This window comes from Salinibacterium sp. 10G20-15, from assembly GCF_057365065.1.
Map to the genome: position 1 here is coordinate 1437971 of NZ_CP195118.1, position 57479 is coordinate 1495449.

Consider the following 57479-nt stretch of genomic DNA (forward strand, 5'->3'; position numbering starts at 1 on the left):
CACAACTTTCGACGGGCCATGCTGCCCATCGCCACCCTTGGCGTCGCCAGCATGGTTCTCACAGGCTGCGCCTCCGGTGGAGGCGCTACCGGTGGCCCCGGTGATGCTGGTGAAGCGGATGGCGTAGTCACCATCTACGGCACCATCGCCGACACGGAAGCCGAACTTCTTGAAGAATCCTGGGCTGACTGGGAAGAAGCGAATGACATCGACATTCAGTACGAATCGAGCAAAGAGTTCGAAGCGCAGATCAGCATCCGCGCTCAGGGTGGAAACGCTCCGGACATCGCAATCTTCCCGCAGCCTGGACTCCTCGCTGATCTAGCGTCGCGGGACTACATTCAGCCGGCGCCTGAAGGCGTCGCAGCCAACGTCGCAGAGTACTGGTCAGAAGACTGGGCTGCCTACGGCACAACCGGTGACACTCTCTACGGCGCACCGCTCATGGCCAGTGTCAAGGGCTTTGTCTGGTACTCGCCGTCACAGTTCGAGGAGTGGGGCGTGGAAGTGCCCGAGACGTGGGATGAGCTTCTCGCACTCACCCAAACGATCGCTGACGAGACCGGAACCGCACCGTGGTGTGCCGGATTCGGGTCGGATGCCGCAACGGGTTGGCCAGGAACCGACTGGGTCGAAGACCTCGTGCTTCGCGAAGCAGGCCCGGATGTTTACGACCAGTGGGTTTCGCACGAGATTCCGTTCTCAGATCCCGCGATCGTGTCTGCTTTTGACTCGGTCGGCGACATCCTCTTGAACCCAGATTTCGTGAACGCTGGATTCGGCGACGTGAAATCGATCAACTCCACGCCATTCGGCGACCCGGCTCGCGCCCTCGGCGACGGTACCTGTGCACTGCACCACCAGGCTTCATTCTTCGACGGGTTCATTCAGGACCCCAAGAACGGAAACGCCACGGTCGGACCGGATGCTGACATTTGGGCGTTCGTGACGCCATCCGTTGAAGCCGGCGGCAACGCTGTGACCGGTGGTGGCGAGATCGTTGCAGCCTTCTCCAACGACGAAGACACCATCGCTGTGCAGGAATACCTGTCGAGTCCCGAGTGGGCGAACTCTCGCGTTGCCCTGGGGGGAGTCATCAGCGCCAACAACGGTCTCGACCCCGCCAACGCGAGCAGCCCCATTCTGCAACAGGCAATCGAGATTCTGCAGAACCCTGACACAACGTTCCGCTTCGACGCCTCCGACCTTATGCCCGGTGTTGTCGGTGCCGGTTCGTTCTGGACGGGAATGGTCGACTGGATCAACGGCAAGTCAACAGAAGAAGTTCTCTCGACCATCGACGCGTCATGGCCCTCTGAGTAAGACTGTTCACTAGAGAAGGTGGGCTGGAGCGCGCGTAGCGTTCCAGCCCACCCATGAAAGGTCGCCCATGTCCGTCTTTCTCGCGTGGATAGCCACGCTTCCCGCGCTCGCTCAGATTCCCCTGGTTCTGCTGGCTTTTTTCGCGGTCATCGCGCTGCTGATCTTCTTCATCGAGATTGCCCCTCGCAGCGGCCGCAAATACACGATCTTCCGTGCCGCGGCCTGCGTGCTCTTCCCCACCCTCATTTTCTTAGCTCTCGGCTCGGTCTACTGGGCCGCCGGCGCAGCAGCCGTCTTTGGTGGGTTGTTCTTCCTCCTGGACTACCGCTCGAAGCAAGGCGCAGGCTACCTCTTCCAGCTGGTGGGCTTCATGAGCCCGGCAATCTTCTTGCTCGCCATCGGACTCATCTACCCGACGATCCAAACCACAATTCAGGCGTTCATGAACAGCCGCGGAACGCGATTCGTGGGCCTCGACAACTTCATCTGGATCTTCACTCAAGACACCGGCATCCGCACCGTTCTCAACACTGTTGTGTGGGTGCTGATCGTGCCAACGGTCTCCACCATCTTCGGCCTCGCCTATGCCGTCTTCATCGATAAGTCGCGCGGCGAGAAGTTCTTCAAGATTCTCGTGTTTATGCCGATGGCTATCTCGTTCGTAGGAGCGAGCATCATCTGGCGCTTCGTCTACGCGGTGCGCCCCGCCGATCAAGAGCAGATCGGTCTGCTCAATCAGATTGTGGTCTGGATGGGCGGGCAACCGGTGGACTGGATCTCCAATTCACCGTGGAACACGTTCTTTCTCATTGTCGTGCTCATCTGGATTCAGACCGGTTTCGCCATGGTGATCCTTTCGGCCGCCATCAAGGGCGTTCCCGCCGAACAGCTTGAGGCTGCGGAGCTTGACGGAACCAACGCTTGGCAGCGCTTCATCAACGTGACCGTGCCGGGCATCCGCAGCTCGCTCGTCGTGGTGCTGACGACCATCTCCATTGCCTCGCTGAAAGTCTTCGATATTGTGCGCACCATGACGGCCGGCGCCAATGAGACGAGCGTTATCGCGAACGAGATGTATTCACAGTGGCAAGGGTTTGAAGTGGGTAGGTCTGCGGCCTTCGCGGTCGTGCTGTTCATCATGGTGCTGCCGATTGTTATCTACAACGCGAGACAGATTGCTAAGCAGAGGGAGATCCGATGACCGCGACAGTGCCCGCGAAGCTTCCGCTGAACAAGAAGACCAAGAAGCAACTGGCCCGCGGCGAAAAGCAGGGCGCCGCCACCCGCACCAAGAAGCGGCTCACTAGTCGGGGAGCAACAATTGCTGCGCTCGTGATTGCCGTGCTGTGGACTACGCCGACCTTTGGTCTCTTCGTGTCGTCCCTTCGTCCGCCGGAGGAGATTCTCCGTAACGGCTGGTGGACGATCTTCCAAAACCCCGGCTTCACACTCAACAACTACACCGAGGTATTGGCGGCGGGAAACAGCACGCTGAACCTCGCGGGCGCTTTCATCAACTCGATTGCCATCACGTTGCCGGCCACGATCTTCCCGCTCGTGATCGCCAGCCTCGCGGCCTACGCTTTTGCGTGGATCAAGTTCCCCGGCCGCAACTGGATCTTCATTGGCGTTTTCGCGCTACAGATCGTGCCGCTGCAAATGGCGCTCGTTCCGCTGCTCAGCCTGTTCTCTCGTGGACTGTCAATCGGAGACATCGAGCTGTTCTCGAGCCTCAACGCCTCGAATTCCTACTCGCAGGTCTGGATCGCTCACACGATCTTCGCGCTGCCGTTGGCCATCTTCTTGCTCCACAACTTCGTCTCGGAGATCCCCTCCGAGCTCATTGAGGCGGCGAGAGTGGATGGCGCTGGCCACGGCCAGGTCTTCTTCCGCATCGTGCTTCCGCTCACGATGCCGGCCATCGCGTCGTTCGCGATCTTCCAGTTCCTGTGGGTCTGGAACGATCTTTTGGTGGCGTTGGTCTTCGCCGACGGCCGGGTCGCGCCGATGACGAAACTGCTGGCGGAGATCACCGGTAGCCGTGGTCAGGATTGGAACCTGCTCACCGCCGGTGCCTTCATCTCGATCCTCGTGCCGCTCATCGTATTCTTCGCGCTGCAGCGCTACTTCGTGCGTGGACTGCTTGCGGGCTCGACGAAGGGGTAGCCGGTCGAAGGGGATGCGCGCTAGCCGCCCACTACGAGCAGCACGCTCGCGGTGATGCCAAGGGCGATGCCGACATACTGCAGTGGTGCAACGCGTTCGCGCAACACAATCGCCGCCAGCAACACCGTGCCGGCGGGGTAGAGCGCAGTGAGCACCGCAATGACCGAGAGGTCGCCGATGCGCACGCCCGTGATGATCGCCATATTAGCGATCACGTCGAGGGTGCCGCCGATCATGGCGAAGTAGAGTCCGCGACGCCAGAGGGATGAGCGGGCGGGAGCGGGCGCTCCGGCTCGTTTGCGTTTGGCGAGCGCTGCCAGCGCAAAGAACAAGCCGAACATGAGCAGCGCGTTGACGACGCGGTTTCCGACAACGGGGATGATTCCCGAGTCGTCGGGAGCGGCATCCAGAATCACAAAGAACAGACCGATCGACGCGCCCGCGCCCACCGCCATGATCAGTGCTTTGGCGCTCGGTCGCACGGCGTTCTTCTCGGGAACGAAGCCGACAAGAACCACTGCAATGAGTGCAATCGGGATCGCAACGAGGCCGAAGGCGCCAAGCGACTCTCCGCGCAGCAGGCCGACGGTCACTGGCACGATCGCCGACATCACCGCGGTCACGGGAGAGAGGATGCTCATGGGGCCGATCGCGAGGCAGGCGTAGAGCAAGCCGATCGCGACCGCGCTATTGACGCCGGCGAGGGCACCATACAGAGCAGCTTCGGTCGACCACACGGCGGGAACGAACGGAAAGATCAGCACGAGGGCGGCGAGGCCAGCAACGGCTCCGACAGCGGTGGCCAAAATGGGGCTAATTCGTTTGGCGGCAATGCCGCCGAAGAAGTCAGCGGCGCCGAAAGTGAGCGCGCTAGAAAGCCCAAGAAATACGGTGAACATGGCGCCTGTCGCTATGGGGACTAATCCTGCCAATGGTAGTGGCTGCGCCTAGACTTCTCGGCATGGTGTCTGCCCAGTCTGTTCTTGAGTCCACGTTCGGTTACGACTCGTTCCGGGGGCAGCAGGGCGACATTATCAACACGGTTGTTGGTGGCGGCGATGCGCTCGTTCTCATGCCCACCGGTGGCGGCAAGTCTCTGTGTTACCAAGTTCCCGCCCTCGTTCGCGAGGGAACGGGCGTTGTCATTTCGCCCCTCATCGCTTTGATGCAAGATCAAGTGGATGCCCTAGCCGCCGTGGGCGCCCGTGCAGAGTTTCTCAACTCCACCCAGTCCGCCGAAGAGCGCAGTCGCGTCGAGAACGCGTATCTGGCTGGTGAGCTGGATCTTCTCTACCTCGCGCCCGAGCGCCTCCGCGTCTCGTCCACTGTCGACCTTCTCAAGCAGGGGCAGATCGGGCTCTTCGCCATCGACGAAGCGCACTGTGTGTCGCAGTGGGGCCACGACTTTCGCCCCGATTACTTGCAGCTCGATGTGTTGCATGACCTGTGGCCAAGCGTCCCGCGGATCGCGCTCACCGCAACCGCGACGGAAGCCACCCGCAAAGAGATCGCCCAGCGACTGAAGCTCACCGACGCTACGCAATTCGTTTCTAGTTTTGACCGGCCCAACATCCAGTACCGCATTGAAGCGAAGGCGCAACCGTTGCAGCAATTGCTCACGCTGCTCAACACCGAGCATTCGGGCGACGCTGGGATCGTGTACTGCTTGTCGCGGGCTTCGGTGGAAAAGACGGCGCAGTTCTTGGTTGAGAATGGCATCGCCGCGCTGCCGTATCACGCGGGTCTCGACTCCAGGATTCGGGCCAGCAACCAGAGTCGTTTCTTGCGCGAAGAGGGCATGGTCATGGTTGCGACGATCGCCTTCGGCATGGGCATCGACAAGCCCGACGTGCGCTTCGTGGCGCACCTCGACCTGCCCAAGAGCGTTGAGGGCTACTACCAAGAAACCGGTCGCGCTGGCCGTGACGGTCTGCCCGCAACCGCATGGCTTGCTTACGGCTTGCAGGATGTCATGCAGCAGCGCCGCATGATCGATCAGTCGGGAGGCGACCTGGCTCACCGTCGCAACCTGAGCGCGCATCTCGATGCGATGCTCGCCCTGTGCGAAACCGTGGAGTGTCGCCGCGTGCAGTTGCTCGGCTACTTCGGTCAAGAATCCACGGCGTGCGGTAACTGCGACACCTGCCTGTCTCCGCCCGAGTCGTGGGATGGCACTGTCGCGGCCCAGAAGTTGATGTCCACGATTGTGCGGTTGGAGCGCGAGCGCAACCAAAAGTTTGGGGCTGGGCACCTGGTCGACATCCTCATCGGCAAGACCACGCCGCGCGTGACGCAGCAGCGCCACGACGATCTGGCGACCTTCGGCATTGGTGCGGATGTCTCGGAGCAAGACTGGCGCTCGGTCGTTCGCCAGTTGCTCGCGCAGTCGTTGCTGACCGTGCAGGGGGAGTACGGCACGCTCGCGATCACGCCCGCAAGTGCGTCGGTGTTGAGTGGCGGGCGCACGGTGAAGCTGCGTAAGGAAGCACCGCGCAAGGCTCGCGGTTCGGGTGCCAGCGGTGCTGCAGCCAAGCGCAAGATCATGACCGACCTGCCCGCCTCGGCGACCGACCTGTTCGAGAATCTGCGGTCGTGGCGTGCTGGTGTTGCGCGCGACAATGGCGTTCCTGCCTACGTGGTGTTCGCGGATGCCACGCTGCGCGGCATTGCCGTCACCAAACCAGAGTCGTTGGCTGAGCTCTCGGAGATCAGCGGTGTCGGCCAGAAGAAGCTCGACACCTATGGCGCTGCGGTGCTTGCGGTCGTCGCGGGCGGATCGGGGGAGGTCGAAGCGGAGAGTGGTGCGGCTGCCGGTGCCGTACCCGCGTTCGCGGCGGCGGCTCCCGCCGCGCCGGCGCGTCAGTCGCGTCCAGCGACTGCACGCCCTGCGGCATCGCGGCTTGCCTCGCGCCCTGCCTCGCGCCCGGCCGCGTCACGCCCGGCTCCGGCCACAGCAGCCCCGGTTCCCGGCGACGAAGGCGACATCCCGTTCTACACGGATGACGACGCTCCCTACGATGGGCCGCCGGAGTTCTAGACCTAACCAGCGTTTGGTTGGAGCTGGTTGCAGTGCCTTGCGGTGGTCTTCGGCAGGTGCCTCCATGCTGGTGCAGGTTCGGGCGAATATGACACGAAGCGCAGGCTCCGAATTGCAAAGGTGTTTCTATTTCAGCCTCCCAAAGCAGCACGAACTCGAAGTATTTTCGAGTGCGAGGCACAGTGAAACGGGTGAATGGACGGCGCATTGCGGTTCGTTCGCGGGGTGCACTGGTATCTGATTCCCACCCTCGGATGGGGGTGCACAGATTGCGAAACAAGTAGGAGTTTCCAGAAACTACAGCCTATGATGGCGATATGAGCAACAAATCTGACGGTGCCGTTTTGGCGCAGGCTATTGGCGAGACTGCTGGATCCTATTTGGGCGGTGGCGAAAGCCTTCGCTCGATTAGCGTTCAACTCTTTGCCCAAGAGCTACGTGCAGAAGTTTGGGCGGAACTAAGACTTTCGACGCTTGACGCGCAGCTTGATGCTGTCTCGGCGTTCGCGGACGTCCGGGATTGCTACGCAGATGAGGTTGAGCTTGAGCTTCACTTTGGTGCACCGTCTGTTGAAGGTGTCGAGCGCGCCGAGATGGCTAAGGCCGTCGTCTTTTCGGCTTAGTTAGTTCGTGCATCCCGTCGCTGCGGAGCAGCTTGAGCATCGCGCAAAGGCATACTCTACAGCGACGACGCTTCACGAGGCGGGCGACGAATGGGCGGCAGTTTGCTATTTCTATGCTGCTTACCGCGCGATTCGAGCCGCCTTTTATAATGATTCACGGCTAAATTCCGATGCCGGAGCAAAGGCTGTAGATGGACGATTGTCGGCTAGCTCCAGGCATGTGAGTCACCATAATGGCCATCCCATGCGGGGGTTGGGCGTTAACGACGTCGTTCGAATCTTGTATCCAAAGATCTGGCGGCAATACGTGCTCCTCCACACTAAAAGTTGCGAAGTTCGTTATGAGAGCGGCCTCACCGCGGGCTCGATCGACGATATGAAGAAGCTAACGGACCATATTTCGACAGAACTCGAGCGACTGAGCTTGATTTAAGGAAGCTGTCTAGTTTTAGCTCGATGGTCTCGTGCCGAGACAACGGTCGCGGAGCCCGTTTATTCGATATCTCTGGCGGCGAGGTGGCGGGCCATTGGCGTGCACGTGGCGCGTTGCTGTCGTAGCCCGCGCCCAGCGCATCGTGGAGTATTGGTCACATGAATGAGACACGCATAGTTGACCTGCGCCGAGAGCGCGGCTGGACCCAAGAGAAGCTCGCCACTGAGTGTGGTGTCGGCATCCGCACCATCCAACGTTTGGAAGCGGGAAGCGATGCCAGCCTTGAAACACTGTCGTTGGTGGCTGATGCGCTCGGGGTGCCAGTTCGAGATCTCTTCGCCACGATTGAGAGCGATGAGTTGAGTGGCCGGGTCGATTCTTTCGAGTCGCGCGCTCAGGATCAGCAGTCGTCACGCAACCGGGTGGTAGGTGCTTGGGTGTGGCTATTCATCGGTGTGGGTGTGGTGATCAGCCTGTTCAGCTTCGCGATCAATACGCAGCTGTCGAGCATGGGCTTCGTCGCCTACTGGCTCGGTGGCAGTCTCGTTTTCATTGCTCTGAAGCGACTAGTTCTCGAGCCATATCTCGAACGCACATTCCCGCTGTCGCGCAGCAAACGAGCCCGAAAAGTGCAGAAGAGCCGCGAAATCTGACCTGTTCGTCTCAGGTTAGGTATGCCATACTTAGGCAATGCTTACCTTAGAGCGCGAGATCACGAAGGACGCCCGACCGGGCTATCGACCATTCGCGGCCCGCGTTGAAAGCATCCGCGAACTTTCGCCCCACTTTAGGCGCGTCACCTTCACGGGCGCTGAGTTCGAGACCTTCGGCACTGACGGCTTCGACCAGCGCATCAAGATCGTTCTTCCGCTTCCGGGCATTGGCCTGAGCGACATTGGCGCTACCGATCCGCAGACGATTGCGGACGGCACCTGGTACGTCCGCTGGCGTGCGTTGCCCGACGAGGCGCGCAACCCGTTCCGCACCTACACGATCCGTGCCGTGCGACCCGAGCTCCGCGAGCTCGATGTTGACATGGTCTTCCACGGCGCTAATGGCCCTGCGGGGCGCTGGCTCGAGAGCGCAGCAGTCGGTGACGAGGTCATCATCGTCGGGCCCGACGCCGCGAGCATCCACTCGGGCATCGGCATCGACTGGCACCCCGGCCCCGCCCGCACCGTTCTTCTCGCCGGCGACGAAACATCTGCGCCCGCCATCTGCAGCATCCTCGAGCGCCTCGACCCCAGCGTGCAAGCTCACGCTTTCATCGAGATTCCGGATGCCGCAGACCAGCCGCCGCTGAGCCTCCCCAGCAATTGTCATGTCACGTGGCTACCGCGAGGAACGCAGCCCGCAGGCTCCGCGCTCGACCCCGCCGTTCGGGCGTGGACGAAAGCTAACGCCTCACTCGTGTTGCCCGCACTCTCGCCAGCCGCGCAACCCCTCGGCGACATCGACGTGGATACCGAGCTTCTCTGGGACTCGCCAGGCGAAGCATCCGGAACACACTTCTACGCGTGGCTCGCTGCCGAGGCCTGCGTCATCAAAATGCTGCGCCGTTTTCTCGTGATCGAGACGGGCGTTGACCGCAAGCAGGTTGCATTCATGGGGTACTGGCGTCGTGGCAAGTCCGAAGCGCAGTAGCTCGCACCACCACACCCGACCATGACCCAGACCGCCTCGGCTTCGCGCGCACGACTGAGCCTGCGCACCCAACGCTGGATCACTCTCGGTGCTGCCCTCGGTTTGCTCGTGGTTGTGCTCGTGCTGAGTCTCGCGCTCGGCGCGCGCGGCGTGGAATTCTCGCAAATCTGGCAAGCGCTCTTTGATCCCGAGACGGGCAACAATGACCAACTGGTGATTCGCGAACTGCGGTTGCCGCGCACGATCGTCGGCTTGCTCGCTGGGCTGTCTCTCGGCGTTGCGGGGGCTGTTATGCAGGGCGTCACCCGCAACCCGCTCGCCGACCCTGGGCTGCTCGGCGTCAATGCTGGTGCCTCGCTCGCGGTTGTCTTCGCGATCAGCGTGCTCTCGATCACGAACCCCACCGGCTACATCTGGTTCGCCTTCGCCGGCGCCGCGGGCGCTGCCGCCATCGTCTATGCGATCGGTTCCCTCGGCAGAGAAGGCGCTACGCCGGTGAAGCTCGTGCTTGCAGGCACAGCGGTCACCGCCGGCATCACCTCCGTCATCTCCCTCGTGCTCATCTCCGACACCGACACCCTCAACACCTTCCGTTTCTGGTCCGTCGGATCGCTCGCCAGCCGCGACCTCGAAGCCGTGCGCCTCACGATCGGGTTCGTCATCGCTGGTGCGCTGCTCGCGATCATTTCGGGGCGGATGCTCAACCTCGTCGCCCTCGGAGACGACCTCGCTCGCGGCCTCGGCCAGCGGGTCTACGTTGCACGCGCGGTCGCCGCCGGAGCCGTCGTTCTGCTCTGCGGCTCCGCCACCGCGCTCGCCGGCCCCATCGTGTTTGTCGGCCTCGTGGTGCCGCACATCGTGCGCCCCTTCACGGGCCCCGACTACCGCTGGATCATCGCCGTCTCCGCAATCGTCGGCCCGAGCCTGCTGCTCATCGCCGACATTGTGGGGCGTCTAGTCGTCTCGCCGTCCGAACTCGAGGCTGGCCTTGTGGTGGCCTTCATCGGTGCTCCGGTCATGATTGCGCTTGTGCGCCGAGTGAAGTTGGCCGGGCTGTGACCCGCACGCGGCGCATCTCAGGCGTCCTCATCCTTGTCTCCGTGGCGCTTGCTCTCGCCAGTATTGCGGTCGGGGCATATACGCTCACGCTTCCCGACCTGCTCGTGACACTTTTCGGCGGCGGCACGTCCTCTGACCAGTTCATCGTGTTCAAGCTGCGACTGCCACGGGTGCTGCTCGCGATTCTAGTGGCGGTCGCATTCGGTCTCGCCGGCGCTCTCTTCCAAAGCCTGTTGCGCAATGCCCTCGCGAGCCCCGACATCATCGGAATCAGTGGGGGAGCCAGCGTCGCGGCCGTACTCAGCCTGCTCGTATTCGGCGCGACTGGCCTGATCGTCTCGCTCTCCGCCCTCGTCGGCGCTCTGCTCGTGGCGTTCACGATCTACCTGCTGTCGTGGCGCTCGGGAATGAACGGCATGCGATTCGTACTCATCGGGGTCGGCATCGCGTTCATGGCGCAATCAGTGATCGGCTATCTCATCACCCGCGGCGATGTGCGCGACGCGCAGCAAGCCCTCGTCTGGATGGTGGGCGGGCTCGGCGGTGCGGGTTGGGACGACATCCTCATCATGGCCGTCAGTCTCGCGATCTTGCTCCCCGCGGTCGCCGTTCTTGCCTCCAAGCTCCGGATGCTGCAGCTCGGCGATGATCTTGCTGCGGGTCTGGGGGTCTCCGTGCAGCGATCGCGGCTCGCGCTCATCGTCGTGGCGGTCGCCCTCGTCGCTATCGCGACAGCACTCGTGGGGCCGCTCGCCTTTGTCGCCTTCGTCTCGGCGCCGATCGCACGCCGGATGGTGCGCGGGGGAGGCCTCGCGCTGGTGCCGAGTGCGCTCGTCGCGATCGTGCTCGTGCTCGGCGCCGACTTTGTTGCTCAACACTTGCTCACTGCGGGAACCCAAGTGCCGACGGGAATCGTCACCGGCATCGTGGGCGCCCCGTATCTGCTGTGGCTCATCTCCACCACTAACCGCGAAGGACGTGCATCGTGACCCAAACTGACGCACCCCAGGCTGACGCACCCCAGAACCGCCCGATCCACGCGCTGTGTGCCGAGAAGGTCACGCTCAACTACGGTGGCCGCGACATTGTGTCGAACTTGAGTGTCGAGATTCCCGACGGCAAGGTCACCGTGATTGTGGGCGCCAATGCCTGTGGCAAGTCGACACTGCTGCGCGGACTGTCGCGGTTGCTGCGACCGGCATCGGGCCACGTGACGCTTGATGGCCGCGACATCCATTCGGTGCCATCGAAGGAGATCGCGCAAGTGGTGGGTATCTTGCCGCAGTCGCCGATTGCGCCGGAGGGGATCACGGTCCGCGATCTCGTGGCTCGCGGGCGCTACCCGCATCAGGGTTGGTTTCAGCAGTGGTCAGCAGTGGATGAGGCAGCTGTCGAGCGCGCGCTCGAAGCGACCGACACTGCCCAGTTGGCCGCGCGACGCATCGAAGAGCTTTCGGGAGGCCAGCGCCAGCGGGTGTGGATCGCGATGGCTCTGAGCCAGGATCCCGACATTCTGCTGCTCGACGAGCCCACCACGTTCTTGGATGTGCGTCATCAGCTCGACGCCCTCGATGTGCTCGCCGACCTCAATCGCGAACGCGGCACGACGATTGTCATGGTGTTGCACGAGCTCAGCTTGGCTGCGCGCTACGCCGACCACATGATCCTTATGTGCGAGGGCCGCATCATCGCGCAGGGCACACCAGCTGAGGTGGTTACTGCCGAACGGATGCTCGAAGCCTTCGGGCTCGAAGCCCGCATCATCGACGACCCGGTGTCTGGTTCACCCATGGTGATTCCGCTGGGCCGGCGCTCGTAAGTGCCACTCGTCGGCACCGCATGCCAACATCGCCTGCCAGCACCGCTTGCATAAACTGGTTAGGCAAGCCTATCCTTACTCTGCACCTACCGTCCGATCGAGGAGATCAATGTCACGCCGACCCCGCCTTGCCGCACTCACTGCTGCAACCGCCGCTCTTATTGCGTTGAGCGGTTGCGCCGCCTCAACGCCCGAAGGTGAAACGGACGCGCCCGCAGCCTCCGATGCGTTCCCCGTCACGATCGAGCACGCTTTCGGCGAGACCGTAATCGAGAGCGAACCGCAGCGCGTTCTCACTCTGGGATGGGGTAGCGGCGACGCCGTTCTGGCCCTCGGCGTCGTGCCTGTCGGCATGGAAGCTCAAAACTACGGTGGTGACGAGAACGGCGTTCTTCCTTGGGCAGCGGATGCTCTCACCGAGCTGGGCGCAGAGACCCCGCTCATCTTCCCCGCCACTACGGATGCTCCCGCCTACGAGCAGATCGCGGAAGCCGCTCCCGACCTGATCCTCGCAACCTACTCGGGAATCACCGAGGAGCAGTACGACCTGCTCAGCGAGATCGCGCCCGTTGTTGCGTACCCCGAACTGCCGTGGTCCACTCCGTGGCGCGATGTCATCAGCATCACCGGTACCGCCCTCGGCCAGTCAGCTGCAGCGGATGAAGTTCTGGCAGGCATCGACGCTCTCGTCGCTGAGAAGGCGGCCGAGCATCCTGAGTTCGAAGGCAAGACCGTTGCGGCCACCTTCGATGTGGGCGGAACTTTCTACGTCTACAAGCCCGCCGACCCCCGCGTGGAGTTCTTGCTCGACCTCGGTCTCGAGAACGCGCCCGCCGTTGACGCTCTCTCGAATGGTGACTCCACCTTCTTCTACACGCTCAGCTACGAGAAGCTCGACGAGCTCGATAGCGACCTGCTGATCGCTTACGCCGAGACTGAAGAAGTCGGCGATGTTTTCGCCGCGCAGCCGTACGCCCAGAGCATCCCGGCTGTCGCCAACGGCGGCCTCGTTGCCGTCAATGGCGCAGCGCTCGTCGCCTCGGTATCGCCCCCGACGGCGCTCTCGCTGCCCTGGGGAATCGACGGCTTCGTGGATGCGATTGCCGGCGCTCTGAACTAACGCACGCCCCCGCTCAATCCCGCACACAGCGGCCACCGATGTCAACGTCGGTGGCCGCTGTGTGCGTTGCTCGCGGTGCCTCACCACGTGCGCTTTCGGAGGCGTTGGGTTGAGCACCCTCACGTGCGCAACCTCGCTAGTGCCGCCAACTTCTCGCTAGCTAGGCAATTCGACCACCCCTGGATAACGATCAGGCCAACCTTTGGGACCACAAGGGCAGCCAGGCGCCTCGCTCGTTACCGTGAAGTGAGAAGTCGCTCACTTTTGGTCAGGGGATGCAGATGTCTACAGTGTTGAGAAGAACAGTGTCCATCGCTGCGGTGGGGGTAACAGCGCTCGTCGTGCTCGGTGCCTGCAGCCCACCCGCAGTTCCCGAATCTACGGCTGCGCCAGCGGGAGGGCCCGCTCCCACTGAGACAGCGGCACCCCCATTTCCCACAACAGTCGTGCACTCGGGTGGGGAGACCACGCTCGAAGTAGCGCCGGAACGCATCTTCACCTTCGGCGCTGAGCAGACGGATTCGCTCCTAGCGCTGGGGATTGCGCCGGTCGCCTCCGGCGGCGGATCGCTTGGTCCTTGGCAGGAGGACGCGATCAGCTCGCTCGGTGTCGGCGCGGTGCCGACCATCGATCCTCTCGACGGTGACACTCTCGCCGATGTGGAAGCAGTCTCGCCAGACGCTATCGTCACGGCGCTGCCGTTTCATCCGTTCGACATGGATCCGACGTCATGGCTTGCCTTTTATGAGGCTCTCTCTGACGTAGCGCCCACTATCCGCCCAGCGCTGTCAGCCCTCGATTCTCCAGAGTTCAGCTCTTCGGACTCGTGGCGCGAAACCCTGCTCCAGATGGGGCAGATTGTTGGTCACGTACCTGAGGCTGAGGCTCACCTAGCGTCTATCGACGATTCGTTGGCGGCGCACGCTGCGGCGCATCCTGAGTTCGCAGGAAAGACCATCGCGGTCATCTCGCCGCAAGGAGGCTCTGTTGCCTACAGTAAGTCCAACACTGCGGTCGCGGCTCTCCTCGAGCAACTCGGTTTCACTTATGCCGATGACTCAACTGTCGCCTACAACTCAGAATCGTACAACGGCAAGGAATACTACTTGTGGGCCGACGATGTCGAACAGCTTGACGCCGATGTGCTGATTTATATCGGAGACCCGGTCGGTGCGCCCTATTGGGTAACGTTCGTTGAAGCGAGTGTTACGGGGGCTGACGGGTTCATTCACTATCCGGGCTTCCTTGATGAGCCGACTCTGGGTATGTTCTCGCCCACTGCGCTCTCCGTGCCGTGGGCAGTTGATACTTTCGTGGCAGACCTGGCTGCGTCGATTGGTGCTCCGTAGGCGGCCGTAGTTCGTGCACAGAAAGGGCCCCGCCGACATGATGTCGACGGGGCCCTCGTGGTCTGCGGTAGCGCTACCGGCTAGTGCGAGTGCTCGGTGGGAGCTTCGCCCGCTTCAGCGGCAGCCTGCTGGGCGGCAACCTGCTTGTGAACCTCGACCATGTCGAGGTTCTTAGCGCCTTCGATGACCTGCTCAAGAGCAGGTGCGGGAAGAGCGCCAGGCTGCGAGAAGACGAGTACGCCTTCACGGAAAACCATGAGCGTTGGAATCGAGGTGATTCCGGCAGCGCCCGCGAGTTCCTGCTGGTCTTCGGTGTCTACCTTGCCGAACGTGATGTCCGGGTGGGCTTCGCTTGCGGCTTCAAAGATGGGCCCGAACTGCTTACAGGGACCACACCATTCAGCCCAGAAATCTACAAGCGTGATTCCGTCTTTAGTGACCGCCTGGCCAAAGTCTTCTGAGGTGAGAGTGATTGTCGACATAGTTACATCCTTTCACGGAGCCCAACAACGGCAACTGAATAATGATTCCCACAACGCCATGGCGGCTGTTTTGCGTTTATACACAAAGGGATGCGGTGGGTCTGGCGTCCACTTGGTTGACCGTGAACGAGACACTTTGCGGCCACGCGCAACGCTCGTAACGTGACAATCACCGAACTTTCACGAATCGAGATAGCCATGACCCAGGTTCACGACCACACGGCGACCGACGAGGCGCCGCAGTCATCCACCGCAGCCCCCGACGCCGCAACTTCCCCCGCCGCAACGGCAGACGCCGCCCCCGCCATCAACGTTGAATGGTTGGGCGAATACCTGCTGGGCAAGTGGGCGAAAGAGCGCAAAGAGTCGCGCACCCTGATGTCGAACCCCGAGTTCCACCGCGTCGACGGTCTCTCTATGGAAGACCACCGCGAGCGCGTGCTGCACCAGCTCTCGCTTCTCGTGGAGAACAAAGCTGTTCACCGCGCGTTCCCGATTGAGCTCGGCGGCGACGACAACCACGGTGGAAATATCGCAGCGTTCGAAGAGACCGTCCTCGCTGACCCGTCACTGCAGATCAAGTCGGGCGTGCAGTGGGGCCTCTTTGGTTCTGCCGTCGTGCACCTCGGCACGAAAGAGCACCACGACAAGTGGCTGCCCGACATCATGAGCCTCAAGACTCCGGGCGCCTTCGCGATGACCGAGATCGGTCACGGTTCGGATGTCGCGAGCATCGCCACAACCGCGACGTACGACGCCGACACCGATGAGTTCGTCATCAACACTCCGTTCCGCGCCGCGTGGAAGGAATACCTCGGCAACGCAGCGCTCCACGGTAAGGCAGCAACGGTCTTCGCTCAGCTCATCACTAAAGACGTCAACCACGGCGTTCACGCGTTCTACGTTCCGCTGCGCGACGACAACGGCCCGCTCCCTGGAATCTCGACCGAAGACGATGGCCTCAAGGGCGGTCTGAACGGTATCGACAACGGACGCCTCCACTTTGACCACGTTCGCGTTCCGCGCACCAACCTTCTCAACCGCTACGGCAACGTCGACGAGAACGGTGACTACACCTCCGACATCGACAGCCCCGGTCGTCGCTTCTTCACGATGCTCGGCACGCTCGTTCAGGGCCGCGTTTCGCTCGATGGCGCCGCGGTGCTCGCGAGCAAGTTGGCCTTGAACATCGCCATCAAGTACGGCTCGGAACGCCGCCAGTTCACGGCATCCAGCAACACCAACGAAGAAGTGATTCTGGACTACCAGCGTCACCAACGTCGACTGCTGCCGCGCTTGGCTCAGACCTATGCGATGTCGTTCGCGCACGAGGAGTTCCTCGAGAAGTTCGATGGCGTTTTCTCGGGCCGCACCGACACCGATGCTGACCGTCAAGACCTCGAAACGATCGCCGCTGCGCTCAAGCCGCTCAGCACGTGGGCCGCGCTCGACACCCTGCAAGAGGCTCGCGAGGCGTGCGGTGGTTCCGGCTTCATGGCGGAGAACCGCCTCACGCAGATGCGCGCCGACCTCGATATCTACGCCACCTTCGAGGGCGACAACAACGTGCTGCTCCAGCTCGTCGCCAAGCGACTGCTCACCGACTACTCGCGCAAGTTTGCGGGGGCGGATGCTGGCGCCATGGCTCACTACGTTGCTGACCAGGTCAACGAGGCTGCCGTCAACCGCACGGGTCTTCGCCGCTTCGCCCAGAACGTGGTGGATTTCGGTTCCACTGCCCGCTCGATCGGTTACGTGCGCGACACTGATTCCCAGCGTCAGTTGCTCACTGATCGCGTCGAGACGATGGTGGCGGATGTCGCCAGCAAGTTGCGTCCGGCCAGCAAGCTTCCGCAGGCGGAGGCCGCCGCGCTCTTCAACAGTCATCAGAATCAGCTCATCCTGACGGCCCAGGCGCATGGCGAGCTTCTGCAGTGGGAGGCGTTCACTCGCGCCCTCGAGAAGATTGACGATAAAGACACGGCGCAGGTCATGACCTGGCTGCGCGACCTCTTCGGCTTCACCCTGATCGAAAAGAACCTCGCGTGGTACCTCATGCACGGTCGCATTTCCACGAACCGCGCGCAGGCCATCACCGACTACATCGATGACCGTCTGTTGCCGCGCTTGCGTCCGCAGGCGCTGGATCTCGTGGCCGCGTTCGGTCTGACCGACGAGTTGGTGCGCGCACCGATTGCTTCGGGAATCGAAGCGAAGCGCCAGAACGAGGCTCGCGACTACTATGCCGAGCGCCGCGCCTCAGGCCAAGAGCCTGTGCACGAGAAAGACCTCAAACAGAAGAAGCGCCGCTAACACGTCGAACGAAAGGCTGGTACTCCGCGTGGTGCGGGGCGCCAGCCTTTCGCGATGATCCGTGCTCGAGAGCGGGCGACCGACTGCTGGGGGTAGCAATCGTGGTGGCCTCTGGATGCCGTTCTCTACGCTGTGCGTTCGGCTCGCAGCCGTGCTGCCGTAAACACGGCCGCGCTTGTGAGCACCGCTGCGACAGCCACCACTGCCGTTACCGCGGTGGGTTGCGAGATGAGATCACCAGAGAAGCGGGCCACGGCGACCCAGGCGAGGCCCCAGCTCAGGGAGAGCGAGGGGGCAAAGTGGGCGCGGCCGCGAGCAGCGAGAGCGATGCCGACGGATCCCGCGATAATGACCACGGCAACGCCCCACACATCTTGCGAAATCCCGAAGCCGTCGAAGCCGATGGCGTTCAACCACGCTGCGATGTTTGCGGCGGTGGCAACGCACACCCAGCCGAGGTAGAGGCCGATAGTGCCGTCGGTGATGATCGCATCCACCGCGCCTGCTGCCGGCAGTTTCACGGTGATTAGGTAGGCCCGAATGAGCACGACTAGCAGAAGGATGATCACGGGCACGCTGAGGGCGAGCATGTCGAACTGGATGGAAAGAATCCACGCAGCATTGAGCACAAGCGACGCAGCCACCCAGTAACCGACGCGGCGGTGCAGTTCGGTGGTGGTCTGTTTGGGGAGCATCTGCCAGACCGCGTACGCCACGAGCCCGAAGTAGATGACGCTCCAGATGGTGAAAGCGGAACCGGCGGGGGCGATCACTGTGGCATCAGCGCTTAGTGCTCCGCCGGCGACTTCTTGAACGGGGGTTCCCCCATACGCTCCGGAGCCGACGAAAGCTCCGATGAGGGCGAAGGTCGCGCTCGCCGCAACCGTGATCTGCCGGACTACATCTCTGGATTCGCGCATGACGTTCTCCTTCGGTTGAGTGCCAGCCTAGAACTCCCTGAGTGGAATTAGCCTAAGAATCGCTGAAATGTAGGTGTCGCTCAAAGGGGGAGAGCAAGCACGGTGAAGCGAGGCTCGTGACCGACGAGCTCGACTACACGGTACTGCGGCTGCCCTAGTGCGTGAAACCACCAAGAAGACTCGGCACCGCGAGGTTCACCAGCAGAATCACGCCCGTGAGGATCACAATCGACCCCACGACAACGAGTACAGCCTTGCCTAGAACGGTGACGAGGGAGATGAAGTTCATGCCTCAAGGTTACCGGAGTGGGTGGAGATATGGGGCGTGTGAACTAGAGCGAAACGGTGCGGAAGCCGGCGTTGCCCATCGAAGAGTCTGGTGTGTTCTGCGAGCGAGCCGAGTTGCGGTACCGGTTGCAGTACGAGATGTGGCACAGGTAGCTGCCGCCGCGCAGCACGCGAACGGTTCCGTCGAGCGGGCCGCCGGGGTTCGCAGTAGGGGAGTCGGACGAAAGCGTCGCGTAGTAGTTGGCGTCGTACCAGTCAGAGCACCACTCCCACACATTGCCCACTGTTTGGAAGAGTCCGTAGCCGTTGGGCTCGAAGCTTCGCACGGGCGCGGTGGTGAGATAGCCGTCGTCGAGGGTGTTGGTGCGGGGAAAATCACCCTGGAAGATGTTGGTGCGCCAGCCGCCGGCATCCATCTCTTCGTTGCCCCACGGGTACTTGGCCTGGTCGAGGCCGCCGCGCGAGGCGTACTCCCACTCGGCTTCGGTGGGTAGCCGCCGGCCAGCCCACGCGCAATAGGCTTGCGCGTCGTTGAAGCTGATGTGAACGACCGGATGATCGCCCAGCCCGTCAATCGAAGAGTCACGACCGCCTGGGTGCTTCCAATCGGCGCCGTTCACCCCGAGCCACCACGGAGCTCCCGCGGCACGACCCACAATGTCCTCCTCGGGAGCGGCGACAGCGAGATGGAACACGGCCGAATTCCCGAACGTTTCTGCCTCGGTGAGGTAGCCCGTGGCATCCACGAACCGGGCGAAGTCGTCGTTCGTCACGCTCGTGACGTCGATGGAGAAAGCGGCCAGGGAAACCGGATGCTGCGGCAGTTCGCCGTCGGCAGCATTGCGATCGCCCGACGAGTCGCCCATCACGAACGTTCCAGCGGGAAGGTGCGCTTGCGCGATGGTGTGACGGCCTGCGCTTGGCGCTAGCGAATCAGCAGCGGATGCCGATGCTTCGGATGCGGCCGGTGTTGCAGGTGCCGCGGTGAGCGGCATGCCGAGAGGTGCCGCCGCGCTGCGTTGCGGGGTGCAGGTGCAGGCGTCTCCGCAGCTCGATCGTGGGGCGTCATCCATCACCCCAGTCTATTTGCGGAGGGCGGCACCGCGAGCGGCCCTTTCTATTGCCCGCCAGACGAGACGATTTACGTTGACACTGCGTTCTATGACGACCTGCGCACTCGCTTCGGTTCCACCGGCGGTCCCCTCGCCGAAATGTACGTGATTGCTCACGAGTGGGCTCATCACATTCAGAACTCCACCGGCATCATGGAGGGGCTTGACCGTCAAACGTCAGGGCCGTCGTCTGATTCGGTTCGTCTCGAATTGCAGGCCGACTGCTTTGCTGGTGCCTGGGTGGGCGCGGCATCCACCATCACTACCGATGACGGTGTTACCTTTCTCGATCCGGGGGCCCATGCCCAGATCGCGGATGCTCTCAGCGCGGCCTCTGCGGTCGGCGACGATCGCATCCAGGAGTCAACGCAGGGTCAAGTGACCCCGAGACGTGCACGCACGGCTCAAGCGATAAGCGTCAGCTGTGGTTCACGACCGGGCTGGAGGGCGGGGGCCCATCGAGGGCGCTGCGCCGTGCAGGTTCTGCCCCCTGTCGCTCCGTTCGCCCCTGCCTTCGAAAATTCAGGAGATTTGCGCATGTACGCCTGAAGCTCTCTGAAGAAACCCGAACTTGTTGGTGGAGCGTTTCTGGATTTCCTGAATTTCCGTAGTGGTCAATGGGAACGTGGCGGGATAGCCACAACGAAAGACAGGAAAGAAAGAGGCCGACCGCACAAGCGAGCCCCGCAAAAGGAAAGAGCGACCGAAGTCTGAGCAGGGCGCGGATTACGTGGATCACAGCGTGAGCGGCGCGTGGAAGGCTCGAGGGCAAAAAAATGACCCTCGCCCGGTAGAAGCCCGGGAAAGGGTCACGTGGCTCCGACGGGCGTCGATCCCGTGACCTCACGATTTTCAGTCGTGCGCTCTACCAACTGAGCTACAGAGCCGTAAGAGTTTCCTCTTACTCGCAAAGGTTTCCCTTTGCTACAGAAAAAGCCCCTCCTTGCGAAGAGGCTTTCTGTTTTGCGACCCTGACCGGACTTGAACCGGCGACCTCCGCCGTGACAGGGCGGCGCGCTAACCAACTGCGCTACAGGGCCAAGCTATTAAATTCTGTGTGTGTCTGGTGACCCCAACGGGATTCGAACCCGTGCTGCCGCCGTGAAAGGGCGGTGTCCTAGGCCACTAAACGATGGGGCCTCGAAGTCACAGAACTTCTTAGCTACCGAGGGAAAAGCATACGGTGCGTTTCGCGATTTACCAAACTGAGAAGCAAACTGCCTGATATTTCTTGAAGCGCTTTTTCCAACAGGCTTAAATGTACCTGACTTTTGAGACGCTTGATACTACGTTCATTAAGTGGTTGAGACTTTTGCGCGGGGGGAGAAATGAAGGTTATGCATTCGAGTGGTGGAACGACGGCAATTCGAATGCGCCGATCTGTCGTTTTTCGGGCGATTGGCTTCGCCGCAGCTCTGAGCCTCGTCATTGGCGTGAGCGTCGTCGCCGGATCGAGCCAGGCGGCATTTGCCGACGACTACCCCACGTGGAGTGATGTCACCGAAGCTCGCAACGACGAAGCTGCCACCAAAAAGATTGTCGAGCGCATCAAGACCGCGCTCGTTCAGCTGGAAGCTGATGCCGAAGCCGCCCAAAAGAAGGCCGAAGAAAAGGGCAACATTTGGCAAGAGGCCGATACTAAGTACCAGGCCAAAGCAACCCAGACTGAGACCTTGCAAGAGCAAGCGGATGCCGCAAGCGCCGAAGCTGACGAAGCCGAGACACGCATCGGTGAGCTTGCGTCGCGGCTCGTGCGTGCCGGCGGTGGCGACGTGACCACAAGCTTGATCGCCAATTCGCAGGACGCTGACACTCTGCTCTACAACCTCGGTATGTCGTCGAAGATTTCGCAGCAGACATCCGCTTTGTTCGAGCGTGCTGTTCAAGCGCGCAATACGGCACAGTCGCTGACCGATGCCGCTGAGGTGGCTCGTGCTGAGCTGGAAATCCTCAAGATCGCGGCTGAGGAGGCGTTTGCAGAGGCGCAGGCCGCGGCTCAGGCTGCAGAAGAGGCGCTGGCTGAACAGCAAGAGCGCAAGATTGAGTTTGACGCTCAGCTCGCCGCCCTGACTTCTGCGCGCAAGGCTACCGAAGAGAGTTACTTGGAGGGCGTGCGCAAACGTGAAGCCGCCCGAGCAGCGGCAGAGGCTGCAGCGCAAGTTCCCAATTTGGATGCGGGTGAGATCAGCTTGAGTGGCTGGGCGCGCCCAGCCGGTGGCTACATCACCTCGGTGTATGGCTATAGCTCGAACTACGGTTCCAAATTCCACAAGGGAACCGATATTGGTGCGGGGTGTGGTGCGGGTATCTACGCGGCGTCGAGCGGCACCGTGGTCTATGCGGGTTACGGCTGGAACGGCGGCTACGGAAACTACATCATCCTTGAACATGCCGGCGGAGTACGCACCGCCTATGGTCACATCGTCGATGGCGGAATCAAGGTTTCCACGGGCCAGAGCGTCGCGGTAGGAACGCGTATCGCCAGTGTCGGTACCACCGGTAACTCGACGGGATGCCACCTGCATTTCGAGGTGCGCCCTCATGGTTGGGACACTACCGACCCGGTTCCGTACATGGCGAGTCAAGGTATTCGACTCGGCTAAAGCAGGCCCCAACGGGTCCGGCTTCGAAGTGCACTCCGGCTGCTGATCCGCGGGAACGCACCCGCTCTCGCTGCCGAAATTCCAGGGTGTCGTCGCGCGCTTCCCCCCCCCCCCCCCCCCCCGAGCCATCGTGCGGTTTTATCGCCTTGAACCCTGCATTCAACAAAAGGTTGAGACTTTTGGGCGGCATGTTGTTATTGTGGTCAATGTTATTCGTGTGACTAATGGCCATTAGTCTGCGCTCAATAATGTTTAGGGGAACAATTGAACGTCATGCATGCGAGTCGGGGGACCGCAGCAAAGCGCGCGCTTCGCTCACCATATTTTCGAGTGCTTGGTTTCGTTTCGGTGCTCAGTCTTGTTCTGGGTGTCAGCGTTGTCGCGGGAACCAGCGAGGCTGCTTTTGCCGACGACTACCCCACGTGGAGCGAAGTCACTGAAGCGCGAAACAACGAAGCGGCAACACAGAAGGTCGTCGACCGAATTAGAGCCGCGCTGGTAGAGATGGAAGCGCAAGCCGCTGCCGCTCAGAAAGATGCCGAAGAAAAGGGCAATCTGTGGCAAGAAGCCGACACAAAATACCAGGCTAAGTCAGCGCAGACAGAGGCTCTGCAGGAGCAGGCGGATACCGCTAGCGCCGAAGCCGACGACGCCGAGAAGCGAATCGGTGAACTCGCGGCACGTCTCGTACGGGTTGGCGGCGGAGACGTCACAACGAACCTTCTCGCTAACTCTCAAGACGCGGATGCCCTGCTCTACAACTTGGGAATGTCATCCAAGATTTCTCAGCAGACATCGGCCCTCTTCGATCGCGCTGTCCAAGCTCGTAATACGGCTCAGTCGCTGTCCGACGCCGCCGAGGTGGCTCGCGCGGAGCTGGAAGTGTTGAAGATCGCCGCCGAGAAAGCGTTCGAGGAGGCTCAAGCAGCGGCGGCTGCCGCGGAAGCAGCCGTAGCGGCACAGCAGGAACGCAAGGTCGAGTTTGAGGCCCAGCTTGCCGCTCTCACCGCCGAGCGCCAAGTGACGGAAGCCGACTATCAGGCCGGAGTCAAGAAGCGTGAAGCAGAGCGGATTGCCGCGGAGAAAGCTGCTGCTGCAAAGGCGGCTGCGGAGAAAGCTGCAGCGGAGAAAGCGGCTGCCGAGGCTGCTGCCCAAAACGGTGGCTCCAACGGTGGCTCCAGTGGCGGTTCAGGTTCGTCAAGCTCCAACGGCTGGACGAAGCCCGCCTACGGCTACATCACGTCGGTGTACGGCTACAGCTCGAACTATGGTTCCAGCTTCCACAAGGGCACTGATATCGGTGCGGGCTGCTACTCCAACATCTACGCGGCGGCCAGCGGGAAGGTTGTCTACGCGGGTTACGGCTGGAATGGCGGCTACGGAAACTACATCATCCTCGAGCACGCTGGCGGCGTTCGCACAGCCTACGGTCACATCGCGCCCGGCGGCATCAAGGTGTCGTACGGCCAGAGAGTGTCCGTCGGAGCAAAAATCGCCGAGGTCGGAACCACCGGAAACTCCACCGGTTGCCACTTGCACTTCGAGGTTCGCCCCAACGGCTGGGACACCACAAACCCCGTGTCATTCATGTCGGGCAAGGGCGTCAGCCTCGGCTAGAGCTGCTCTCGTCGGCACCGCACACCCGTCGAACCGTAGCGGGGCGCTGACAAGAAGCACCCGATCGCTAGACCCTTAAACGCCAATGGCGGATGCCGAAGCATCCGCCATTGATCGTGGAGCGCGGTGAGCGCTGAGAACTGCCTAGTGGCCTTCGGCCTTGAGCTTCTCGAAGCCAGCCTGAACGATTGCTTCCGCTTCAGCAGCGTCGCCCCAACCGTCGATCTTGACCCACTTGCCGGGCTCGAGGTCTTTGTAGTGCTCGAAGAAGTGCTCGATTTCCTTGCGCGTGAACTCAGGAACGTCATTCAAGTCCTGAATGTGCGACCAGCGCGGGTCCTTGGCCTGAACGCAAATGACCTTGGAGTCGATGCCGCCATCGTCGCTCATGTTGAGCACGGCAACCGGGCGAACCGAGATGCCAACACCGGGGAAGGTGGGGGCGTCGAGCAGAATCAGCGCGTCAACGGGGTCACCGTCGAGGCCCAGAGTGTTCTCGAAGAAGCCGTAGTCGGTGGGGTAGGCGAAGGTGGTGAAGAGAAAACGGTCGAGAAATACGCGACCGGTTTCGTGGTCAACTTCGTACTTGTTCCGGCTTCCGCGCGGAATCTCAACGACAACGTCGTATGCGGCCATGTAGCTGCTCCTAAGAAAAATGTGGGGTTGCTGCAATAACGTTACTGGATGCACTCCGAACGGCGCCCCCGTCTTACGCCCGCAATCGCTGATGTTCGGCGTGCAGTGCGCACCGCTCTGAGCGCGCTGCCTGCGTCGGCAGGTTCAGCGACAAGCGCAGAAGGCGGCCGGGCAGGCGATTCGGCGGCTGAGGCGGCGGAGCCCGCGGAGGCTGCACCGCTCGTTCTCGTTGCCCTCAGTGGCGGCCCTGACTCGCTCGCGCTGGCGGCCGCGACGGCCTTCGAAGCCTCCAAGGCGGGCCTGCGAGCCGGTGCCGTGATCGTCAATCACAACCTTCAAGACGGGTCAGCGGATGTCGCAGCCGCCGCCGCGCAGCAAGCACGCGACTTGGGGCTCGACCCCGTAGACATCCGCTCGGTTCTCGTTGGTGACGCCGGAGGCCCCGAGTCTGCCGCCCGTGACGCGCGCTACGCGGCGCTCGCCGCTGCCGCCGCCGAGCACGGCGCCATCCGGGTGCTGCTTGGACACACCCTCGACGATCAGGCCGAAACCGTGTTGCTCGGCCTCGCCCGCGGCAGCGGGGCTGGCAGCCTCAAGGGGATGGCTGTCGATACCGGCCAGTACGTGCGGCCGCTGCTCGCCATCGCGCGAACCACGACCGTTCAGTGCTGCGAAGACTCCGGAATCGTGGCGTGGAATGACCCGCACAACCTCGACACCTCGTACACGCGAGTGCGGGTGCGGCAGACCGTATTGCCGCTGCTGGAAAGCGAACTGGGGCCCGGCATCCGCGACGCATTAGTGCGAACCGCAGACCAAGCGCGCGAAGATGCCGACGCTCTCGATCATTTTGCCGAAGAAATGGCCGAAGATTTGGCCGAGATTTCGGAGGCCGGAATCTCGTTGCCGGTGCGCGCGCTCGCCGCTAATCCCGCCGCTCTTCGCCAGCGTTTAATTAGGTTGGCGGTGGCAAGCGAATTTCACGTGTCGCTCAGTCGCACCCACACTCTTCAGATCGCGCGGCTCGTCACCGACTGGAGGGGGCAGGGACCGATCGACGTTCCCGGCGTTAGGGTTGAACGACGAGAGAACCTACTCCACTTTTCGGCTCACAGTGAGGAACGCGATGCAGTTTAGCGATGTCGAAGGAGACCTCAGCGAGGTCCTTCTGACCCAGGAAGAGATTCACGAGAAGATCGCCGTGATGGCGCGTCAGATCGAGGCAGACTACGCCGGCGAGAAGCTGCTGCTGGTTGGTGTGCTGCGCGGAGCCGTCATGGTGATGGCCGACCTGGCTCGCGAACTCAGCCTGCCGCTCGAGATGGACTGGATGGCCGTCTCCTCGTATGGCGCCGGCACGCAGTCCTCGGGTGTCGTTCGCATCCTCAAAGACCTCGACAGCGACCTTGAGGGCCGCAAGGTGCTCATCGTCGAAGACATCATCGACTCCGGCCTCACGCTCTCGTGGCTGCTTGGCAACCTGCGCAGCCGTGGTGCTGCCTCGGTCGAGATTTGCACCCTGCTGCGTAAGCCGGATGCCGCCAAGGTCGAAGTGGATGTCAAGTACATCGGCTTCGACATCCCCAACGCTTTCGTCGTGGGCTATGGCCTCGACTACGCCGAGAAGTACCGCAACCTGCGCGGCGTCGCAGTGCTCGCACCCCACGTTTACGCGTAGGGCCGACTGAATGCGGGCGAAGGCAGCAATTGATCAGGCGACCGACGAGATTGTTGGTCTTTTTGAGAATCGGGTAGCCGAGCAGAAGGCCCCAGCAACGTTCTTCGCGGTCTTCGGGCCCGATGGAATTGTGCTGGAGGGCGGCTACGGCGAGAAGGTTCTCGGCGAGGGCAACGCTCCCGATCGCGACACGGTGTTCCGCATCGCGTCGTGCACGAAGAGCTTCACGTGCACGATGCTGCTGATGCTGCGCGATCGTGGTCAGCTCAACCTTGATGCGCCAATCACTGACTTCGTTCCCGCCTTCACCCCTCTCGAGCCCGCGGCGGCTCCCGTGACTCCGAGCGTGCGTCAGCTCATGACGATGTCGGCGGGATTCCCGACCGATAACCCGTGGGGCGACCGCGTAGAAGAAATGACGCGGGCCGAACTCGACGAGTTCATGGCGGCGGGCATCCGCTATTCGAGCACGCCAGGCACTCGTTTCGAGTACTCGAACCTGGGCTATGCCCTGCTCGGCGAAGTCATTGCCGAGATCACGGGTCGCCCTTACATCGAGGCGATTGCTGCCGAAATTCTCGAACCGCTCGGCCTTACCTCGACCCGCTTCGACGAAGACCCGGATGCCGATGTCGCCCTCGGCTACCGGCTCGCGAATGGGCAGTGGCAGGTTCAGCCATTCACTGGCCCCGGAGTCTTCTCGGCCATGGGTGGCTTGTTTTCTAGCGCGACCGACCTCGTGCGGTGGTCGCTGTGGCTCGCTGGTGCCCTCGATCCGGAGGACACCTCAGACGGACCGCTGTCTGCCGCTAGCCGCCGAGAACTTCAGCAGATTCAGCGCGCCGTGCCCGAGGGTATGTCGAAGGCTGCCGAGTTTTCCGAGCCGACCGCGCACGGTTATGGCTACGGCCTGTTTATCGATGAGGGCACGACGAAGATCGTGTCGCACTCGGGCGGTTACCCCGGCGTGAGCGCCCACATGCGCTGGCACGCGCCGACCGGGCTCGGCATCGTCGCGTTCGAGAATGGCACCTTTGCCGCATCCTCGATTCCTGCGACTCAGGCTCTGCAGGCTGCGCTCAACGCCTATGGCGAGCTGACGACGCCGGCTCCGGCGTGGCCCGAAACTCTTGCAGCGCGCGATGTGTTCGACGGGCTTGTTCGCCAGTGGGATACCCCCACCGCCGACGAGCTCGCCGCCGTGAACCTGGCGCTCGATGTTCCGTGGACAGAGCGCATCGCCGGGATCGCGAAAGCCATTGCCGAAGTGGGGCCGCTCACGAACGCTCCGCTCACGGACTTGCCGCGCACCCTCAGCGATACTCCGGCCGCCACGAACTGGACGATTGAGGGAGAGCGCGGGCGACTCAAGTGCCACATCTTGATGAGCCCGGAGCTTCCGCCGCGCGTTCAGACCTTCACCGTGACCGCGGAAAGCGAGTAGCGCAGCAGGCATCAGCGCTCGCCGCGACCATGGCTGCGTGCTGAGCAACCACAGCGGGGCCCAGAAGGCATTACGCCGAGGGAAAACACGCAGTCCGCTTGCAGCGCGATAACGGTAACCTTGCAGCACGTTTCTTCAGAGAGAGGTACTGGGTCACCCGACCCGGAACATCATGGATTTTAAGCGCATTTTTCGCGGCCCGGTCCCGTACATCATCATCGGTATCGCCGCCGTCTCGATCGCCGCGAGCCTGCTATTGAACGAGGGCTTCACGGAGGTCTCCACTCAAGAGGGCCTAGAACTACTTGAAGGCTCGACGGTTTCTTCGGCCACGATCATCGATGGGGAACAGCGCGTCGATCTCGAGCTCTCGAAGGCCGATGGAGACAACGGCACAAAGGTGCAGTTCTACTACGTCGCTCCGCGCGGCACGGAGATCGTTTCGGCCATCAACGGTGCCGACGTGAAGGAGTTCAACGACAAGGTTCCTCAGGAGAACTTCTTCGTTTCGTTCCTCTCGATCATGCTGCCGTTCCTGATCATCGGCATCATCTTCTTCTTCATCTTCAGCCGCATGCAGGGTGGCGGCGGCAAGGTCATGCAGTTCGGCAAGTCGAAGGCCAAGCTCGTGGGCAAAGACACCCCGCAGGCCATGTTCGCCGATGTCGCTGGTGCGGACGAGGCCATCGAAGAGCTTGAAGAAATCAAAGACTTCCTGAAGGAGCCGGCCAAGTTCTTGGCGGTTGGCGCTCGCATCCCGAAGGGCGTACTGCTGTACGGCCCTCCCGGAACCGGTAAGACCCTGTTGGCCAAGGCCACAGCGGGTGAAGCTGGCGTGCCCTTCTACACAATCTCTGGTTCTGACTTCGTCGAGATGTTCGTGGGTGTCGGTGCAAGCCGTGTTCGTGACCTCTTCGAGCAGGCCAAGCAGAACTCTCCCGCGATCATCTTCATCGATGAGATCGATGCTGTTGGTCGGCACCGTGGTGCCGGAATCGGTGGCGGTAACGATGAGCGCGAGCAGACCCTCAACCAGCTGCTCGTTGAAATGGACGGCTTCGACGCCACCGCCAATGTGATCTTGATCGCTGCAACCAACCGCCCCGACGTTCTCGACCCCGCGCTGCTGCGCCCGGGTCGCTTCGATCGCCAGATTGGTGTGGATGCTCCCGACAAGGGCGGCCGCAAGCAGATTCTCGAAGTGCACGCCAAGGGCAAGCCCATGGCCGAAGGCGTGGACTTGGAAGTTCTTGCTCGCAAGACACCAGGATTCACCGGTGCAGACCTCGCCAACGTGCTGAACGAAGCAGCCCTGTTGACCGCTCGCTCTGACGCGCAGCTCATCGACAACCGTGCTCTCGACGAGGCCGTCGACCGCGTGATGGCCGGACCGCAGCGTCGTTCGCGCCTCATGAACGAGAAAGAAAAGCTTGTTACGGCCTACCACGAGGGTGGCCACGCCGTGGCTGCCGCTTCGATGCGCAATAGCGACCCTGTCACCAAGATCACGATCCTTCCTCGCGGTCGTGCGCTTGGCTACACGATGGTCATGCCGCTGGAAGACAAGTACTCCGTATCGCGTAACGAACTGCTCGATCAGCTCGCCTATGCGATGGGTGGCCGCGTCGCGGAAGAAATCGTGTTCCACGACCCGACTACCGGCGCATCCAACGACATTGAAAAGGCAACCTCGATTGCTCGTCGCATGGTCACCGAGTACGGCATGAGTGCCAAGGTCGGTTCTGTGAAACTGGGCAGCGCCTCGAGCGAACCCTTCATGGGCCGGGATATGAGCTCGAGCCGGGAATACTCCGACGACATGGCCAAGCTCATCGACGACGAAGTGCGGTTGCTCATCGAGCAGGCCCACGACGAGGCCTGGCAGATGCTCAACGAGAACCGCAAGGTGCTCGACAAGCTTGCCCGCGAACTCATGGAGAAAGAGACGCTCGACCACGTTGAGCTCGACAAGATCTTCAAGGGAATGGCTAAGTTGCCCGAGCGCCCCCAGTGGCTTTCGAGCGATGCCCGCCCTGTGTCGCAACTGCCTCCCATCAAGGTTCCCAAGAAGAAGGTTGTTGACGCAGAGGCTGAAGCAACGGACGACGACAGCACACCATCGAAGCCGGCACGCACCCCACGGCCACGCAAGTCGCCGGGCGTAGCAACGGCCTAGGGGCAGCATGTCGATCGACCTCGCACGCATCGAAGCTGCGGTAGCCGAGATTCTGGATGCCGTAGGAGAAGACCCGAAACGGGCTGGCCTTACCGCCACCCCGGCTCGGGTCGCCGAGGCGTACGCCGAGTTCTTTGCGGGCAACGAGATCGACCCGCTCACGCACCTCTCCGACAGTATTGAGTTCACCGCCAAGGCAGACCACACTGGCGAACTCGTGCTGCTGCGCGATATCGAGTTCCGCTCAATGTGTGAGCACCACCTGCTGCCATTTTTGGGTGTAGCCCACGTGGCCTACATTCCGGATGAGCGCATCATCGGGCTCGGCAACATCGCTCGGGTGGTCGAAACGATTGCCGCTCGTGCGCAACTGCAAGAGCGACTGACCGAAGAAATCGCCGACGCTTTCGATGAAGGACTTTCGCCCCGCGGAGTGCTCGTGGTCGTGGATTCCGTGCACGGTTGTGTGTCGACCCGCGGCCCACGCCAAACGGCGAGCTCCACCGTGACTCTTGCCTCGCGCGGCGCACTCAGCGATCCCGTCGAACGCGCCGAAGTGATGGCGCTCATCGGTCGAGGGCGCGATGCGTAGAGCACCCCGCGTGACCGTTCCCCAGATCATGGGCATCCTCAACGTCACGCCCGATTCCTTTAGCGACGGCGGACAGTTCGAGCACGTTGATGCCGCCATCGCGCGCGGTGTCGAGCTGCGCAACAACGGCGCGGATGTCGTGGATGTCGGCGGAGAATCGACTCGCCCCGGCGCCGCACGGGTGTCGCCCACGCTCGAGCAGCAGCGGGTAATCCCGGTGATTAAGGCGCTCACGGCCGAGGGCGTAACCGTGAGCATTGACACGATGAATGCTGAGACTGCGCTCGCCGCGGCGAAGGCGGGAGCATCCATCATCAACGATGTCTCAGGCGGGTTAGCTGACCCCGAGATGTATCGGGTCGTGGCCGAAACTGACGTGATTTACATTGCTATGCACTGGCGTGGGCACAGCACCGAGATGGACCAACTGTCGCAGTACGACGACGTGGTCGCCGACGTGCGCAGCGAGCTGAAGGCACGATTGGCCGAGATGATGGTGTGGGGAGTGAAGCCCAACCGGGTGGTGCTCGACCCCGGTCTCGGCTTCGCGAAGAAGTCGCGCCACAATTGGGCGCTATTGGGGCGGATCGACGAGCTGACGTCTCTGGGGCATCCGGTGCTCATTGGGGCCTCGCGCAAAAGATTTCTTGCGTCGATGTTGCCGGCCGATGCGCCGCCCGCTGACCGAGATTTGGCCACCGCTGTCATCAGCAATGTTGCTGCCGAAGCGGGAGTGTGGGCCGTTCGTGTGCACGACGTTCCCTCGACCCAGATCGCACTTTCCGTGTATCGCGCCATGCAGAAGGGTAAAAAACGATGAATCCCGCACTGGACGAAATCACCCTCACGGGCCTGCGCGCCACCGCCTTCCACGGCGTCTTCGACCACGAACGTCGTAACGGTCAAACCTTCGTGATTGACGCGACCGTGTACCTCGACTTTGCCGCCGCAGCCAGCACTGACGACCTGGCCCGCACCATCCACTACGGCGAACTGGCCGAAAAGATTGTTGCCGCCGTCGAGAGCAATCCCGTTGACCTCATCGAAACCGTGGCCGAGCGCATTGCCGCCGTCGTACTCGCGCACGACGCCGCCGTGAGCACCAAGATCACCCTGCACAAGCCCGAAGCGCCCATCACCGTTCCGTTCGCCGACGTGTCGGTCACGATCACGCGCCACCGTGCAGCTCGCGCGCACACCGCGGGCTTCAGCGCAGCGCCGCAGCCGCTCTCATGATTCGCCAACAACGACTGCGCGTCGAACTTCCCGTGATGCTCGCCCTCGGCAGCAACCTCGGTGACCGCGAAACAACCCTGCGCGACGCCGTTCACGCGATCAACGCCATCGACGGCGTGACCGTGGATGCCGCCTCAAGTATCGTGCAGACGCCGGCGTTGAAACTTTCCGGCGTCGACCACTCGGCCCCGGCGTACCTCAACGCGGTCGTTTCTGCCCGCAGCGCGCTGGAGCCCCACGCCCTGCTCGCTGAGCTGCAGCGCATCGAAGCCGAGAACGGTCGCGTGCGCGACGAGCGCTGGGGTGACCGCACCCTCGACATCGACATCATCTCGTTTGCTCATCTCCAAGTGGATGACGAACTGCTGACGATCCCGCATCCGCGTGCCGCTGAACGGGCCTTCGTTCTCGTGCCCCTGCTGCAACTCGACCCGCACGCAGACTTCGCCGGGGTTGGCGCTGCCGCCGAGTTCTTGAGCGCGACCGTGAACGACGCCACCGAGTTTGAGGCGGCACCCCTGTGGTAGCCCGTACCTCCGCAGCGCATTTGATCGCGGTAGCAGCGGCAGGTGCAGCCGTCGGCTGGCTGCTTGAAGTGCTGCTCACGGCATCCGGAAACCCCGTCGTGCTGCCATCGATCTCGCTGGCTGTTTCGCTGTTTCTCATTGCTGCGATTGTTGTTGCCTTGGCGGTGCCGGTCTACCGGTCGTCTCGGGGGCTGCGTAACGAGCGGGTAAACCCGTTCTATGCGCTGCGGGTAGTGGTGCTTGCGAAAGCATCCAGTTTCTCGGGCGCGCTCTTGGGGGGCGCCACGCTTGCCATCGCGTTTTATCTGTTGAGTCGCACAGTTTCTCCGGGAACCGGAACGATTGTGACGAGCTTTGTGGTTTCCGGCGGCGCGGTAGTCTTGCTGATCGCGGGACTGGTTGCTGAACGTTTGTGCACCATTCCGCCTGATGACGACGACCCGTCGTCGCAGCGTCCGATGGACCCTCAAGGAGCAGCGTGACTGAGCGACTCGACCTTCCCGACGCCGAGTGGCGCGGAGTTTCCCGCAAGTACGCGTTCGTCGAAGTTGGTGGACTACTCATCGTGGGCATCATTCTCGCCATTGCCACCTCGATCCCCACCTTCGTGAGCGGCATCACCTGGCTTGCGGCAATCCCCATTTCGCTCGGCATCATCTTTCTCATCAACATTGCTCTAACTCCTCGTCGCGTTCGTGCCATCGGCTACATGCTGCGTGAGGATGACCTCGTCTTTCGTCGCGGACTGATGTTCCGCCGCGTGGTTGCAGTGCCGTACGGGCGCATGCAGCTCGTAGACATCAACCGCGGACCCCTCGATCGCGCCGTTGGCCTCAGCGAACTCAAGTTTGTGACGGCAGCGGCATCCACCGGAGTCGTCATTCCTGGCCTGCCCGAGCAGGATGCTGAGGAGTTGAGAGACACGCTCGTCGCCCTGGCTGAAAGCCGTAGGGCCGGACTGTGAGTGATCCGCGCGAACCCGGCGAGACCGCTGAGCCCGCCCTCCCGTCGGAGCCCGCCGCCGGGCCCGCGGTTGCGCTCACGGTTCCCGAGAGCGCTCGCCGCCTTGCCGACGGTGAATGGCACCGACTGCACCCGGCGACACCGTTTTTGCGTGGCGGTATCGCGTTCGTGGCGATTATTGGTGTCATCGTTGTCAATGCGCGAGATTTCTTCATCGATCGCGTTTTTGGGGGCGGTTGGGAGTTTCGGCTTCTCGAACGCTTCGCCGACTCGAGCCTTATTCTCTTAGCCATTCTTGCCGTGCTGGTCGTCTTGCTGCTGAGCGTCGGCGGCTTCTACCTGTCGTGGCGGATGCACACCTTCCGCATCACCGATGAACTCGTTGAGGTGCGCAGCGGTATTGTGTTCCGCACCAACCGTCGCGGCCGTCTCGACCGTATTCAGGGCATCAACATCTCGCGCCCGTTCTTGGCTCGGCTGTTCGGAGCAGCCAAGCTCGAAGTGAACGTGGCCGGTCAAGACGCGAACGTTGAGCTGGCCTACCTCGGCTCGGCGGGCGCGGATGATTTGCGCCTTGCCATCTTGCAATTGGCGTCGGGAACGCGCGCCGCAGAGGCGGCCGCAGCGACCGCCGTTGCTCCGGCCGGAGTCGGAGGGCTTGTCGAGTCTCGCGTGAACGAGTTGCTGGCACCTGAGCTTGACCCTCACGCGGCCCCGCCTGAGTCGATCGTGCGAATCAGTATCTCGCGGCTCATTGGATCGCTCGTGCTGAGCGAGGCGACCGTGATCGCCGTGCTCGTCGGCATCGGTATCGTCACGACGGTGATCGTCACCGGCGAGTATGGCTGGATTTTTGCTCTGCTCCCTGGTCTTCTCGGTCTCTTCGGCTTTCTGGCGTCGAGGCTGACACGCTCGTTGCGCTACTCGATCGCGTCTACGGATGACGGCATCCGAGTCGGGTATGGCTTGCTATCGACGACCAACGAGACACTGCCGCCCGGTCGTATTCACGCGGTCGAGGTATCGCAACCGCTGTTATGGCGCGCTGCCGGGTGGTGGGAAATCAAGATCAACACCGCGTCGCAAGCGGCGAGTTCCAGCGGTGCGACCGCGAAAACCACCCTGCTGCCGGTCGGCGACATGAACGACGTGCACCGCGTGCTGCAGCTTGTACTGCCGAGCCTCGCCGACGAGGCATCGCGCGAGTTGCTTGAAGCGGGCCTCGCCGCCGGTGCTCACGACGATGCCTACGTCACATCGCCCAAACGCGCAGCGATCTTGCGTTGGTTCTCGTGGCGTCGCAACGGCTTCGTGCTGATCTCGGATGCCGTGGCACTGCGTAAAGGGGCTATCTGGCGTTCGCTCGTGCTGGTGCCTCAAGCACGTATGCAGAGCGTCAGCATGAACGAGGGTCCGCTGCTGCGCCGCATGGGCCTTGCAGAGCTGCGTGTTCACACTGTTGCGGGCCCGATCTCGGCCACGATTGGTGCGCTGGACCGCGGCGATGTTGTGCGCTTCTTCGACGAGGTCGCGCACGCCGCGGTGCACGCTGCCGGCGTCGACACTAGCCACCGCTGGCGTAGTACTGCTGCTGCACCCTCGGCACCCTCCGAAATCTCCGAAACCCCGGCAACCCCCGAAACCCCCGAGGATCACGCGTAATGGCCCAGGCAGCAGGCCGGCTTGGAATCGGCATCATCGGCGCGGGCAAAGTGGGCCCGATTCTGGGCGCAGCACTCGCGGGCGCAGGCCATGCCATCGTCGGCATCGCGGCATCCTCCGAACGCAACGTGGAACGGGCGAGCGCGATCCTTCCTAAGGTTCCCGTGCTCGACATCCCGACTCTGGTGGAGCGCAGCGAGCTCGTGATTCTGGCGATTCCCGAGGGCGAGATTGAAATGTTCGCCCGCGGCCTTGCCGATGCTGGAGTCTGGCAGCCGGGACAACTCGTGCTGCACACGGCGCCCGGGCTCGGCTATCAGGCCTTGGCGCCTGCGCTCGAGTCCGGGGCGATTCCGCTCGCCGTGCATCCGGCCATGGTGTTCACGGGAACGAGCCTCGACCTCACCCGCCTGCACGAAACGTATTGCGCCGTCAGCGCGCCCACCCCTGTGCTGCCGATCGCCCAAGCGCTTGTCGTCGAGATGGGCGCCGAGCCGATCGTCATCGCCGAAAGTGAGCGTGCTGCGTGGGCCGAAGCGGTGAGCACAGCGACGAGTTTCTCGGCCGCCATCGTCGGTCAATCCTTAGATTTGCTTGCTAGCGTCGGGGTGGATGCCCCTTCTCGCGTCTTGGGTCCGCTGCTGCGTTCCTCGGTTGAGAGTGCGCTCGCGCGTGCCACAGCGACTAGCATCGATGTTTCCTTGCTCGACCCCGAGCCGAGGCCCCATTCACAGGAGGACCCCTCGTGAGTTCACACCCCCGCCCGCAAGTTATCGAGACCGTCGCGGGTATGCGCGATGTGGTGGCGCACGAGCGCGCCGCTGGCCGCACCATCGCTTTGACGCCCACGCTCGGCGCTCTTCACCAGGGTCACCTCGCTCATGTTGAGCGTGCCGCCGAGCTCGCCGATGTGCGCATCGTTTCGATCTTCGTGAACCCTACGCAGTTCGGTGCCAACGAAGATCTCGACAAGTATCCCCGCACGATGGAGCAGGATCTCGACATGCTCGGCGAGAGGGGTGTTCCCTACGTCTTCGCGCCCAGTGTGGAGGAGATGTACCCGAAGGGGCCGACCTCCACCACGATTTCGGCCGGCCAGATCGGAACGATGTTCGAGGGCAAGTCGCGCCCCGGCCACTTCGACGGCGTACTCACGGTTGTCGCGAAGCTGCTCGCCATCACGAGTCCACAGTTCGTTACCTTCGGCCAGAAGGATGCCCAGCAGCTCTTTCTCGTTCGCCGCATGATCACCGACCTCAACATCCCGGTGCAACTCGAGATCATCGAGACCGTGCGCGAAGAAGACGGCCTCGCCCTCTCGAGCCGTAACCAATTCTTGGATGCCCACCAGCGCGAAGCGGCATCCATTCTGTCGACCGCATTGAACGCGGCGACCTCGGCCGCCGACAGTGGCCTTGATGCCGTCATCGCTGCCGCACAGGGGGCGCTCATGGGGGAGTCGGGCGTCGAGCTCGACTACTTCACCGTCGTCGACACCGACACCTTCATGCCGGTACCCGATGGCTACCGTGGGCCGGCTGTTGCCCTCGTCGCTGCCCGCGTGGGGGAGACCCGTTTGATCGACAACGCGACCCTCTACGTCGGCTAGTTTTCGCCCGTAGTTCGGGGCGCGACAGCGCGTCGCTATCCCGGCTACGATTGAAGGCGTGAATGACGCTGCTAACGCCCCCGAGCCCACTGAGGCCGAAGTTTCTGAGCAAAAAGCCGTTCGGTTAGAGAAGCGTCAGCGACTCATCGATTCGGGCGCTGAGGCATACCCGGTTGGCGTCGCTATCACCACGAGCATTCCGGCCGTGCGCGAGAAGTACCCGTCGCTTGAAGCGGACGAGACCACCGGCGATGTCGTCGGTCTCGCGGGCCGTATCGTGCACCTTCGCAACACGGGCAAGCTGTGCTTCGCCGCACTGCAGTCTGGCGATGGTCAGCGCATCCAGGTCATGGTTTCGCTTGGTGAAGTGGGCGACGAGTCGCTCGCGCTGTGGAAAGAACTTGTCGACCTCGGTGACCACCTCTTCGTGAGCGGTGAGGTTATCTCCAGCCGCCGCGGTGAGCTTTCTGTCATGGTCAAGGAGTGGAAGATTGCGGCCAAGGCCGTTCTTCCCCTGCCCAACCTGCACTCCGAGCTGAGCGACGAGCAGCGCGTTCGTAGTCGCTTCCTCGACCTCATCGTTCGCGACCAGGCTCGCTTCACGGTGCGGGCTCGCGCCAAGGTCAACGCCAGCCTGCGCGCCACGTTCGCCGCGCACGACTACCTCGAAGTTGAAACGCCGATGCTGCAGACGATGCACGGTGGAGCATCCGCTCGCCCCTTCGTGACGCACTCCAACGCCTTCGACACCGAGCTGTACTTGCGCATTGCTCCTGAGCTGTTCTTGAAGCGTGCCGTTGTCGGTGGCATTGAGCGTGCCTTCGAGATCAACCGCAATTTCCGTAACGAGGGTGCCGACTCCACGCACTCGCCCGAGTTCGCAATGGTCGAGGCGTACCAGGCCTACGGCGACTACAACCAGATGGCCGACCTCACGCAGGAGCTCGTTCAGAACTCCGCCGTAGCCGTCACCGGCTCGACGCTCGTCACGCTTTCGGACGGCACCGAGTACGACCTTGGCGGTGAGTGGGCGCGCATCTCGATGTACGACTCCCTCAACGAGGCAGCCGGCCTGAGCATTACGCCGCAGACCTCCGCTGACGAGCTGAAGGTGCTGGCGGATGCCGTCGGCATCGAGGTCGCCCAGCCCACCCACGGCAAGTACGTCGAAGAGCTCTGGGAGCACTACGTGAAGCCGGGCCTCGACCGCCCGACCTTCGTCATGGACTTTCCCGTCGACACGAGCCCGCTCGTGCGCGACCACCGCACCATCGACGGTGTCGTGGAAAAGTGGGATCTCTACGTTCGCGGCTTCGAGCTGGCTACCGGCTACTCCGAGCTTGTTGACCCCGTTATTCAGCGCGAGCGCTTCGTGGAGCAGGCTCTCCTCGCGAGCCAGGGCGATGTCGAAGCCATGCGCCTCGACGAAGACTTCATCCGCGCTCTGGAGCACGGCATGCCCCCGACCGGTGGAATCGGTATTGGCGTTGACCGCTTGCTGATGGCCATCACGGGCCTCGGCATCCGCGAAACCATCCTCTTTCCGCTGGTTAAGTAAGCACGACAATGGCTGACCCAGTGCCCAACGAGACGCCGGATGCGGCTGAGTCTTCGACGAAGTCGACGATCACCCCCATGCGCATTGCGCTCTGGGTGCTCGTAGCGGGCGCCGGACTGTTCATGGTGCTGACCGGCCTCGTCGGTGTACTAGTAAAGGCTCAGTAGTGGATCGCAAATCATCGCGCCTCATCATGACTGTGACTCTCGTGGGACTTGTCGTGCTCATCGCCATCGTCACCCTCGTCAACGGTTAGGCTAGAAACGTGCCTCAAGAATTCTGGTCGAATGCGATCTTCTCCGTCATCCCGACGATTGCTGTTGGCGCGATTTTCTGGTTCGTCATGGCAGCGATCATTCGCTCTGACCGTACCGAGCGCAGCAGCTACGCCAAGATCGAGGCTGAAGAGCGCGCCAAGCTGGCCTCCCGGCCCAGTGAAGCCAACCCTGCGGGTACGCCGCAGTCCTAGTCGGCTCACGGCAGAAGCTGCCGGCGCCTGCCAGTTCTAGGCTGATCCCCGAAGCTTGATCTCGGTCGGCAGGATGCGGCCGCGAGCTCCAGGCGTCACGCCATTCACGAGTTCGAGCACCATCGAAGCCGCTTCGCGCCCCAAGAGATCGGCCGGTTGACGCACGGTCGATAACTGCGGCTGGCATCGGAGCGCCCAATCGCTATCGTCAAAGCCCACGATGCCGACGTCGCGGGGCACGGATCGCCCGTGCTCACGCAGCACGTCCATGGCGCCGGCGGCTAAAGCGTCGGATGCCGCGAAAACTCCATCGATGTCGCCAGCGCGTTTGAGGAGGGCTTTCATGCCCTGAACGCCGCTGTCGCGCGAGTAGAGCGGAAAGTCGACGACCAGGTTCTCGTCGAACTGGTCGCCCAGGGCATCCCGAAAGCCCGCTAGGCGTTCACTACCGGAGTCGCGGTCGAGCGCGGCGGCGATCATGCCGATCTTTTTGCGGCCGGTGGCGAGAAGCTCGCGAGTGATGTCGCGGGCGGCCCCGCGGTTGTCGATGCCGACGTAGGGCATATCGGGGGCGCTCCTGGGGTGGCCGACGAAGACGGCGGGGAGCCCGATGTGGCTGATCGCAGCGGCGATGGGGTCGTGTTCGCGGGCAGAGACGATCACGGCTCCGTCAACGAAGCCGCCGCGGAGGTAGTCGGCAATGCGCGCGCTGTCGCGATCGGAGCCAATGATCAGGCACACCAGCTGGTAGTCGGCTTCGGAGAGGCGCTCGTTGGTGCCGAGCAAAATCGCACCGATGTTGGGGTCTTCGAGAAAGACGGAGTGCGGCTCGTGCACGATGAGTGCGATGGCCTTGGAGCGCTGAGTGGCGAGGTTGCGGGCCGCCATGTTGCGCACGTACCCGACCTTGGCGATGGCCTTCTCGATGGCTTCGCGGGCTGAATCCGATACGTACGGTTCGCCATTGAGCATGCGGGAGACGGTGCCGCGAGAGACCTTGGCTTCGGCGGCGACATCGAAAATTGTCGCGCGGCGCGGTCGTGCCCCAGAGGTTGCCATGCCCCCATGTTAGCGCTCCCACAGGTTTCGCACTTCCCCGTGTTCGTAGGACTGTTCACGCTCACAGACACGCCGAATGCTTGACACGTGGAGTGATGCTCGCTTAGTGTGTGAACGCTCCCAGAAAACCACTCAGGTTTTCGCTGAACGAGTTCTGTGCACGCTCACAGAAGTCGAACACATGTGAGTAGAACTGCTGCCCGACAGCTCCATCCCTTGCCAAAGGAGGCACGCGTGACCACACCCCGCGCAGATCGCGTCGCGAGCTGGTCACCCGATTCTCTGGTGTTGGGGTGTGACTACAACCCCGAGCAGTGGTCCGAAGAAGTGTGGCAGCAGGATGTCGCCCTCATGCGTGAGGCCGGGGTCACCCTCGTTGCGATCAACATCTTCGGCTGGGCAGAGATTGAGCCGCGAGCGGGGCAGTACGCCTTCGATCGCCTCGACGCCATCATGGATCTGCTGCACTCTGCCGGCATCCGTGTGAACCTCGGCACCGGCACGTCATCGCCGCCCGCGTGGCTCACCACCGCCCACCCCGACATTCTGCCCACCGCAGCCGACGGCACCCGCCGCTGGCAAGGTGGCCGCCAAGCATGGTGCCCGAGCTCTCCTGAGTTCCGCACTGCTGCCCTCGGTCTCGTCGCAAAGGTTGCCGAACGCTACAGCGGCCACCCTGCGCTCGCGATGTGGCACGTGTCGAACGAACTCGGATGCCACAACGCGCACTGCTACTGCGACACCTCCGCTGCCGCCTTCCGCCGTTGGCTCGAAGCACGCTACGCCACCGTCGATGCCCTCAACGCCGCCTGGGGCACGACGTTCTGGAGCCAGCGCTACAGTGAGTGGAACGAAATTCTGCCTCCCCGCGCCACGCTCTCCTCGGCCAACCCCGCACAGCGCCTCGACTTCAACCGGTTCAGCTCCGACGAGCTGCTCGACTATTACCGCGCCGAAGCAGCACTGCTGCGCGAAGTGAGCCCGATCCCGGTCACGACAAACTTCATGGTCACCGCCCACATTCGCAGCCAGAACTATTGGCAGTGGGCGAGCGACATGGATGTCATTGCCAACGATCACTACCTCGATCACCGGTTGCCACATCCGAGTAAAGAACTGTCTTTCGCGGCCGACCTCACGCGCGGTCTCGCGCAGGGTTCACCGTGGATGCTCATGGAGCAAGCCAGCAGCGCGGTGAGCTGGCAGCCCCACAACCTAGCCAAGCAGCCGGGCGAAATGCTTCGCAACACGTTGACCCACGTTGCTCGGGGAGCGGACACCATCTGCTTCTTCCAGTGGCGTGCGTCGCGACAGGGTGCCGAGAAGTTCCATTCGGCCCTGCTTCCTCACGCCGGGACTGACACTGCTGTGTGGCGAGAGACCCTCGACCTGGGTGTGAAACTCCGCTCCCTCGAGCCTCTCGTGGGAACCCGGGTCGAGGCGTCCGTCGCTCTCGTCTTCAGCTGGGAATCCTGGTGGGCCGCAGAAGGCGATTCGCAGCCGTCCTCCGCCGTGCGTTACCTCGAACAGGTGCACGCCGCCTACAACGCGGCGAGCGCCAACGGTGTAACGGTCGACATTGTCGCTCCCGGTGCTGCACTCGACGACTACAACCTCGTCATCATTCCTAGCCTCTATCTCGTGGACGACGCGAGTGCGGCGGTTATCGCCGATTACGTTGCGGGCGGTGGCAACGCGGTTGTCACCTTCTTCTCCGGCATTGTTGACGAGACAGACGGCATCCGCCTCGATTCAACCGGCGAGACCCCTCCCGGTGCGTTCAGCGACATGTTGGGGGTGTGGACCGAACAATTCCTGCCCGTGAAGCCCGATGCCCGCCTCATGCTTAGCGACGGCGGTCAGGCCAGCATCTGGGCCGAGCACGTCCGCCCCACCACAGCGGATGTCGTAGCCGAGTTCGCGACCGGCCCCATGCCTGGTGGCCCGGCTGTCACGCGCAACCGCTTCGGTTCAGGAACGGCGTGGTACGTGGCTACCGCGCTCGACGCCCCGAGTTTTGCCGACCTGATGGGCCGCGCGCTCAACGAGGCTGGCGTCGAAGCGATCGAGCTGCCCGACGGCGTCGAGGTCGTCACGCGATCGAGCGACACGGATCGCTTCCGCTTTGTGATCAACCACAGCGCGCATGAAATTTCTTTCCCCGCCGACGGCGCAGAATTGTTGACGGAAACTACGGTCACAGGTTCGGTGACTGTTCCCGCTGGTGGCGTTCGCGTCATCCGCCTGACTGTCGAAGAAGGAGCCACGCGATGACTACAGACATTGCCACGCCCGCCGCTGCCGCGAAGGCGGTGACGAAAAAGCCGCGCAAGCGCACGGGTACCAAAACGCCCGCTGCCGTGCTCTTCTTCGTGGCACCGTTCTCGGTTCTTTTCACACTGTTCTACATCGTGCCGATCATTGTGGCGATCTATCAGTCGTTGCTGACCGTCGAGCGCGAAGGCACTTTCGGGAAGCCCACCGAGGTGTTCGGAGGTTTCGTACAGTACGCTCGCGTCTTCCAAGATGACGCCTTTTGGTCATCCATTCTTCGCGTGTTGGGCTTCGGCGTCGTGCAGGTGCCGGTGATGCTGGGGCTCGCGTTGTTGCTGGCGTTGCTACTGGATTCACCCCTCGTGAAAGGCAAGCGCTTCTTCCGTCTCGCATTCTTCGCGCCCTACGCCGTTCCGGGTGTTATCGCGGCGGTGATGTGGGGATTCCTCTACTCACCCAAGCTGTCCCCGTTCACGGCCATTACCAGCGAGATTAACTTTCTCGGCGCTGACCTCGTGCTGTGGTCGATCGCCAACGTCGTGACGTGGGTGTTCGTCGGCTACAACATGATCATCATCTACTCGGCTCTATTGTCGATTCCGAGCGAAATCTACGAGGCAGCTCGCCTCGATGGCGCTTCGCAAGCTCGCATCGCCTGGTCAATCAAGATTCCGCTCGTCGCTCCGGCGATCACGCTGACCTCAATCTTCTCGATCATCGGAACCCTGCAGCTGCTGGCTGAACCACAAGTCTTCAAGAGCTTCACGTCGGCCGTGACCAGCAGCTACACGCCGAACTTGCTCATCTACTCGACAGCTTCCGTGCCCAATGTGAACCTGGCTGCCGCATTCTCGGTAGTGCTCGCACTGCTGACCTTTGCGCTCTCGTTCACCGTGCTCAAGCTCACCCAACGAAAGGCTGACTGATGAGTGCCGTAACAACTTCAGCAGCAACGAAGCGCCGAGGACCCCGCGAAAGCCTCTTTTCGCGCGCGGGCGCCATGCTCGTGATGGCCGTGTGCACGTTCTATTTTGTGGTCCCCATCTGGTGGCTTTTTGTGGCATCCACAAAAGACCGCAGCGACTTCACTACGAGCGCACCGCTCTGGTTCGCCGACTTCAACCTTTTTGAGAACATCGGCAACCTTGTGGCCTACCGCGATGGTTTGTTCTTCAAGTGGATGCTCAACAGCGTGCTCTACGCCGGTGCTGGTGCCGCGATCGCCACGCTCTTCGCTGCGATGATGGGGTATGCCCTCGCGAAGTACACCTTCCGTGGTCGCGAAACGCTCTTCAACGTCGTGCTCGGTGGTGTGCTGGTTCCTGCGACTGCCCTTGCCCTGCCCCTGTTCTTGGTCTTCAGCCAGGTGGGTGCCACAAACACCTTTTGGTCGGTATTCCTGCCGAGCATCGTGAGCCCCTTTGGCGTCTATTTGGCTCGCATCTACGCCGCTTCGAGCGTGCCGGATGAACTTGTTGAGGCAGCGCGCATCGACGGCTCCGGCGAAGTACGCACCTTCTTCACGGTTGCGACGCGCCTCATGATGCCCGCAATGGTCACCATCTTCCTTTTCCAATTCGTCACCATCTGGAACAACTTCTTCTTGCCGCTCATCATGCTGCGCGACGAAGAGTTGTTCCCTGTCACTCTCGGCCTCTACATCTGGAACAGCCAGGTGAACCAGATTCCTGAGATTCGGGCCTACGTGATCATCGGCGCCCTGCTGTCGATCATTCCGCTCATCATCGCTTTCCTTGGTCTGCAGCGCTTCTGGCGCAGCGGCCTGGGAACGGGCGCGCTCAAATGATCGCCCCACGCACCACTCGGCTCGCCCCGAGGGAAACCCCGCACCACAATCACAATCAAGGAAGGTAATCGCATGGCTAATCGCATAGCTCGCGCTGGAGGAGCATTGGTGCTCGTATCCGCGCTCGCACTCTCAGCATGCTCAACCGGAGCCGGCACAGATGGCGGCACCGATGCCGCTGACGCGTGCACCCCGTCAGAAGGTCCCGTCACGCTCGACTTCACGACCTGGTTGCCCGGCATGGAAGATGCCGCCGCAATCTGGAACGAAAAGAACCCTGACATCCAGGTCAAGGTCCAGACCGGTCCGAACGGTCTTGGCGGAACGTACAAGAACTTCTTCAACCAGATCGAAGCGGGCAACGCGCCCGATCTCGGTCACATCGAGTACGACGCTCTGCCCAACTTCCGTGTTCAGGATGGCGTGGTAAACATCGCTGACTGCGCCGGAGTCATGGATGCAAAGGACCAGTTCATCGACTGGACCTGGAGCCAGGTCACCTTCGGTGAAGAAGACGCCGTGTACGCGATCCCTCAGGACACTGGCCCCGAGGCACTGTTCTACCGTGCTGACCTGTTCGAAAAGGCTGGTATTCCCATCCCCACGACGTGGGACGAATACGCCGAGGCAGCGAAGACGATTCGCGAAGAGGGTGGCTACATCACCAACTTCTCGCAGAGCGACATCAATGCTTTCGCCGGTCTTGTCTGGCAGGCTGACGGTCAGTGGTTCGAGAATGACGGCGAAGCGTGGAACGTCACGCTCGACTCACCCGAATCGACCAAGGTTGCCGAGTACTGGCAGGGTCTTCTTGACGATGACCTCGTAGCTACCCTCCCGGCGTGGACCGACGAGTGGAACAACGGCTACAACTCCGGTGACGTCTGGACCTGGGTTTCGGCTGTGTGGGGCGCCAACTCGATTATGAGTGGTGCACCGGACACGGCAGGCAACTGGGCTGTAGCTCCGATGCCGCAGTGGAACGAAGGCGACTCAGCCGCCGGTAACTGGGGCGGATCGGGAACCGCAGTTCTCAAGGGAAGCGAACACCCCTACGAGGCTGCACAGTTCGCTCTCTGGTTGAACACCGACCCTGAGGCCCTCGCCAGCATGAACAAGACGGCGAACATCTACCCCGCAACGAAGACTGGTGGCGACCTGCCTGCCTTCTCCGAAGGACTCGACTTCTTCGGCGGACAGAACATCTACGACGTGTTCGCTGCGGCCGGCGCTGAAGTCAACCCTGACTTCACCTGGGGCCCGACCATGACGCAGGTCTACACCGACGTTGCGGACGGCTTCTCCGGCGCGATCTCCGGTTCGGGCACCCTCATGGATGCCCTCAACACGGGACAGCAGAAGACAATCGACGCCATGAAGGCTGCCGCGATTGCCGTCAACGAATAACACGAACGATATCGTTCACCTCCGTGCCGCGGGCACCAGCTTCGTGCTGGATGCTCGCGGCACGGGCGTGCCGTCGATCACGCACTGGGGCGCAGACCTCGGAGAACTGAACTCTGGCCAACTTGCGGCGCTCGCAGATTCGCGCCAGCGAGCCCTGGGGCCGAGTTCCATCGACGAACCCTTCCGGCTGAGCATCGTTCCCTTGCTCGCCGAAGGCTGGAGTGGCCTGCCCGGGCTTGAGGGCCGCCACGATCAGCGAGCGGATGCTGGCGGTGCGGATGCTGGCGGTGGCCGAGTGCGCCGCCCCGCACTGCGCACCGAGAGCATCGAGCATCCGGAGCCTCGCGTTGTTCGCGTCGTTCTTGTCGACTCAGCCAGCGGGGCCGTCGCTGACGCGGCTGGCGACTCAGACGCTGTCGCGCTTCGCCTCGCGATCACTTTCGAGCTGACTGCTGCCGGAGTATTGCGTAGTCGTTCCCAGCTCACCAACACCGCCACCGAGACCTTCGAGCTCTCGTCGCTGGCCACCATTCTTCCGCTTGCGCCCGTCGCGCGTGAGCGACTCGACTTCAGCGGAATCTGGGCAGCCGAACGGCAGCCCCAACGTTCCGCAATCGACTACGGAACCTGGCTGCGCGAGTCGCGTCACGGTCGCCGCGGTCACGACGATTCCTTCCTCACCGTGGCGGGCACACCCGGCTTTGGCTTTCGCCACGGTGAGGTCTGGGCGATGCACCTCGGCACGAGTGGCGACACCCGCGTCTGGCTTGACCGTGCGGCGCTGGGTGTCACGACTGTCGGTGCCGCTGAGCTTCTTGCGCCCGGCGAGATTCGTCTTGCCACGGGCGATTCGTACGAAACCCCGTGGGCCTACGCTGCGTGGTCGGATGCCGGCCTCGATGGTCTGAGCGACCGTTTCCATGCCTGGTTCCGTGGCCTGCCCGCGCACCCCTCCACACCGCGGCCGCTCACCCTCAACACGTGGGAAGCCGTGTACTTCGACCACAACTTCGAGCAGCTGGCGGCGCTCGCCGACGCCGCCGCCGATGCTGGCGTCGAACGCTTCGTGCTCGATGACGGCTGGATGAACAACCGCACAGACGACAAGCGGGCTCTCGGCGACTGGAGCGTCGACGCCAAGTCGTGGCCCGAGGGGCTGACTCCACTCGTCGACCGCGTGACCGCCAGCGGGATGCAGTTTGGCCTGTGGGTCGAGCCCGAGATGGTGTCTCTTGACTCGGATCTTGCACGCGAGCATCCGGAGTGGATTCTTCGTGACGATGACCGCCCGTTGCCGAAGCCGTGGCGTAACCAGTTTGTGCTCGACCTCGACAACCCTGCTGCTTTCGCGCATGTGCTCAACGCGATCAGCGCCCTGCTCGACGAGTATGCGATCAGTTACCTGAAGTGGGACATGAATCGCGACCTGCTTGGTGGCTCGGTTCACCGGCACGTCGCAGCCACCTACCGCCTGATGGATGAGCTGCGCGAGCGGTACCCGCACGTGGAGATTGAGTCGTGTGCCTCGGGCGGTGCCCGGGTCGATGCCGGAGTACTCGAGCGCGTGCAGCGCGTGTGGCCCTCCGACACCAACGACGCGCACGACCGTTTCTCGATCATGCGCTGGACCAACTTGCTCGTGCCCTTTGAATACTTGGGCTCGCATGTGGGCTCGTCGCCTGCGCACACCTCGGGGCGTTCGCTGTCTCTCGGCTTCCGGCTCGCGACCGCCCTCATGGGCCATTCCGGTATCGAGTGGGACCTCACGGCAACGACCGCTGACGAGCGTGCTGCCCTACCTGTGTGGGCGGCGGCGTACCGCTCGCTGCGGGGCCTCATCCATTCGGGTCGCGTCGTTCGCGGCGAGCTAGAAAGTGCTCAGCCGGTTGTCACCGGAATCGTGGCGGATGACGCTACCGGCGTTGCCGACGCGGTCTTCTGGGTGACGTGCCTCGACACTCCCTCCGATGCTGTTCCGACGTCCCGGCGTTTGCCCGGGCTTGACCCGCACCGCGAATACCGCATCAGCCCCGTAGATGTGGGTGCGGCAGCGGCAACCTACCCGGGCACTGCGCCAGCTTGGTGGCTCGACGGCACTGTTGTGTTGTCGGGTGCAGTGCTCGGGTCGGTCGGGCTTCAGCTGCCCATTCTTCATCCCGACGAAGCACTCGTGCTGCGAGTGACGGCGGGCTAGCGGCGGTTCACAACCGGGGCTTCAGCCTGATCGTTGGCAGCTCGGGGGCGGGCAGCGGATGCCCGTCAAAGTTGGCCACGGTGCCGAAGCGTCCAACGGGGTTGCTGCCCTCAATCACGTCGGCCTGCCATTGCGCGCGGAACTTCACGATCTCGTCGTGACTGCGCGCGATGAAGTTCCACCACATGACGATGGCTTCGCCGAGCGGTTCGCCGCCCAAGAGCAGGAGCCGGGCATCCGTCGTCGCCGTGATCGTCAGTTCGGTGAGGCCGGGAGCGAGGTAGGCCAGGTGATCGGTGGGGGTCGCAACGTGTGCGACGGTGACGTCGCCGGCATCCACGAGCACTCCGTGTTCGAAGCTGGCGTCGAGAGCGAGCGTGATGCTGGTGCCGGCGGGCACGTCAAGCTGCGCGCCAAGGAGAGGTGAGAAAACGCGCGCTGGCGACGAGACGCCGGCGAGTTCACCGATGAAGACGCTTACAGTCGCGCCCTGATGCTCGAACGGTGTCGGTGCGTAGTTCTCGAACGCGGGAGTCGTATCGCGGTGGGCGTTCGGCAGGGCGACCCACAGTTGCGCGCCGTGCAGCATCGTCGGTTCGGCGGGGGAGACCTCCGAGTGCGAAATGCCGCGACCGGCCGTCATGAGATTCAACTCTCCGGGCCGCACGGTCGCGAGACTGCCGACGCTATCGCGGTGCTCGATGTCGCCAGCGAAGAGCCAACTCACGGTTTGCAGACCGGTATGCGGATGCGGGGGCACATGCATCCGCGTCGTCTCCGGTCCGTAATGATCGACGAAGCACCACCCGCCGATGAGCGAGCGGGAACGCTGCGGCAGAGTACGCCGCACTTTCATCGCACGGGGACCACCCAGCGGAACCTCCCGCGGAGTGAGCAACTGCACGCCAGCGCCCTGCTGCGTTTCGCACAGCACTTCGGCGGGGTTCCTCTCGGTGTTACTCACGGCGGCTCCTCACCTCGGTGTCACGTTGCTGAGTGCTAGCGTGCCACAAGAAGTGCGCCGCGCTAGGTGGGGCGCCCCGAGCTGACCGGTGCATTTCGGTCGAGCGAGGCGGTTAGAGGATCGGCACGCAGAGCTCGCATTCGTCACGCTCAAGTCGTGCTGCAGAGTAACGCTCGACGATCGGCCGCGACGGGTCAACGGTGAATCCGGCTTGGCCGACCGCGGGAATGATCTCTGCCCAGGCGCGGCTTAGGCCTTCGGCCGTGTGCTCGATTACTGCGACAGCATAGCTACCGCCAGCGAGCGACCCGATCACGTAATCCTCCTTGAGTGCCTTCGCGTGCTGTTCACATGGCGGCCCGATGAGAATCGCTGCGTCATACCGGCACGAATCCGCGGGGGTGACGCGGGGATCATCATGAGTGATGCCAAAAACGCTCGATTCTGGCGTAAGTAAACCGTGTGTACGAGCCCATTCTTTGAGCTCGGCGATTTCTGTTTGATTGTCGATGCCATAAGCGCCGATTCGGCGACGATAGATGATCGATGCGGTGGTCCAGTGTTGGGCTTTTAGGTTCATAAGGGTGCTCCTTGTGAGATGGATCACCTGAATCTAACAGCAATAAAAACGCTTCTGATCAGCATTTTTATTTTTCACCCGGGGCAATGCTGGGGGCCGCGCGCTAGCGTGCCACAAAAATGACGCCGCGATAAGTGGGGTCGCCGAACGCGACCATCTGGTCGAGCACCGCGATCGAGACGGGTAGATCGTGGGAGTCAACCCAGGTCTCGCCCTGCTCGGCCGTGATCCACGGATCGTTCAGCAGAACCGTGTCGCCCTTCACTGAGTGCGCCACGACCCAGTGCGGCGTCGAGGCATCGTGCATGGGCTCTTCTTCGATCAACAGGATCGCGAGTTCGCCACCGGCCACGCGTTCGGTGATCTGCTGAATCGACAGCGGGGCCGTGTGCTGCTGGATGCCGCGGCTCGCCGCTTCGACTCGAGACTGCTCTTGCAGCTGCTCGCGGAACGTGCGCTCTTCGCCCTCGTAGGTCTCGAGGAGCGTCGGCTCGGTCGTGTCGAGATGCAGTTCAAGACTGATGGCGGATGCCGACTGCGCGATCACGTCGTGAACAGCGACGGCGAGACCGAGGGGCTCGCAGGCGGGGAAGTTGGTGGCGGATCGCCAGAAGGCGAGTTCGCGCTCGCGGGCATCCTCATCTTCGGTGTCGGCGAAAGGCTCCAGGCCCAGGTGGCTGAGAGCCGTCATGGCGGCAACCGCACCGCACGTGAAGAGCGTGGTTTGGCCGTAGTAACGCAATTGCTCGTGCGGCCAGCCACCGTGCCACAGCACGAAGCCGCGAACGCCCTGCGTGCCATCAGCCGAGGAGATCGGCGTACGCAGTTCGGTGAAACCGAGGTCGGCGGCGAAGGCGGGGAGCTCTGCGTCGAGCGGGAGCTGCCACTTGAGGGCGGCGTCGCGACGCTCCGCGGAAGCCGCGATCAGTTCGTCGAGAAGACTCTGGGCGGCAGCATCGCTGTCGGCCCAGAGATCAACGAGCTTCGTGTAGCGCGTATTCGGGCGGCCGGAAGTGAGGGCGGCGGCACTGCCGGTGGGGGAGTCGAGCATCCACACTTGAGGGTTATACGGCTCGCGATCGCGCTGCCAGTGAGCGGCACGCTCGGTGCCGAGAGCGCCGAGGAGGTGCGCGGGAAGCTCGGCGGGCGAGAGCTGAACGAGAGCAGCGCCGATGGTCGCAGCAGCGTCAGCGTCAACGACAGCAACGACAGCAACGGCAGCGTCGGTCGTGTTCGAGTCGGCAGAGTCAGCGGTAGTGGAGGTATCCACGGGATCCTTTCGGGGCGAGTCGGGCGCTTGTGGCGCCGTGCTCAGTGAGTGGGTGCTTCGTGAATCGACGCTGCAACGAGCGCCTGAGTGTAAGGATGAGTCGGGGCGTTGAGTACGTCGTGGCACCGGCCAGACTCCACAACGGCGCCGTGACGCAGCACGTACACGCGGTCGGCGAGCTGACGCACCACCGCAAGGTCGTGCGAGATGAACAGGATCGAGAGGCCGAGTTCGACGCGCAGTTTCGCGAGCAGGTCGAGAATCTGTTTCTGCACCGATACGTCGAGCGCCGACACCGATTCGTCGCAGATCAGCAACTCGGGCTGCACGGCGAGAGCGCGCGCGATGGCCACGCGCTGACGCTGACCACCCGAGAGCTCAGCCGGTCGCTTGCGTGCGAACTCGAGCGGCAACTCCACGAGTTGCAGCAAACCATTCAGGTCGGATGCCGGACGACCCGCCACGCGCAGCGCTAACTTCAGCGACCGCCCGACACTGATCATCGGGTTGAGCGAGGAATACGGATCTTGGAACACAATCTGCATCTGCTTGGGCGTGCGCGAAGCCCGCCCGGGAGCAAGCGCAACGCCGTCGAAAGCAATAACGCCGCTCGACTCATGCTCGAGCCCAGCGATGCAGCGCGCGATCGTGGTCTTGCCCGAGCCGCTCTCGCCGACGATGCCGACGGTTTCGCCGCGGCCCACCGTGACGCTCACGCCGTGCAATACGGTCTTGTCGCCAAAACTCTTCGTGACGTCGGTCGCGACTACGAGATCGCCGGCGCCTACGCCGGTCGCCCCGTCGCCGCTCGTACCAACACCGGATGCCGTACGCACGACCCCGGTGGAGCGATCGGTGAGCGAGGGATCGGCTTCGATGAGCGCCTGAGTGTAGGGGTGGCGTGGCGCATGGAGCACGGAGCTCGTGAAACCGCGCTCCACGATCTCGCCGTGGCGCATCACGAGCACGTGTTCGGCTCGCCCGCGCACCAGGCCGAGGTCGTGGGAGATGAGGAGCGCAGCCATGCCGCGCGTTTCTTGCAGGCCCCGAAGGAGGTCGAGAATCTCTCCCTGGTTGCTCGCATCGAGAGCCGTAGTCGGCTCGTCAGCAATGAGCAGTTCGGGGTCGGTGGCGAGGGCCGCCGCGATGGCAACCCGTTGACGCATCCCGCCGGAGAGTTCGTGCGGGTAGGCGCGGGCGACATCCGCGGGTAGGTTCACTTCGGCTAGACGATGAGTAACGAGTTCGGTGCACTCGGCCTTGCTGAGGCGGGTGGCGCTCGCCGCCTGAATTGTCATCGCGATTTGGGTTCCGCAGCGGTGCACGGGGCTCAAGCTCGTGAAGGGGTCTTGCAGCAGCAACGAGACGCGGCGACCGCGGGTGGCCCGCCAGACAGCATCTGTAGCGGGCAGTTCGATCGTGGCACTCGCGAGCTCGATGCTGCCGCGCGCGGTGAAGCCGGCAGGCAACAGCCCAGCGATGGCTTTGGCCGAGAGGGTCTTGCCCGAGCCCGATTCGCCGATGAGCGCGAGGGTCTCGCCCGGCGCGATGGAAAAGTCGAATGGCTCGACAACAACGCCGGCGGGGCCATCGACGGTGAGGCCGGTCACCGTCACTTGCGCGGTCGCGGTGGTGTTCGCGGGGGTGCCCGCGGCGGGAGCATTCGCGGCGTCGAGCTGGGTCATGAGCGTCCCGTTCGGGTCAAGATGTGGCCGAGCCAATCACCGACAAGGTTTGCCGCGGAGGCGACGCCGATGATGAGCAGAGCCGGAATGAGAACAGCAGCGGGGTTGTCGACCATGATCGCGCGACCGTCGGTGAGTTGGCGTCCCCAGTCGGCCGTGCCGGGGGCAACGCCGACGCCCAAGAACGACAGCGACGAGAACGCCACGAGGGCGAAGGCCACGTTGAGCATCGAGTTGGTGATGATGAGCGACGAGACGTTCGGCAACACCTGCGTGAACATGATGCGGGTCTTGGAGAGCGACAGCATTTGGGCTGCCTCCACGAAGGGCCGCGCGGCCTGCTCCATAACGCCAGCGCGCACTATACGGATGTCCGAGGGCGAGAACAGCAGGATCAACAGCAACACGGTCATCCAGTAGCCAGCGCCGAAAACGCCCGCGACGACGATGGCGGCGAGCAGCAGCGGCAGCGAGAAGAGCAGGTCGGTCCAGCGGCCAATGATGAAGTCGATCGGGCCACGGAGGTAGCCCGACACCGTGCCGAGCAGAATGCCGAGCAGCATCGACCCGAGAGCCACGCACACCGGGCCAACGAGGGCGGATGATGCTCCCGCGATCGTCAGCGCGAGCACGTCACGGCCGAGTTCGTCGGTGCCGAGAAGGTGACCGGGGCTGCCCGGGGGCAACAAAGAATCGAGAATCGACTGGGCGGTGGCATCCGGAGCAATGAGGTTGCCGAAGATGGCCAAGAACGTCACAAGACCCAGCAGGGCGATGGAGACCCAGACGGCGACCGGGTAACGGCGACGCGGCCGGGGTGTTTTAGCTAAGACGATAGCTTCGGTGCTGCTCACTGTGCACCCGCCTTAGCGCGGATGCGGGGGTCGAGGAAGATATAGGCGAGGTCGGCCAACAGTGCGATGGTTGCAATCGTCACGGCCACCAGCAGGGTGAGCGCTTGCACGACGGCGATGTCTTTGAACAGCACGGAGCCTTGCAGCAGGGTGCCGAGTCCGGGCAAAGCGAACGTGGTTTCGGCGAGCACGGTGCCGCCGACCAAGAAGGTCAGTACGAGGCTGGCGCCGGTAACGATCGGGATGGCGGCGTTGCGCAGGGCGATCATATGTACTTGGCGGTCAGGCAGGCCCCGTGCGCGACCAAAGGTCACATAGTCACTGTCGAGTTCGCGCAGCATGGCAGTGCGGGTGAGCTTGAGGATGATCGCGCCGAGCCCGAGCGCCAAGGTGATGGCGGGCAGCACGAGGTGCCAGAGGGTGTCGAGGCCGCCGTCGCCCGCTCCGTAGACGGGGAAGATCGGCAGGTAGAACGCGAAGACGTAGAGCAGGAGGAGGCCGACGGCGAAGGTCGGGGCGCTGAGGCCGACGATTCCGAATCCGGTTGCGAAGCGGTCGATCCAGCTTCCCGAGCGAACGGCGCTCTGCACGCCGAGGGGGATCGCGACAATGAGCGCGAGCACGAAGGCGAGTCCGCTGAGGGCGGCGGTGATTCCGAGGCGTGCGCCGATGACGTTGGAGACCGAGTCTTGCAGTCGAATGGACTGCCCGAAGTCCCCCGTGAGGGCGTTGCCCAACCAGATCAGGTACTGCATGGAGAGCGGCTGATCGAGGTTGTATTGAGCGCGGATGGCGGCCACCGCTTCAGGAGAGGATGGCCGGTTGCCGAGCAGGTTCTTGACGATATCGCCGGGGGCGAGATGCAGCATCGAGAACACGATGATGGAGAGCACCACCAGAATTCCGAGGGTGCCGAGCACGCGCACCACGAGCATGCGGCCCAGGGGCCGAGCTCGTGATGCGCGTGCAATCGGGGAAGTGGTCACTGATTATCCAGCAGGAGTAAGCAGGGTCGGCCACGACGAGATGAACGCGAATGAACTGTAGCTGCTCATGTCGATGTTGTTCGAGAACGCGGTGGCGGACTGTCCCCACCAGAGCGGAACACTGATGACGTCTTCGGCCTGCAGCGTCTCGGCCTCGATGAGGAGGTCGATGCGGGCGCTCGGGTCAATCTCGGCGCCAACACGCTCGAACAGCGAGAGAACTTCCGGGTTCTCATAGTTCGAGATGTTGTAGTCGCCGAGCATGTAGGTCGACACCTCGGCTGGGTCGCCCAGCGTGGAGAAGTACCACATGAGGCCAACGCCATAGCTGCTGTCTTGTTCGAGGCTCGCGAGCCATTCCTCGATCGGAACTTCGCGCACGTTCAGCGTGATGCCGATCTTGGAGAGGTTCTCGGCGAGCGACTGGGCGGCGGTGCCGAGCTGCTGTCCCGTCGAGGGGAACAGCATGTCGGTCTCGAAACCATCCGGGTAGTCGGAGGCGGCAAGGGCTTCCGCAGCGGCGTCAAGGTCGAAGGGATACTGCGGAATCGTCGAGAGCAGGTCGCGAGCGTCGTCGGCGCTGTAGACGCTGCCGAGGGACTCGGGAGTGGCGATCGCGGTGGCAACTTCGCCGTGGCCGCGCAGCAGCTTGTCGACGATGGTGGTGCGGTCAACGCTGTGAGCGAAGGCTTCGCGCACCTTGGGGTCATTGAACGGCTCGAGGGCGGTGTTGAAGTACATACCAACGTACGAGAGGTCGTTCACGTAGTCGACGCGCATGCTGTCGAGGTCTTCCCACTGGCTGGATTGTGCCAGCGGAACGTTGAACGCGATATCGATGTCTCCAGACTGAGCAGCAAGCAAGCGCGTGCCCTCATCCGGAATGAACTTCACGGTGATGTTCTTCACTTCGGGAAGGTCGCCCCACCAGCTGTCAACGCGCTCGAAGTTCACGTGTGAGTCGGGAACAAACTCGGTGACCTTGTAAGGTCCCGAGCCCAGAAGCAGGCTGCTGCTCGTGCCCACTTCGCCGTTGTTTTCTTCCCAGAACTTTTGCGACGTGATGAAGGCGGCGCCACCCGTGCTCATGTTGGCGGCGAAGGCCGAGTCGGGAGCGGAGAGGGTGATGGTGACCTCACGGTCGCCCGTCTTCTCGACGGTGTCAACGCCGCCCAAGTAGTACGAGAGGCCGGGCGAGCTGGTTTCGTCGCGTGCCTGCTCCAAGCTGAAGACGACGTCGTCGGCGGTGACCGGGGTGCCGTCTTGGAACATGGCATCGTCGCGCAGTTCGTAAACGTAGGTCACGTCATCCGGCTGGTCCCATGATTCGGCGAGGCCCGGCTGCAGGGCACCGTCGGCGTCGATCGAGACGAGACCTTCTTGAGTGATGGAGGCGATGTAGTAGTTCAGGATGCCGCTCTCGGCGCCAACGTACAGGCTCGAGAGTGATCCGGGCAGCGCCACCGTGATGGTGTCGATGTTGCCGTCGCCGGTCGGGCTGCTCGACGTGGCGCAGCCAGCGAGCAGCAGGGCGGAGGCGGCCACGGCGACGGTGGACGCCCGAGCCCCCTTAGCCAGGGTGGAGTTAGTCGATCTCATGCGAAGTTCGTGCCTTTCGGTGAGCGTTACAGGAGGTGTAAAAGGAGAGGATGCAAATTTCGCGCGTTGGAGGTGCGAGTGCTGTGACAGTGCCGCGCGATCACTGCTGGTTTTCCGGGCCACCTCGCGCATGGCCAGCAGCCGGAGGGCCACTGCGATGCTTGGAGTGTCGGCGGAGTCGTCGAGCGTTGTCGCATAGATGCGTCGACGAAGTTTGGGCTGTAACTCGAGGGCAACGACGCCGTCGGGCAGAGTAGTGGTGGCAATGGCGAGTTCTGACAGGAACGTCACGCCGATTCCGGATGCCACGAGCGCGAGTGCCGCGTCGGTCTTGGTCACATCGTGCCGCAGCGTGGGCTTCTCGCCGAGGGCGGTCGCGACGGTAACAAGCTGCTCGGTGCAGGTAGCCGGGCCGCCGATCCATGTAAAGGGAAGAAGCCCCGCGACGCTCGCGGTGGTGCCGAGCTGGTCGGCAATCGCGCGCGGAACAATCGCGAGCACATTTTCGGAGAGTAAGAAGCGCGAGCGAAGACCATCGGCGCTCGTGTGCGAACTCGATGCCACCGAGTGGTCGCTCGTGTAGCGATAGTCGAGCGCGATGTCGGCCCGGCCATCGGCGACCGCGGTGAGGGCGGCATCCGGTTCGGCTTCGCTGAATTCAACGTGGATGCCCGGAAACTCACGATCGAGGCGCGACAGCAGTGGCGCGATGATGCTGGCAACGGCGGCCGGGAACGCGGCGAGACGAACGGAACCACGGTCGAGGCCGAGGTGAGCGGTGAGGTCGCTGGCCGCCGCGGTGATGGCGGCATCGATGCGCGGAGCGTGGCTGGCGAGCAGGGCGCCAGCTTCGGTGAGTTCCATGCCGCGCGGTGTGCGCGCAACGAGGGCGATGTTGAGGCGGGCTTCGCTGCGCTTGAGGTGCTGAGTGATGGCGGGCTGGCTGAAGCCGAGGCGCCGAGCGGCGGCGGAAACGCTGCCGTTGTCGTGGATGGCGACGAGGATGCGCAGCATGTGAAGGTCGAGCGCGCGCGTGAGTTCGTCGAGGTTGGCGGATTCGTGCGGTGTGCCCTGCATAACGACACCTTATGGCCAAACACCACCGGCATAACGTTACGGAATGATTAACTTTGGCTATGGGGCGTGACGCAACCCTTTCGGGGGCAGGCCGAATAGCGACCGGAAACGTACTCTTAAATCATGACAAGTTCTCGACGTCTGCCCGCACTTATCTCGGGCGCCGTAGCTCTTTCCCTCGTTTTAGGAGGCTGTTCGCTCGTCGATCAGGGGTCCGAACTTGTGACTTCGGCGGGTAAGGATGTGCTTGCACACGCCGCAATCGCTTCGGTGGTTTCAGACCTCGAGGGACTCGATGGTGTCGTGGCGGCACGCTACGAACTCGAGACAGATACGCTTCTCGGCGATCTTGGTCGAATTGAGGTCACCGCTGCGTCGACAATTGATGACCGCCAACTGGAGCGGCTTTCGGATGCCCTGCGCGACGGCTTCGGCGCAATCGAACAGGTTGCGGTGAAACCTCACGCCAGTATCGAGCTTTCGGGCGACGCCGCGGGACGTTTTGACTTGTGGGCGATCCCTGACACGAACGACTCCTTTGTCGAGAACCTCGAATTCTGGCGGGCTGCCTCTGCGGCGGTCGAGACCGAGCTCTGGGTTGAGCTCTTGGCGGATGGTACGGGAGCGGTGGGAATGCGTTCGATCGCAATCCCGCGCGAGTCAGATCTAGATGACGCAACTGATCTCGTGATCGAGAACTACGCCGCCCTTCGCGCTGTGGCTGTTGTCGACGATGACATTCCGAATTACTGGCAGGTTGCGGGCATCCAGTCTTCGGAGGAGCTTGCGCCATCGACGTTCGTCGAGCTGGTCAGTGATCTGCGCGAGATCCTGCCCCTTTCTTCTTACCCAACCGAGTCAGAGCCCAGTGCTGGGGCTGCGGATTTTCCGGAAGGGTTCCACGTTTCCTGGATGCCAGCTGGCGCTAACGAAGGCCTCGGGTCGGTTGTCGTCTCGAGCAATGAATACACCGATGACTCGCGGAGCGACGCCATTCGCGCTGCAGTTCGCACGAGCGAAATCGAGGAAGTCAATTTTCAATTCGCCACGAGTGGTCGGGGTTTCTGGATGCACACTTCCGTCTGCAAGGGCTCGGTAGAGGGCACTGCCGACGATGACCTTTTCTTCGAGGATGTCGTGTCCTCCGGCACCAAACTGCTCGATGGTGCAGGCCCCGGAGCGTGCTTTCCGTAAAGAGTCGCTCACTTCCTGCGCAGGTCGAGAGGGCGAAACCCACGCGTGGGTCACGAATTATCCGTGGCGCA

Annotated in this window: 51 protein-coding genes, 3 tRNA genes and 1 pseudogene (1 of these 55 cut by a window edge); 38 read left to right on the plus strand and 17 right to left on the minus strand. The window is 62.7% G+C overall.

The window, feature by feature from the left end; translation table 11 throughout:
- The 3 genes from ACR3YK_RS06840 to ACR3YK_RS06850 all read left to right on the plus strand — a co-directional run.
- Nucleotides 1–1323: the 3' portion of an ABC transporter substrate-binding protein gene (locus ACR3YK_RS06840; RefSeq protein ID WP_486174189.1), read on the plus strand. Its footprint begins 9 nt before the window's first position; the window shows 1323 of its 1332 coding nt (coding positions 10–1332); the start codon falls outside the window, past its left edge; the stop codon is at nucleotides 1321–1323.
- Between the two features lie 67 nt (nucleotides 1324–1390).
- Nucleotides 1391–2524 (plus strand): carbohydrate ABC transporter permease, encoded by a 1134-nt coding sequence (locus tag ACR3YK_RS06845; protein ID WP_486174190.1) that lies wholly within the window; start codon nucleotides 1391–1393, stop codon nucleotides 2522–2524.
- A complete protein-coding gene (locus tag ACR3YK_RS06850) occupies nucleotides 2521–3489 on the plus strand; it encodes a carbohydrate ABC transporter permease (RefSeq protein ID WP_341619076.1) in 969 nt (322 codons plus the stop codon). The genes ACR3YK_RS06845 and ACR3YK_RS06850 overlap by 4 nt, the downstream gene beginning before the upstream one ends.
- 20 nt (nucleotides 3490–3509) lie before the next feature.
- Here the strand turns inward: ACR3YK_RS06850 and ACR3YK_RS06855 are convergent, their stop codons facing one another.
- Complete coding sequence (locus ACR3YK_RS06855; protein ID WP_486174191.1) at nucleotides 3510–4388, minus strand: EamA family transporter; 879 nt, start codon at nucleotides 4386–4388, stop codon at nucleotides 3510–3512.
- Nucleotides 4389–4450: 62 nt separating this feature from the next.
- Between ACR3YK_RS06855 and recQ the strand changes: the two genes are divergently transcribed.
- From recQ to ACR3YK_RS06900, 9 genes are all read left to right on the plus strand, one after another.
- Complete coding sequence (recQ, locus tag ACR3YK_RS06860) at nucleotides 4451–6526, plus strand: DNA helicase RecQ (protein ID WP_486174192.1); 2076 nt, start codon at nucleotides 4451–4453, stop codon at nucleotides 6524–6526.
- Between the two features lie 317 nt (nucleotides 6527–6843).
- Nucleotides 6844–7149, plus strand: a complete 306-nt coding sequence (locus ACR3YK_RS06865) for a hypothetical protein (RefSeq protein ID WP_486174193.1) — start codon at nucleotides 6844–6846, stop codon at nucleotides 7147–7149.
- A gap of 591 nt (nucleotides 7150–7740) precedes the next feature.
- Entirely contained in the window at nucleotides 7741–8235 is a 495-nt protein-coding gene (locus ACR3YK_RS06870; protein ID WP_486174194.1) for a helix-turn-helix domain-containing protein, read from the plus strand.
- A 37-nt stretch (nucleotides 8236–8272) separates the two neighbouring features.
- Nucleotides 8273–9226: a siderophore-interacting protein gene (locus tag ACR3YK_RS06875; protein WP_486174195.1), complete on the plus strand. Its 954-nt coding sequence runs from the start codon at nucleotides 8273–8275 to the stop codon at nucleotides 9224–9226.
- Nucleotides 9227–9247: 21 nt separating this feature from the next.
- On the plus strand, nucleotides 9248–10285 hold the full coding sequence (locus ACR3YK_RS06880; RefSeq protein WP_486174196.1) for a FecCD family ABC transporter permease: 1038 nt from the start codon (nucleotides 9248–9250) through the stop codon (nucleotides 10283–10285).
- Nucleotides 10282–11274, plus strand: a complete 993-nt coding sequence (locus tag ACR3YK_RS06885; RefSeq protein ID WP_486174197.1) for a FecCD family ABC transporter permease — start codon at nucleotides 10282–10284, stop codon at nucleotides 11272–11274. Before ACR3YK_RS06880 ends, ACR3YK_RS06885 begins: the two co-directional genes overlap by 4 nt.
- Before the next feature lie 44 nt (nucleotides 11275–11318).
- Entirely contained in the window at nucleotides 11319–12104 is a 786-nt protein-coding gene (locus ACR3YK_RS06890; protein WP_486176384.1) for an ABC transporter ATP-binding protein, read from the plus strand.
- Between the two features lie 109 nt (nucleotides 12105–12213).
- On the plus strand, nucleotides 12214–13224 hold the full coding sequence (locus tag ACR3YK_RS06895) for an iron-siderophore ABC transporter substrate-binding protein (protein WP_486174198.1): 1011 nt from the start codon (nucleotides 12214–12216) through the stop codon (nucleotides 13222–13224).
- Between the two features lie 305 nt (nucleotides 13225–13529).
- Nucleotides 13530–14573 carry an ABC transporter substrate-binding protein gene (locus tag ACR3YK_RS06900; protein WP_486174199.1) on the plus strand — a complete coding sequence of 348 codons (1044 nt, stop codon included), beginning with the start codon at nucleotides 13530–13532 and terminating at the stop codon, nucleotides 14571–14573.
- An 80-nt stretch (nucleotides 14574–14653) separates the two neighbouring features.
- Here the strand turns inward: ACR3YK_RS06900 and trxA are convergent, their stop codons facing one another.
- A complete protein-coding gene (trxA, locus tag ACR3YK_RS06905; protein ID WP_100388069.1) occupies nucleotides 14654–15055 on the minus strand; it encodes a thioredoxin in 402 nt (133 codons plus the stop codon).
- 198 nt (nucleotides 15056–15253) lie between these two features.
- On the opposite strand from trxA, the gene ACR3YK_RS06910 reads away from it, so the two are divergent.
- Complete coding sequence (locus ACR3YK_RS06910; protein ID WP_486176385.1) at nucleotides 15254–17368, plus strand: acyl-CoA dehydrogenase family protein; 2115 nt, start codon at nucleotides 15254–15256, stop codon at nucleotides 17366–17368.
- 125 nt (nucleotides 17369–17493) lie between these two features.
- Here ACR3YK_RS06910 and ACR3YK_RS06915 read toward each other — a convergent pair whose 3' ends face one another.
- The 3 genes from ACR3YK_RS06915 to ACR3YK_RS06925 all read right to left on the minus strand — a co-directional run bounded on the left by ACR3YK_RS06915 (nucleotide 17494) and on the right by ACR3YK_RS06925 (nucleotide 19649).
- The gene (locus tag ACR3YK_RS06915; RefSeq protein WP_486174200.1) at nucleotides 17494–18288 is read right to left on the minus strand and encodes a tryptophan-rich sensory protein; all 795 of its coding nucleotides are present in this window, start codon (nucleotides 18286–18288) and stop codon (nucleotides 17494–17496) included.
- 154 nt (nucleotides 18289–18442) lie between these two features.
- Nucleotides 18443–18577, minus strand: coding sequence for a hypothetical protein (locus tag ACR3YK_RS06920; protein ID WP_486174201.1), 135 nt, complete (start codon nucleotides 18575–18577; stop codon nucleotides 18443–18445).
- Nucleotides 18578–18620: 43 nt separating this feature from the next.
- A complete protein-coding gene (locus tag ACR3YK_RS06925) occupies nucleotides 18621–19649 on the minus strand; it encodes a formylglycine-generating enzyme family protein (protein WP_486174202.1) in 1029 nt (342 codons plus the stop codon).
- A gap of 27 nt (nucleotides 19650–19676) precedes the next feature.
- Between ACR3YK_RS06925 and ACR3YK_RS06930 the strand changes: the two are divergent.
- A pseudogene (locus tag ACR3YK_RS06930) lies at nucleotides 19677–20140 on the plus strand (neutral zinc metallopeptidase); the annotation flags it as partial.
- A gap of 362 nt (nucleotides 20141–20502) precedes the next feature.
- Here ACR3YK_RS06930 and ACR3YK_RS06935 read toward each other — a convergent pair.
- From ACR3YK_RS06935 to ACR3YK_RS06945, 3 genes are all read right to left on the minus strand, one after another.
- A tRNA-Phe gene (locus ACR3YK_RS06935) sits at nucleotides 20503–20575 on the minus strand.
- Nucleotides 20576–20654: 79 nt separating this feature from the next.
- Nucleotides 20655–20728, minus strand: a tRNA-Asp gene (locus ACR3YK_RS06940).
- 24 nt (nucleotides 20729–20752) lie between these two features.
- Nucleotides 20753–20828, minus strand: a tRNA-Glu gene (locus ACR3YK_RS06945).
- Between the two features lie 230 nt (nucleotides 20829–21058).
- Here ACR3YK_RS06945 and ACR3YK_RS06950 point away from each other — a divergent pair.
- The gene (locus tag ACR3YK_RS06950) at nucleotides 21059–22291 is read left to right on the plus strand and encodes a peptidoglycan DD-metalloendopeptidase family protein (RefSeq protein ID WP_486174203.1); all 1233 of its coding nucleotides are present in this window, start codon (nucleotides 21059–21061) and stop codon (nucleotides 22289–22291) included.
- Between the two features lie 273 nt (nucleotides 22292–22564).
- Nucleotides 22565–23908: a peptidoglycan DD-metalloendopeptidase family protein gene (locus tag ACR3YK_RS06955; RefSeq protein WP_486174204.1), complete on the plus strand. Its 1344-nt coding sequence runs from the start codon at nucleotides 22565–22567 to the stop codon at nucleotides 23906–23908.
- A gap of 144 nt (nucleotides 23909–24052) precedes the next feature.
- On the opposite strand, the gene ACR3YK_RS06960 is transcribed toward ACR3YK_RS06955, so the two are convergent.
- On the minus strand, nucleotides 24053–24544 hold the full coding sequence (locus ACR3YK_RS06960; RefSeq protein ID WP_100388079.1) for an inorganic diphosphatase: 492 nt from the start codon (nucleotides 24542–24544) through the stop codon (nucleotides 24053–24055).
- Between the two features lie 48 nt (nucleotides 24545–24592).
- Here ACR3YK_RS06960 and tilS point away from each other — a divergent pair, with 48 nt between their 5' ends.
- The 16 genes from tilS (at nucleotide 24593) to ACR3YK_RS07040 (ending at nucleotide 38458) form a co-directional block, all read left to right on the plus strand.
- Nucleotides 24593–25681: a tRNA lysidine(34) synthetase TilS gene (gene tilS, locus ACR3YK_RS06965; RefSeq protein ID WP_486174205.1), complete on the plus strand. Its 1089-nt coding sequence runs from the start codon at nucleotides 24593–24595 to the stop codon at nucleotides 25679–25681.
- Nucleotides 25671–26222: a hypoxanthine phosphoribosyltransferase gene (hpt, locus tag ACR3YK_RS06970; protein WP_486174206.1), complete on the plus strand. Its 552-nt coding sequence runs from the start codon at nucleotides 25671–25673 to the stop codon at nucleotides 26220–26222. Before tilS ends, hpt begins: the two co-directional genes overlap by 11 nt.
- A 10-nt stretch (nucleotides 26223–26232) precedes the next feature.
- Nucleotides 26233–27666 (plus strand): serine hydrolase domain-containing protein, encoded by a 1434-nt coding sequence (locus tag ACR3YK_RS06975; RefSeq protein ID WP_486174207.1) that lies wholly within the window; start codon nucleotides 26233–26235, stop codon nucleotides 27664–27666.
- A 172-nt stretch (nucleotides 27667–27838) separates the two neighbouring features.
- The gene (gene ftsH, locus ACR3YK_RS06980) at nucleotides 27839–29842 is read left to right on the plus strand and encodes an ATP-dependent zinc metalloprotease FtsH (protein ID WP_486174208.1); all 2004 of its coding nucleotides are present in this window, start codon (nucleotides 27839–27841) and stop codon (nucleotides 29840–29842) included.
- Between the two features lie 7 nt (nucleotides 29843–29849).
- Nucleotides 29850–30434 carry a GTP cyclohydrolase I FolE gene (gene folE / locus ACR3YK_RS06985; protein ID WP_486174209.1) on the plus strand — a complete coding sequence of 195 codons (585 nt, stop codon included), beginning with the start codon at nucleotides 29850–29852 and terminating at the stop codon, nucleotides 30432–30434.
- Between the two features lie 28 nt (nucleotides 30435–30462).
- Nucleotides 30463–31254, plus strand: coding sequence for a dihydropteroate synthase (gene folP, locus ACR3YK_RS06990; RefSeq protein ID WP_486176386.1), 792 nt, complete (start codon nucleotides 30463–30465; stop codon nucleotides 31252–31254).
- On the plus strand, nucleotides 31251–31670 hold the full coding sequence (gene folB, locus ACR3YK_RS06995) for a dihydroneopterin aldolase (RefSeq protein WP_486174210.1): 420 nt from the start codon (nucleotides 31251–31253) through the stop codon (nucleotides 31668–31670). The genes folP and folB overlap by 4 nt, the downstream gene beginning before the upstream one ends.
- Nucleotides 31667–32197: a 2-amino-4-hydroxy-6-hydroxymethyldihydropteridine diphosphokinase gene (folK, locus tag ACR3YK_RS07000; protein ID WP_486174211.1), complete on the plus strand. Its 531-nt coding sequence runs from the start codon at nucleotides 31667–31669 to the stop codon at nucleotides 32195–32197. Before folB ends, folK begins: the two co-directional genes overlap by 4 nt.
- Nucleotides 32191–32679: a DUF3180 domain-containing protein gene (locus ACR3YK_RS07005; protein ID WP_486174212.1), complete on the plus strand. Its 489-nt coding sequence runs from the start codon at nucleotides 32191–32193 to the stop codon at nucleotides 32677–32679. Before folK ends, ACR3YK_RS07005 begins: the two co-directional genes overlap by 7 nt.
- Nucleotides 32676–33161 carry a PH domain-containing protein gene (locus tag ACR3YK_RS07010; RefSeq protein ID WP_486174213.1) on the plus strand — a complete coding sequence of 162 codons (486 nt, stop codon included), beginning with the start codon at nucleotides 32676–32678 and terminating at the stop codon, nucleotides 33159–33161. The genes ACR3YK_RS07005 and ACR3YK_RS07010 overlap by 4 nt, the downstream gene beginning before the upstream one ends.
- On the plus strand, nucleotides 33158–34822 hold the full coding sequence (locus tag ACR3YK_RS07015) for a PH domain-containing protein (protein WP_486174214.1): 1665 nt from the start codon (nucleotides 33158–33160) through the stop codon (nucleotides 34820–34822). Before ACR3YK_RS07010 ends, ACR3YK_RS07015 begins: the two co-directional genes overlap by 4 nt.
- Entirely contained in the window at nucleotides 34822–35571 is a 750-nt protein-coding gene (locus ACR3YK_RS07020) for a DUF2520 domain-containing protein (protein WP_486174215.1), read from the plus strand. The genes ACR3YK_RS07015 and ACR3YK_RS07020 overlap by 1 nt, the downstream gene beginning before the upstream one ends.
- Complete coding sequence (gene panC, locus ACR3YK_RS07025; RefSeq protein WP_486174216.1) at nucleotides 35568–36431, plus strand: pantoate--beta-alanine ligase; 864 nt, start codon at nucleotides 35568–35570, stop codon at nucleotides 36429–36431. Before ACR3YK_RS07020 ends, panC begins: the two co-directional genes overlap by 4 nt.
- 58 nt (nucleotides 36432–36489) lie before the next feature.
- Complete coding sequence (lysS, locus tag ACR3YK_RS07030; protein ID WP_486174217.1) at nucleotides 36490–37989, plus strand: lysine--tRNA ligase; 1500 nt, start codon at nucleotides 36490–36492, stop codon at nucleotides 37987–37989.
- Between the two features lie 8 nt (nucleotides 37990–37997).
- Entirely contained in the window at nucleotides 37998–38156 is a 159-nt protein-coding gene (locus ACR3YK_RS07035) for a hypothetical protein (RefSeq protein ID WP_486174218.1), read from the plus strand.
- 98 nt (nucleotides 38157–38254) lie between these two features.
- Complete coding sequence (locus tag ACR3YK_RS07040) at nucleotides 38255–38458, plus strand: hypothetical protein (protein WP_486174219.1); 204 nt, start codon at nucleotides 38255–38257, stop codon at nucleotides 38456–38458.
- 36 nt (nucleotides 38459–38494) lie between these two features.
- On the opposite strand, the gene ACR3YK_RS07045 is transcribed toward ACR3YK_RS07040, so the two are convergent.
- Nucleotides 38495–39517 carry a LacI family DNA-binding transcriptional regulator gene (locus tag ACR3YK_RS07045; RefSeq protein WP_486174220.1) on the minus strand — a complete coding sequence of 341 codons (1023 nt, stop codon included), beginning with the start codon at nucleotides 39515–39517 and terminating at the stop codon, nucleotides 38495–38497.
- A 234-nt stretch (nucleotides 39518–39751) separates the two neighbouring features.
- Here ACR3YK_RS07045 and ACR3YK_RS07050 point away from each other — a divergent pair, with 234 nt between their 5' ends.
- The 5 genes from ACR3YK_RS07050 (at nucleotide 39752) to ACR3YK_RS07070 (ending at nucleotide 47199) form a co-directional block, all read left to right on the plus strand.
- On the plus strand, nucleotides 39752–41791 hold the full coding sequence (locus ACR3YK_RS07050) for a beta-galactosidase (RefSeq protein WP_486174221.1): 2040 nt from the start codon (nucleotides 39752–39754) through the stop codon (nucleotides 41789–41791).
- Complete coding sequence (locus ACR3YK_RS07055; protein WP_486174222.1) at nucleotides 41788–42717, plus strand: carbohydrate ABC transporter permease; 930 nt, start codon at nucleotides 41788–41790, stop codon at nucleotides 42715–42717. The genes ACR3YK_RS07050 and ACR3YK_RS07055 overlap by 4 nt, the downstream gene beginning before the upstream one ends.
- The gene (locus ACR3YK_RS07060; RefSeq protein WP_486174223.1) at nucleotides 42717–43598 is read left to right on the plus strand and encodes a carbohydrate ABC transporter permease; all 882 of its coding nucleotides are present in this window, start codon (nucleotides 42717–42719) and stop codon (nucleotides 43596–43598) included. The genes ACR3YK_RS07055 and ACR3YK_RS07060 overlap by 1 nt, the downstream gene beginning before the upstream one ends.
- A 72-nt stretch (nucleotides 43599–43670) precedes the next feature.
- Complete coding sequence (locus tag ACR3YK_RS07065; protein WP_486174224.1) at nucleotides 43671–45005, plus strand: ABC transporter substrate-binding protein; 1335 nt, start codon at nucleotides 43671–43673, stop codon at nucleotides 45003–45005.
- The gene (locus tag ACR3YK_RS07070) at nucleotides 44989–47199 is read left to right on the plus strand and encodes an alpha-galactosidase (RefSeq protein ID WP_486174225.1); all 2211 of its coding nucleotides are present in this window, start codon (nucleotides 44989–44991) and stop codon (nucleotides 47197–47199) included. The genes ACR3YK_RS07065 and ACR3YK_RS07070 overlap by 17 nt, the downstream gene beginning before the upstream one ends.
- 7 nt (nucleotides 47200–47206) lie before the next feature.
- Here ACR3YK_RS07070 and ACR3YK_RS07075 read toward each other — a convergent pair whose 3' ends face one another.
- The 7 genes from ACR3YK_RS07075 to ACR3YK_RS07105 form a co-directional block, all read right to left on the minus strand.
- On the minus strand, nucleotides 47207–48163 hold the full coding sequence (locus ACR3YK_RS07075) for a pirin family protein (protein ID WP_486174226.1): 957 nt from the start codon (nucleotides 48161–48163) through the stop codon (nucleotides 47207–47209).
- Nucleotides 48164–48275: 112 nt separating this feature from the next.
- Nucleotides 48276–48743, minus strand: a complete 468-nt coding sequence (locus ACR3YK_RS07080; protein WP_486174227.1) for an AraC family transcriptional regulator — start codon at nucleotides 48741–48743, stop codon at nucleotides 48276–48278.
- Nucleotides 48744–48846: 103 nt separating this feature from the next.
- On the minus strand, nucleotides 48847–50013 hold the full coding sequence (locus ACR3YK_RS07085; RefSeq protein ID WP_486174228.1) for a peptidase C39 family protein: 1167 nt from the start codon (nucleotides 50011–50013) through the stop codon (nucleotides 48847–48849).
- A 41-nt stretch (nucleotides 50014–50054) separates the two neighbouring features.
- Nucleotides 50055–51698, minus strand: coding sequence for an ATP-binding cassette domain-containing protein (locus tag ACR3YK_RS07090; protein WP_486174229.1), 1644 nt, complete (start codon nucleotides 51696–51698; stop codon nucleotides 50055–50057).
- The gene (locus ACR3YK_RS07095; RefSeq protein WP_486174230.1) at nucleotides 51695–52552 is read right to left on the minus strand and encodes an ABC transporter permease; all 858 of its coding nucleotides are present in this window, start codon (nucleotides 52550–52552) and stop codon (nucleotides 51695–51697) included. Before ACR3YK_RS07095 ends, ACR3YK_RS07090 begins: the two co-directional genes overlap by 4 nt.
- Nucleotides 52549–53538, minus strand: coding sequence for an ABC transporter permease (locus tag ACR3YK_RS07100; RefSeq protein WP_486174231.1), 990 nt, complete (start codon nucleotides 53536–53538; stop codon nucleotides 52549–52551). Before ACR3YK_RS07100 ends, ACR3YK_RS07095 begins: the two co-directional genes overlap by 4 nt.
- Before the next feature lie 3 nt (nucleotides 53539–53541).
- Nucleotides 53542–56214, minus strand: coding sequence for an ABC transporter substrate-binding protein (locus ACR3YK_RS07105; RefSeq protein ID WP_486174232.1), 2673 nt, complete (start codon nucleotides 56212–56214; stop codon nucleotides 53542–53544).
- Nucleotides 56215–56337: 123 nt separating this feature from the next.
- Here ACR3YK_RS07105 and ACR3YK_RS07110 point away from each other — a divergent pair, with 123 nt between their 5' ends.
- Nucleotides 56338–57408 (plus strand): hypothetical protein, encoded by a 1071-nt coding sequence (locus ACR3YK_RS07110; protein ID WP_486174233.1) that lies wholly within the window; start codon nucleotides 56338–56340, stop codon nucleotides 57406–57408.
- Nucleotides 57409–57479: the final 71 nt, after the last annotated feature.

Bases quoted from the DNA above. Each gene is read 5' to 3' on its own strand.
- ACR3YK_RS06875 (WP_486174195.1), top strand. From the start codon at position 8,273: ATGCTTACCTTAGAGCGCGAGATCACGAAGGACGCCCGACCGGGCTAT.
- ACR3YK_RS06920 (WP_486174201.1), bottom strand. From the start codon at position 18,577: ATGAACTTCATCTCCCTCGTCACCGTTCTAGGCAAGGCTGTACTCGTT.
- ACR3YK_RS06910 (WP_486176385.1), top strand. From the start codon at position 15,254: ATGACCCAGGTTCACGACCACACGGCGACCGACGAGGCGCCGCAGTCA.
- ACR3YK_RS07020 (WP_486174215.1), top strand. From the start codon at position 34,822: ATGGCCCAGGCAGCAGGCCGGCTTGGAATCGGCATCATCGGCGCGGGC.
- ACR3YK_RS06960 (WP_100388079.1), bottom strand. From the start codon at position 24,544: ATGGCCGCATACGACGTTGTCGTTGAGATTCCGCGCGGAAGCCGGAAC.
- ACR3YK_RS06955 (WP_486174204.1), top strand. From the start codon at position 22,565: ATGCATGCGAGTCGGGGGACCGCAGCAAAGCGCGCGCTTCGCTCACCA.
- folB (WP_486174210.1), top strand. From the start codon at position 31,251: ATGAATCCCGCACTGGACGAAATCACCCTCACGGGCCTGCGCGCCACC.
- ACR3YK_RS07035 (WP_486174218.1), top strand. From the start codon at position 37,998: ATGGCTGACCCAGTGCCCAACGAGACGCCGGATGCGGCTGAGTCTTCG.
- ACR3YK_RS06845 (WP_486174190.1), top strand. From the start codon at position 1,391: ATGTCCGTCTTTCTCGCGTGGATAGCCACGCTTCCCGCGCTCGCTCAG.
- ACR3YK_RS07045 (WP_486174220.1), bottom strand. From the start codon at position 39,517: ATGGCAACCTCTGGGGCACGACCGCGCCGCGCGACAATTTTCGATGTC.
- ACR3YK_RS06865 (WP_486174193.1), top strand. From the start codon at position 6,844: ATGAGCAACAAATCTGACGGTGCCGTTTTGGCGCAGGCTATTGGCGAG.
- ACR3YK_RS06895 (WP_486174198.1), top strand. From the start codon at position 12,214: ATGTCACGCCGACCCCGCCTTGCCGCACTCACTGCTGCAACCGCCGCT.
- hpt (WP_486174206.1), top strand. From the start codon at position 25,671: ATGCAGTTTAGCGATGTCGAAGGAGACCTCAGCGAGGTCCTTCTGACC.
- ACR3YK_RS06915 (WP_486174200.1), bottom strand. From the start codon at position 18,288: ATGCGCGAATCCAGAGATGTAGTCCGGCAGATCACGGTTGCGGCGAGC.
- ACR3YK_RS07080 (WP_486174227.1), bottom strand. From the start codon at position 48,743: ATGAACCTAAAAGCCCAACACTGGACCACCGCATCGATCATCTATCGT.
- trxA (WP_100388069.1), bottom strand. From the start codon at position 15,055: ATGTCGACAATCACTCTCACCTCAGAAGACTTTGGCCAGGCGGTCACT.
- ACR3YK_RS06975 (WP_486174207.1), top strand. From the start codon at position 26,233: ATGCGGGCGAAGGCAGCAATTGATCAGGCGACCGACGAGATTGTTGGT.
- folK (WP_486174211.1), top strand. From the start codon at position 31,667: ATGATTCGCCAACAACGACTGCGCGTCGAACTTCCCGTGATGCTCGCC.
- ACR3YK_RS06850 (WP_341619076.1), top strand. From the start codon at position 2,521: ATGACCGCGACAGTGCCCGCGAAGCTTCCGCTGAACAAGAAGACCAAG.
- ACR3YK_RS06950 (WP_486174203.1), top strand. From the start codon at position 21,059: ATGCGCCGATCTGTCGTTTTTCGGGCGATTGGCTTCGCCGCAGCTCTG.
- folP (WP_486176386.1), top strand. From the start codon at position 30,463: ATGGGCATCCTCAACGTCACGCCCGATTCCTTTAGCGACGGCGGACAG.
- ACR3YK_RS07060 (WP_486174223.1), top strand. From the start codon at position 42,717: ATGAGTGCCGTAACAACTTCAGCAGCAACGAAGCGCCGAGGACCCCGC.
- ACR3YK_RS07065 (WP_486174224.1), top strand. From the start codon at position 43,671: ATGGCTAATCGCATAGCTCGCGCTGGAGGAGCATTGGTGCTCGTATCC.
- recQ (WP_486174192.1), top strand. From the start codon at position 4,451: ATGGTGTCTGCCCAGTCTGTTCTTGAGTCCACGTTCGGTTACGACTCG.
- ACR3YK_RS06855 (WP_486174191.1), bottom strand. From the start codon at position 4,388: ATGTTCACCGTATTTCTTGGGCTTTCTAGCGCGCTCACTTTCGGCGCC.
- ACR3YK_RS07110 (WP_486174233.1), top strand. From the start codon at position 56,338: ATGACAAGTTCTCGACGTCTGCCCGCACTTATCTCGGGCGCCGTAGCT.
- ACR3YK_RS07055 (WP_486174222.1), top strand. From the start codon at position 41,788: ATGACTACAGACATTGCCACGCCCGCCGCTGCCGCGAAGGCGGTGACG.
- ftsH (WP_486174208.1), top strand. From the start codon at position 27,839: ATGGATTTTAAGCGCATTTTTCGCGGCCCGGTCCCGTACATCATCATC.
- ACR3YK_RS07090 (WP_486174229.1), bottom strand. From the start codon at position 51,698: ATGACCCAGCTCGACGCCGCGAATGCTCCCGCCGCGGGCACCCCCGCG.
- ACR3YK_RS06870 (WP_486174194.1), top strand. From the start codon at position 7,741: ATGAATGAGACACGCATAGTTGACCTGCGCCGAGAGCGCGGCTGGACC.
- ACR3YK_RS06880 (WP_486174196.1), top strand. From the start codon at position 9,248: ATGACCCAGACCGCCTCGGCTTCGCGCGCACGACTGAGCCTGCGCACC.
- ACR3YK_RS07105 (WP_486174232.1), bottom strand. From the start codon at position 56,214: ATGCAGGGCACACCGCACGAATCCGCCAACCTCGACGAACTCACGCGC.
- folE (WP_486174209.1), top strand. From the start codon at position 29,850: ATGTCGATCGACCTCGCACGCATCGAAGCTGCGGTAGCCGAGATTCTG.
- ACR3YK_RS06925 (WP_486174202.1), bottom strand. From the start codon at position 19,649: ATGGATGACGCCCCACGATCGAGCTGCGGAGACGCCTGCACCTGCACC.
- tilS (WP_486174205.1), top strand. From the start codon at position 24,593: ATGCACTCCGAACGGCGCCCCCGTCTTACGCCCGCAATCGCTGATGTT.